General features: G+C 68.0%; 62 protein-coding genes and 1 tRNA gene (2 of these 63 only partly in view). 30 read left to right on the top strand and 33 right to left on the bottom strand.

Annotated elements, in window-relative coordinates:
- The 6 genes from J7654_RS17930 to J7654_RS17905 all read right to left on the bottom strand — a co-directional run.
- Window positions 1–369, bottom strand: partial view of an OpgC family protein gene (locus J7654_RS17930; RefSeq protein ID WP_209737186.1) — the beginning only. 822 nt of this gene lie to the left of the window's left edge; the window shows 369 of its 1,191 coding nt (coding positions 1–369); the start codon lies at window positions 367–369; the stop codon falls past the left edge of the window.
- Window positions 370–384: 15 nt separating this feature from the next.
- A complete protein-coding gene (gene mdoH, locus J7654_RS17925; protein ID WP_245195564.1) occupies window positions 385–2,181 on the bottom strand; it encodes a glucans biosynthesis glucosyltransferase MdoH in 1,797 nt (598 codons plus the stop codon).
- Window positions 2,182–2,293: 112 nt separating this feature from the next.
- On the bottom strand, window positions 2,294–2,605 hold the full coding sequence (locus J7654_RS17920) for a hypothetical protein (RefSeq protein WP_209737185.1): 312 nt from the start codon (window positions 2,603–2,605) through the stop codon (window positions 2,294–2,296).
- The gene (locus J7654_RS17915; RefSeq protein WP_245195563.1) at window positions 2,602–4,188 is read right to left on the bottom strand and encodes an OpgD/OpgG family glucan biosynthesis protein; all 1,587 of its coding nucleotides are present in this window, start codon (window positions 4,186–4,188) and stop codon (window positions 2,602–2,604) included. The genes J7654_RS17920 and J7654_RS17915 overlap by 4 nt, the downstream gene beginning before the upstream one ends.
- Before the next feature lie 147 nt (window positions 4,189–4,335).
- On the bottom strand, window positions 4,336–4,812 hold the full coding sequence (locus tag J7654_RS17910; protein WP_209737184.1) for a MarR family winged helix-turn-helix transcriptional regulator: 477 nt from the start codon (window positions 4,810–4,812) through the stop codon (window positions 4,336–4,338).
- Between the two features lie 288 nt (window positions 4,813–5,100).
- A tRNA-Ala gene (locus J7654_RS17905) sits at window positions 5,101–5,176 on the bottom strand.
- A gap of 130 nt (window positions 5,177–5,306) precedes the next feature.
- On the opposite strand from J7654_RS17905, the gene J7654_RS17900 reads away from it, so the two are divergent.
- Both J7654_RS17900 and J7654_RS17895 read left to right on the top strand, forming a co-directional pair.
- Complete coding sequence (locus J7654_RS17900) at window positions 5,307–5,609, top strand: YggT family protein (protein ID WP_209737183.1); 303 nt, start codon at window positions 5,307–5,309, stop codon at window positions 5,607–5,609.
- Between the two features lie 6 nt (window positions 5,610–5,615).
- A complete protein-coding gene (locus tag J7654_RS17895; protein WP_209737182.1) occupies window positions 5,616–5,942 on the top strand; it encodes a DUF167 domain-containing protein in 327 nt (108 codons plus the stop codon).
- Between the two features lie 86 nt (window positions 5,943–6,028).
- Here the strand turns inward: J7654_RS17895 and ppa are convergent, their stop codons facing one another.
- From ppa to J7654_RS17880, 3 genes are all read right to left on the bottom strand, one after another.
- A complete protein-coding gene (gene ppa, locus J7654_RS17890; protein WP_209737181.1) occupies window positions 6,029–6,568 on the bottom strand; it encodes an inorganic diphosphatase in 540 nt (179 codons plus the stop codon).
- A gap of 75 nt (window positions 6,569–6,643) precedes the next feature.
- On the bottom strand, window positions 6,644–7,159 hold the full coding sequence (locus J7654_RS17885) for a GNAT family N-acetyltransferase (protein ID WP_209737180.1): 516 nt from the start codon (window positions 7,157–7,159) through the stop codon (window positions 6,644–6,646).
- Between the two features lie 151 nt (window positions 7,160–7,310).
- Window positions 7,311–8,531, bottom strand: a complete 1,221-nt coding sequence (locus J7654_RS17880; protein WP_209737179.1) for an argininosuccinate synthase — start codon at window positions 8,529–8,531, stop codon at window positions 7,311–7,313.
- Between the two features lie 140 nt (window positions 8,532–8,671).
- Here J7654_RS17880 and J7654_RS17875 point away from each other — a divergent pair, with 140 nt between their 5' ends.
- Entirely contained in the window at window positions 8,672–9,307 is a 636-nt protein-coding gene (locus J7654_RS17875; protein WP_209737178.1) for a LysE family translocator, read from the top strand.
- Between the two features lie 6 nt (window positions 9,308–9,313).
- On the opposite strand, the gene J7654_RS17870 is transcribed toward J7654_RS17875, so the two are convergent.
- From J7654_RS17870 to thpR, 8 genes are all read right to left on the bottom strand, one after another.
- The gene (locus J7654_RS17870) at window positions 9,314–9,973 is read right to left on the bottom strand and encodes a glutathione S-transferase (RefSeq protein WP_209737177.1); all 660 of its coding nucleotides are present in this window, start codon (window positions 9,971–9,973) and stop codon (window positions 9,314–9,316) included.
- Between the two features lie 42 nt (window positions 9,974–10,015).
- Window positions 10,016–10,237, bottom strand: a complete 222-nt coding sequence (locus tag J7654_RS17865) for a BrnA antitoxin family protein (RefSeq protein WP_209737176.1) — start codon at window positions 10,235–10,237, stop codon at window positions 10,016–10,018.
- Window positions 10,238–10,263: 26 nt separating this feature from the next.
- A complete protein-coding gene (locus J7654_RS17860; RefSeq protein WP_209737175.1) occupies window positions 10,264–10,554 on the bottom strand; it encodes a DUF2218 domain-containing protein in 291 nt (96 codons plus the stop codon).
- Complete coding sequence (locus J7654_RS17855; protein WP_209737174.1) at window positions 10,551–11,006, bottom strand: hypothetical protein; 456 nt, start codon at window positions 11,004–11,006, stop codon at window positions 10,551–10,553. Before J7654_RS17855 ends, J7654_RS17860 begins: the two co-directional genes overlap by 4 nt.
- A gap of 24 nt (window positions 11,007–11,030) precedes the next feature.
- Entirely contained in the window at window positions 11,031–12,251 is a 1,221-nt protein-coding gene (gene rlmN, locus J7654_RS17850; protein WP_209737173.1) for a dual-specificity RNA methyltransferase RlmN, read from the bottom strand.
- A gap of 164 nt (window positions 12,252–12,415) precedes the next feature.
- Window positions 12,416–12,919, bottom strand: coding sequence for an invasion associated locus B family protein (locus J7654_RS17845; RefSeq protein WP_209737172.1), 504 nt, complete (start codon window positions 12,917–12,919; stop codon window positions 12,416–12,418).
- A 195-nt stretch (window positions 12,920–13,114) separates the two neighbouring features.
- Window positions 13,115–13,501: a YkvA family protein gene (locus tag J7654_RS17840; RefSeq protein ID WP_377946534.1), complete on the bottom strand. Its 387-nt coding sequence runs from the start codon at window positions 13,499–13,501 to the stop codon at window positions 13,115–13,117.
- 72 nt (window positions 13,502–13,573) lie between these two features.
- Window positions 13,574–14,167, bottom strand: coding sequence for an RNA 2',3'-cyclic phosphodiesterase (thpR, locus tag J7654_RS17835; protein ID WP_209737171.1), 594 nt, complete (start codon window positions 14,165–14,167; stop codon window positions 13,574–13,576).
- Window positions 14,168–14,364: 197 nt separating this feature from the next.
- Between thpR and J7654_RS17830 the strand changes: the two genes are divergently transcribed.
- The gene (locus tag J7654_RS17830; protein WP_209737170.1) at window positions 14,365–14,916 is read left to right on the top strand and encodes a GNAT family N-acetyltransferase; all 552 of its coding nucleotides are present in this window, start codon (window positions 14,365–14,367) and stop codon (window positions 14,914–14,916) included.
- On the opposite strand, the gene J7654_RS17825 is transcribed toward J7654_RS17830, so the two are convergent.
- Window positions 14,902–15,567 (bottom strand): arylesterase, encoded by a 666-nt coding sequence (locus J7654_RS17825; protein ID WP_209737169.1) that lies wholly within the window; start codon window positions 15,565–15,567, stop codon window positions 14,902–14,904. The genes J7654_RS17830 and J7654_RS17825 overlap by 15 nt on opposite strands.
- A gap of 139 nt (window positions 15,568–15,706) precedes the next feature.
- Here J7654_RS17825 and J7654_RS17820 point away from each other — a divergent pair, with 139 nt between their 5' ends.
- From J7654_RS17820 to J7654_RS17790, 7 genes are all read left to right on the top strand, one after another.
- A complete protein-coding gene (locus J7654_RS17820; protein WP_209737168.1) occupies window positions 15,707–16,414 on the top strand; it encodes an ABC transporter ATP-binding protein in 708 nt (235 codons plus the stop codon).
- Window positions 16,411–18,969, top strand: coding sequence for an ABC transporter permease (locus J7654_RS17815; RefSeq protein ID WP_209737167.1), 2,559 nt, complete (start codon window positions 16,411–16,413; stop codon window positions 18,967–18,969). The genes J7654_RS17820 and J7654_RS17815 overlap by 4 nt, the downstream gene beginning before the upstream one ends.
- 292 nt (window positions 18,970–19,261) lie before the next feature.
- Entirely contained in the window at window positions 19,262–20,041 is a 780-nt protein-coding gene (locus tag J7654_RS17810; protein ID WP_209737166.1) for a Bax inhibitor-1/YccA family protein, read from the top strand.
- Window positions 20,042–20,181: 140 nt separating this feature from the next.
- Window positions 20,182–20,739 (top strand): GNAT family N-acetyltransferase, encoded by a 558-nt coding sequence (locus tag J7654_RS17805; RefSeq protein ID WP_209737165.1) that lies wholly within the window; start codon window positions 20,182–20,184, stop codon window positions 20,737–20,739.
- Complete coding sequence (locus J7654_RS17800; protein ID WP_209737164.1) at window positions 20,736–21,308, top strand: cysteine hydrolase family protein; 573 nt, start codon at window positions 20,736–20,738, stop codon at window positions 21,306–21,308. The genes J7654_RS17805 and J7654_RS17800 overlap by 4 nt, the downstream gene beginning before the upstream one ends.
- A 175-nt stretch (window positions 21,309–21,483) precedes the next feature.
- The gene (locus tag J7654_RS17795; RefSeq protein WP_209737163.1) at window positions 21,484–23,088 is read left to right on the top strand and encodes a sensor domain-containing protein; all 1,605 of its coding nucleotides are present in this window, start codon (window positions 21,484–21,486) and stop codon (window positions 23,086–23,088) included.
- A gap of 14 nt (window positions 23,089–23,102) precedes the next feature.
- The gene (locus J7654_RS17790; protein WP_209737162.1) at window positions 23,103–23,540 is read left to right on the top strand and encodes a BLUF domain-containing protein; all 438 of its coding nucleotides are present in this window, start codon (window positions 23,103–23,105) and stop codon (window positions 23,538–23,540) included.
- A gap of 6 nt (window positions 23,541–23,546) precedes the next feature.
- Here J7654_RS17790 and J7654_RS17785 read toward each other — a convergent pair whose 3' ends face one another.
- From J7654_RS17785 to acnA, 3 genes are all read right to left on the bottom strand, one after another.
- Window positions 23,547–23,906 carry a DUF2794 domain-containing protein gene (locus tag J7654_RS17785; RefSeq protein ID WP_209740696.1) on the bottom strand — a complete coding sequence of 120 codons (360 nt, stop codon included), beginning with the start codon at window positions 23,904–23,906 and terminating at the stop codon, window positions 23,547–23,549.
- A 108-nt stretch (window positions 23,907–24,014) separates the two neighbouring features.
- The gene (locus J7654_RS17780) at window positions 24,015–24,824 is read right to left on the bottom strand and encodes a DUF1223 domain-containing protein (RefSeq protein WP_209737161.1); all 810 of its coding nucleotides are present in this window, start codon (window positions 24,822–24,824) and stop codon (window positions 24,015–24,017) included.
- A 97-nt stretch (window positions 24,825–24,921) separates the two neighbouring features.
- Window positions 24,922–27,684, bottom strand: a complete 2,763-nt coding sequence (acnA, locus tag J7654_RS17775) for an aconitate hydratase AcnA (protein ID WP_209737160.1) — start codon at window positions 27,682–27,684, stop codon at window positions 24,922–24,924.
- Window positions 27,685–28,009: 325 nt separating this feature from the next.
- Between acnA and ccmA the strand changes: the two genes are divergently transcribed.
- From ccmA to J7654_RS17750, 5 genes are all read left to right on the top strand, one after another.
- Entirely contained in the window at window positions 28,010–28,663 is a 654-nt protein-coding gene (ccmA, locus tag J7654_RS17770; protein WP_209737159.1) for a heme ABC exporter ATP-binding protein CcmA, read from the top strand.
- Window positions 28,660–29,316: a heme exporter protein CcmB gene (gene ccmB, locus J7654_RS17765; protein ID WP_209737158.1), complete on the top strand. Its 657-nt coding sequence runs from the start codon at window positions 28,660–28,662 to the stop codon at window positions 29,314–29,316. Before ccmA ends, ccmB begins: the two co-directional genes overlap by 4 nt.
- A 94-nt stretch (window positions 29,317–29,410) precedes the next feature.
- Window positions 29,411–30,166: a heme ABC transporter permease gene (locus J7654_RS17760; RefSeq protein WP_209737157.1), complete on the top strand. Its 756-nt coding sequence runs from the start codon at window positions 29,411–29,413 to the stop codon at window positions 30,164–30,166.
- A gap of 5 nt (window positions 30,167–30,171) precedes the next feature.
- Window positions 30,172–30,348, top strand: a complete 177-nt coding sequence (ccmD, locus tag J7654_RS17755; RefSeq protein ID WP_209737156.1) for a heme exporter protein CcmD — start codon at window positions 30,172–30,174, stop codon at window positions 30,346–30,348.
- Window positions 30,345–30,917: a DsbE family thiol:disulfide interchange protein gene (locus J7654_RS17750; protein WP_209737155.1), complete on the top strand. Its 573-nt coding sequence runs from the start codon at window positions 30,345–30,347 to the stop codon at window positions 30,915–30,917. The genes ccmD and J7654_RS17750 overlap by 4 nt, the downstream gene beginning before the upstream one ends.
- A gap of 98 nt (window positions 30,918–31,015) precedes the next feature.
- On the opposite strand, the gene J7654_RS18440 is transcribed toward J7654_RS17750, so the two are convergent.
- The 10 genes from J7654_RS18440 to J7654_RS17705 form a co-directional block, all read right to left on the bottom strand.
- Window positions 31,016–31,141 carry a hypothetical protein gene (locus J7654_RS18440; protein WP_280842346.1) on the bottom strand — a complete coding sequence of 42 codons (126 nt, stop codon included), beginning with the start codon at window positions 31,139–31,141 and terminating at the stop codon, window positions 31,016–31,018.
- Entirely contained in the window at window positions 31,138–32,358 is a 1,221-nt protein-coding gene (locus J7654_RS17745) for an MFS transporter (RefSeq protein ID WP_209737154.1), read from the bottom strand. Before J7654_RS17745 ends, J7654_RS18440 begins: the two co-directional genes overlap by 4 nt.
- A 106-nt stretch (window positions 32,359–32,464) precedes the next feature.
- The gene (locus J7654_RS17740) at window positions 32,465–33,283 is read right to left on the bottom strand and encodes a tellurite resistance TerB family protein (protein WP_209737153.1); all 819 of its coding nucleotides are present in this window, start codon (window positions 33,281–33,283) and stop codon (window positions 32,465–32,467) included.
- Window positions 33,284–33,347: 64 nt separating this feature from the next.
- Window positions 33,348–34,001, bottom strand: coding sequence for a septation protein A (locus J7654_RS17735; protein WP_209737152.1), 654 nt, complete (start codon window positions 33,999–34,001; stop codon window positions 33,348–33,350).
- Between the two features lie 55 nt (window positions 34,002–34,056).
- Complete coding sequence (locus J7654_RS17730) at window positions 34,057–35,259, bottom strand: alpha-hydroxy acid oxidase (protein WP_209737151.1); 1,203 nt, start codon at window positions 35,257–35,259, stop codon at window positions 34,057–34,059.
- A 60-nt stretch (window positions 35,260–35,319) separates the two neighbouring features.
- On the bottom strand, window positions 35,320–36,714 hold the full coding sequence (gene ftsY / locus J7654_RS17725) for a signal recognition particle-docking protein FtsY (RefSeq protein ID WP_377946561.1): 1,395 nt from the start codon (window positions 36,712–36,714) through the stop codon (window positions 35,320–35,322).
- 32 nt (window positions 36,715–36,746) lie between these two features.
- Window positions 36,747–37,025: a hypothetical protein gene (locus tag J7654_RS17720; protein WP_209737150.1), complete on the bottom strand. Its 279-nt coding sequence runs from the start codon at window positions 37,023–37,025 to the stop codon at window positions 36,747–36,749.
- A 28-nt stretch (window positions 37,026–37,053) separates the two neighbouring features.
- Window positions 37,054–38,280 carry a tRNA (N(6)-L-threonylcarbamoyladenosine(37)-C(2))-methylthiotransferase MtaB gene (mtaB, locus tag J7654_RS17715; RefSeq protein WP_245195795.1) on the bottom strand — a complete coding sequence of 409 codons (1,227 nt, stop codon included), beginning with the start codon at window positions 38,278–38,280 and terminating at the stop codon, window positions 37,054–37,056.
- 56 nt (window positions 38,281–38,336) lie between these two features.
- Window positions 38,337–39,221: a diaminopimelate epimerase gene (gene dapF, locus J7654_RS17710; protein WP_209737148.1), complete on the bottom strand. Its 885-nt coding sequence runs from the start codon at window positions 39,219–39,221 to the stop codon at window positions 38,337–38,339.
- A gap of 60 nt (window positions 39,222–39,281) precedes the next feature.
- A complete protein-coding gene (locus J7654_RS17705) occupies window positions 39,282–40,370 on the bottom strand; it encodes an endonuclease/exonuclease/phosphatase family protein (RefSeq protein ID WP_209737147.1) in 1,089 nt (362 codons plus the stop codon).
- Window positions 40,371–40,735: 365 nt separating this feature from the next.
- On the opposite strand from J7654_RS17705, the gene ffh reads away from it, so the two are divergent.
- The 7 genes from ffh (at window position 40,736) to trmD (ending at window position 46,307) form a co-directional block, all read left to right on the top strand.
- Window positions 40,736–42,292 (top strand): signal recognition particle protein, encoded by a 1,557-nt coding sequence (gene ffh, locus J7654_RS17700; RefSeq protein WP_209737146.1) that lies wholly within the window; start codon window positions 40,736–40,738, stop codon window positions 42,290–42,292.
- A 5-nt stretch (window positions 42,293–42,297) separates the two neighbouring features.
- Entirely contained in the window at window positions 42,298–42,615 is a 318-nt protein-coding gene (locus J7654_RS17695) for a chorismate mutase (protein ID WP_209737145.1), read from the top strand.
- A gap of 25 nt (window positions 42,616–42,640) precedes the next feature.
- Window positions 42,641–43,030 (top strand): 30S ribosomal protein S16, encoded by a 390-nt coding sequence (rpsP, locus tag J7654_RS17690; RefSeq protein WP_209737144.1) that lies wholly within the window; start codon window positions 42,641–42,643, stop codon window positions 43,028–43,030.
- 115 nt (window positions 43,031–43,145) lie between these two features.
- A complete protein-coding gene (locus tag J7654_RS17685; protein WP_209737143.1) occupies window positions 43,146–44,651 on the top strand; it encodes a sensor domain-containing diguanylate cyclase in 1,506 nt (501 codons plus the stop codon).
- A gap of 59 nt (window positions 44,652–44,710) precedes the next feature.
- The gene (rimM, locus tag J7654_RS17680) at window positions 44,711–45,277 is read left to right on the top strand and encodes a ribosome maturation factor RimM (RefSeq protein WP_209737142.1); all 567 of its coding nucleotides are present in this window, start codon (window positions 44,711–44,713) and stop codon (window positions 45,275–45,277) included.
- Window positions 45,274–45,576 carry a putative quinol monooxygenase gene (locus J7654_RS17675; RefSeq protein ID WP_209737141.1) on the top strand — a complete coding sequence of 101 codons (303 nt, stop codon included), beginning with the start codon at window positions 45,274–45,276 and terminating at the stop codon, window positions 45,574–45,576. The genes rimM and J7654_RS17675 overlap by 4 nt, the downstream gene beginning before the upstream one ends.
- An 8-nt stretch (window positions 45,577–45,584) precedes the next feature.
- Entirely contained in the window at window positions 45,585–46,307 is a 723-nt protein-coding gene (trmD, locus tag J7654_RS17670) for a tRNA (guanosine(37)-N1)-methyltransferase TrmD (RefSeq protein WP_209737140.1), read from the top strand.
- Here the strand turns inward: trmD and J7654_RS17665 are convergent.
- Window positions 46,231–47,169, bottom strand: a complete 939-nt coding sequence (locus tag J7654_RS17665) for a DMT family transporter (protein WP_209737139.1) — start codon at window positions 47,167–47,169, stop codon at window positions 46,231–46,233. The two genes, trmD and J7654_RS17665, sit on opposite strands and share 77 nt — an antisense overlap.
- Window positions 47,170–47,463: 294 nt before the next feature.
- Here J7654_RS17665 and rplS point away from each other — a divergent pair, with 294 nt between their 5' ends.
- The 3 genes from rplS to leuC all read left to right on the top strand — a co-directional run bounded on the left by rplS (window position 47,464) and on the right by leuC (window position 49,689).
- Entirely contained in the window at window positions 47,464–47,922 is a 459-nt protein-coding gene (gene rplS / locus J7654_RS17660; RefSeq protein WP_209737138.1) for a 50S ribosomal protein L19, read from the top strand.
- Between the two features lie 127 nt (window positions 47,923–48,049).
- A complete protein-coding gene (locus J7654_RS18435) occupies window positions 48,050–48,175 on the top strand; it encodes a hypothetical protein (protein WP_280842345.1) in 126 nt (41 codons plus the stop codon).
- Between the two features lie 101 nt (window positions 48,176–48,276).
- Complete coding sequence (gene leuC, locus J7654_RS17655; RefSeq protein ID WP_209737137.1) at window positions 48,277–49,689, top strand: 3-isopropylmalate dehydratase large subunit; 1,413 nt, start codon at window positions 48,277–48,279, stop codon at window positions 49,687–49,689.
- A gap of 15 nt (window positions 49,690–49,704) precedes the next feature.
- On the opposite strand, the gene J7654_RS17650 is transcribed toward leuC, so the two are convergent.
- Window positions 49,705–50,856 carry a GGDEF domain-containing protein gene (locus J7654_RS17650; RefSeq protein ID WP_209737136.1) on the bottom strand — a complete coding sequence of 384 codons (1,152 nt, stop codon included), beginning with the start codon at window positions 50,854–50,856 and terminating at the stop codon, window positions 49,705–49,707.
- Window positions 50,857–51,031: 175 nt separating this feature from the next.
- Between J7654_RS17650 and J7654_RS17645 the strand changes: the two genes are divergently transcribed.
- The 4 genes from J7654_RS17645 to sdhA all read left to right on the top strand — a co-directional run.
- The gene (locus J7654_RS17645; protein ID WP_209737135.1) at window positions 51,032–51,502 is read left to right on the top strand and encodes a GNAT family N-acetyltransferase; all 471 of its coding nucleotides are present in this window, start codon (window positions 51,032–51,034) and stop codon (window positions 51,500–51,502) included.
- A gap of 141 nt (window positions 51,503–51,643) precedes the next feature.
- Complete coding sequence (gene sdhC / locus J7654_RS17640; protein WP_209737134.1) at window positions 51,644–52,036, top strand: succinate dehydrogenase, cytochrome b556 subunit; 393 nt, start codon at window positions 51,644–51,646, stop codon at window positions 52,034–52,036.
- Window positions 52,037–52,047: 11 nt separating this feature from the next.
- The gene (gene sdhD / locus J7654_RS17635; RefSeq protein ID WP_209737133.1) at window positions 52,048–52,425 is read left to right on the top strand and encodes a succinate dehydrogenase, hydrophobic membrane anchor protein; all 378 of its coding nucleotides are present in this window, start codon (window positions 52,048–52,050) and stop codon (window positions 52,423–52,425) included.
- Window positions 52,426–52,429: 4 nt separating this feature from the next.
- Window positions 52,430–52,735, top strand: partial view of a succinate dehydrogenase flavoprotein subunit gene (gene sdhA / locus J7654_RS17630; protein ID WP_209737132.1) — the 5' end (the start) only. 1,536 nt of this gene lie beyond the right edge of the window; the window shows 306 of its 1,842 coding nt (coding positions 1–306); it begins with the start codon at window positions 52,430–52,432; its stop codon lies off the right edge, out of view.

Below are 52,735 nucleotides of genomic sequence, written 5' to 3'. Positions count from 1 at the left end.
GAGACCCAGATGGTTGATGAGCGCACCCTCGCCAAAGGCCATCGCGGCCCAGACGAAAAGGCCGATCGTGGCCATGGTGAGCGCCATGTGCACGAGATAGAGGACGCCCGCCCGCCGCAGCGCCCGGATGCTGGCCACCAGCGGATTACCCGCCAGAAACGGCCGCCCATAGGCGTAGGCCGAGGCGAAGCCCGCCAGGAAGACGAAGAGCTCGGCCGAATCGGAAAAGCCGAAATTGCGCGAGGTGAACCGCTCGTACAGGACGCCGGGGATGTGATTGACGAAGATCATCGCCAGGGCGATACCCCGATAGAAATCAATGCGATGGTCGCGCACGGGCGCAACCGGAGCGGTCCTCGCTTGTGTCATCGGTTCGTTTCGTCGTCAGGCCTTGCCGGCCGAGAGGGCCGGCGCCGGCGTTGGCGTCCCAGCCTTCATATCGGGCGTTTGCGCTGGTCCGGCAAGCTTTTCGTGCCAGGCCTGCGCCGCGCGGATCACCGGCTCGGGCTTCAGCTCGAAGGGCGTGACGAAGATTTTCAGCCGCCGCGCCAGCGCGCCGAGCGCCGGGCTGCCCGTGAGCGTGATGAACAGGGGCGCGATGAGCAGCGGCAGCGCAATGGGCAGAACCCACAGGAAAAGCTGGAACGCATAGAACCATGTCGTCGCCAGCAGCGCTGCGCCGACGAAGACCATCCACCACGAACTGGCGAAGGCGGCCGAGAAGGGCAGGCTCTCGTCGTCCCGGTCCGTGGAGGGCCATCCCGAATCGGTGCCGATGAGGATTTCGGCGACCGCCTTCGACTGGAACAGCATCATGATCGGAGCCAGCGCGCTCGTCATGATCAACTCGCATGTCGCGCCGAACAGAACGGCGGCGCCGCCTCCGAATCGATGCTGGCGCTCCGAGAAGGCGGTGCGAAAGGCGATAAGCGTCTTGGGCAGGAGAAGCAGCAGGAAGATGCCGATGAGCAGCGTCAGCGCCGTGGTCGTCTCCGGCCGGGGAAAGACGGGAAACAGCGAATCGGCCGGGAAGTAGTTCGGCGCGGGCGCAAGGACCGGGTCGAGCAGGCTGACCACCAGGAAAGCGAGCCAGATGGGCGAGGCGGCATAGGCCATGATGCCCGAGACCATCGCCACCCGGCTCCAGAAGCTGATGTTGGGCGCGGTGATGAGCCGGCCGTGCTGGAGGTTGCCCTGGCACCAGCGGCGGTCGCGCTTGGCGTATTCGATGAGGTTGGACGGCGCTTCCTCGTAGGAGCCCTCCAGGTCCGGGTCGACGCGCACCTTCCAGCCGGCACGCGCGAGCAGCGCGGCTTCCACGAAGTCGTGGCTGAGGATGTGACCGCCGAAGGGCGGCGGGCCGGAAAGGTCCGGCAGACCACAGGCACCGGCGAAGGCACGCACCCGGATGATGGCGTTGTGGCCCCAGAACGGGCCCTCGCGCCCCTGGAGGGCCGCGATTCCGCGAGAGAAGAAGGGAGAATACAGTGCGGCGGAGAATTGCAGCGCGCGGCCGAAGAGCGTGTGCCGGCCGATGATCAGCGGCTGGGTCTGGAGCAAGGCGAGCTCGGGGTCGTCGTCCATGCGTGCGACCATCTCGACCATGGTGGCCGGACGCATCAGGCTGTCGGCGTCCAGCACCAGCATATAATCGTAGGCTCCGCCCGACTTGGTGACGAAGTCGGCGATGTTGCCGGCCTTGCGGCCGACATTGTTGGCCCGGTGGCGGTAGTAGAGATGCGCGCCGGCTTCGAGCTCGGCCACGACGCGGAAGACGGCGGCCCGCTCGGCCCTCACCTTCTCCGGCTTGGTCGAATCGCTGAGCACGTGGAAATCGAACCGGTCCAGCCGCCGGGTGGCCTGCAGGCCCTCGATCATGGCTGCCACGCGCGCCATCACCGCGTCCGCATCCTCGTTGTAGACCGGCATGAGCACGGCGGTGCGGCTGTTGCTGGTGAAGCCGCGCACGGAGGCCAGCGGCGGGCGGCGCCACAGGATGCCCACGGCCGCCGTGTTGAACCCCCAGGCGAGCCAGACGCAGCAGACGATGAGCAGCCCGACCTGGATGAAATGCAGCCAGGTGGCGCCGTTCACCGTGATGACGGTGGCGAAGAGAACGCCGGCGAGCACGGCGAGAAGGAAGGCCACGACCGCAAAGCAGAACCGGTACACAGAAATCACGTTCGAAACCGCCTGGGCAGAAGGAAAGACGCCGTTCTCGCGGCGATCATCGCACTTCGATTGCGGCAGATCAAAGGATCGTGAATGAAGCACGACCCTGATTTGCCTGTTGTCAGCCCGCCTCGTGCGAGGGCGGACCGCCCGCGCGCAGATGCGAGCGCAGGATCGGCTGCACCGGCATGTCCAGCCCCGCGCGCGGCGGGGGCAGAAGCAGCTTTCGCAGGAAGGTCAGGGCCTTGCGCTTGCGCAACCGGGCGGCTTCCAGGACGATTTCCGGCTCCGGCCCGGTGCGCCCGTCGAAGGCGAGCCTCTCCAGAATCGCTGCCTTCACCTCCTCGTCGGACAGGTCCGGCCGGCCGACCAGCGCGCCCGCGCTCGGCAGGGGCTCGGCGGCCCGGCCGCTGGGAGTCGGCGCGAGGCTCATGGCTGTCCCGTCCACTGGTAGAGCCATGTTTCGGAGATCGCCAGGCCGTTATAGGTGAGCTTGGCGCGCAGTTCGGCCGGGCGGGCTTCCAGCCGGCGCAGGTCCAGCGAGAGGCGCCAGCCGCCGTCCGGCAGGCGCGCCAAGCCCGTGTGCACCGCCTCCACATTGTCCGCCAGGTCGATCACCGGTTCGATGGTGGCGCCCTCTGGCATCTTCGCGGCCGGGCCGCCGCTGAAATTGATCTCGAATCGCCACAGGCCGTTGTCGCTCGAATCGGCCGCGTTGCCGCCCATCCCGGCGAATGTGCCGGAGACGACGGCCGTTTCGTCCGCCATCTCGCTCAGCACGCCCCAGCGCATGCGGTAGCGGAACTCGAAGGCGCTTCCCGCTTCGGGGCGCTCCTCGGGCACCCAGAAGGCGACGATATTGTCGTTGGCCTCCGTCGCGGTCGGGATCTCGACGAGCTGGACGACGCCGCGCCCCCAGTCCCTCGCCGGCTCGATCATCAGCGAAGGCCGCGCCTCGTAGCGGGCCTCGATGTCCTGGTAGCTGGCGAAGGCGCGGTCGCGCTGGAGAAGGCCGAAGCGCCGGGGCGAGGTTTCCGAGAAGTAGCTCAGCGCCAGCTCGTCCGGATTCTTCAGGGGGCGCCAGAGGCGGTCGCCATTGGCGCGCTCGATGAACAGCCCGTCGCTGTCGTGCACCTCGGGCCGGAAGTCCGGGCGGGGATGAGGATCGTTCTCCCCGAAGAAATACATGCTGGTGAGCGGGGCCACCCCCAGCCGCTCGACGCTCTGGCGGAAATAGAGCCGCTTGACGACGTCGATCACCGTGTGCGCCCCCGGCCGGAGCGTGAAGGCGTAGGCGCCTGTCAGGCTGGGGCTGTCGAGCTCGGCGTAGAAGACGAGTTCCTGCGCATCGGGCGCCGGGCGCACGATGTAGAAGGCCGAGAAGCGCGGGAACTCCTCCGTCGTGCCCGTCGCGGTGTTCAGCGCAAGGCCGCGTGCCGACAGGCCATAGCGGTTGTCGCGCCCGAGTGCGCGGAAATAGCTGGCGCCGAGGAAGGACGTGACCTCGTCGAAGCGATCCGGCCGGTCGATGGGCGAGGTGACGCGGAAGCCCGCGACGCCCGGTAACTGCAAGCCTTCGAAGGCCGCGGGGTCGAGCGGCCCGAGGAACTCGAAATCGGCGCCGGTGAAGGCGAGCGGCGTGAAGCTCGTGCCATCTCCCACATGCAGGCGCGTGGTCGCCTGGTAGATGAAGCCGGGAAAGAAAGGCTGAAGCTGGAACTGCCCCGGCTCATTCGCCCAGACGGTGTTCTCGCGCCGGAACAGGACGCGGCGATAGCCATCGTAATCGAGATCGCTGACGATATCCGGCAGGTCTTCCGGCGGCGGCTCGTAGGGCAGGGCGGCGCGATTGCGCATGGCGGCCGAAAGCGCGTCGAAGGAGAAGTTCGACAGATCGACCGACGTGGCGAGGCCATCATCGGGGGCGGCGGGCGCGGGCGGCTGCGCCGCTCCTTCCTGCGCTTGCGCATCGAGCGCCAGCGTTGCGGCCAGGACACCGCCCAGGCCAAGTTTCATCGCGTGTCGACGCGTCGGTCGGTACATGCTGCTCCAAACGGTCATGTTCGTGGGTGCATCCGTGATGGGCGCGAACATACGCAATCGCGCGTGTTCTGCCTAGATTGCGTTGCAACATGAATAATTTGGAGAATGTTGGGCCGGTTTTCAGCGCAGCCGGCGAAGGCGCGTGGCCAGAAGCGTGTCGACCTGGGCGAGCGCGCCGATCAGCTCGCGGCGGTTGCCATCGGGAATCGTCGCGACGAGCTCGGTCTCCAGCCGCTCCCACAGGGCGAGGACGGCCGTGCGGACGGTGGCGCCCTCCTCGGTGAGCAGCACCATGGTGCGCCGCGCGTCGCCGCTGGAGGTGGTGCGCAGGACGAGCTTCTTCTCGATCAGCCGGTCGAGCATCTTCGACACGGTCGAGGGCCGCACGGCAAGCTGGTCGGCCAGCGCCGACACGCTGACCGCCTGGCCCGCCGTCAGGCGGTGCAGAAGCTGGTCCTGGCCCGGGTGCAGGCCGATCTCTGCCAGGAGCAGCGCCAGGAAGGCGCGCGTGGATTTCGAAATGGTGAGAAGCAGCGGCACAACGCCGCCAGTCTGCACCGGGGAGGGAAAATCGCGGGACGGCGTCAGCTCGTTCATCGCCGTTCTATGCCAAAGATCGGGGCGCGCGACTTTAAACTCTTTTATAAGCGACGAAATTCAAGTCGCGGCTGTTCAAGCCTTCTTTCGCCGCGCTCTCGCGCCGCAGAGAGCGATTCCGGCGCGTGGACCGACAGGCGAAGAGGGCGAAAAGGGGGTGTGCGAGACCGGATGATCGCGGCCCGCTGACACCAGCCTTGGGAGGATACCGCGGCAGGCGGCGACCTCAAGACAGGGTCGACCACCAGCGAGCTGCAATGCAAAGCTGAATTCCGAGGGAAGATCGAATGGTGGAGCTGAGCGGGATCGAACCGCTGACCTCGTCATTGCGAACGACGCGCTCTCCCAACTGAGCTACAGCCCCGTCCACCTTTCGAGGCCGCTTCTAGGCGGGGTGCGGGACGCTGTCAAGCGGTGTTCCGGCTGTCTCGCTTGCGCGCGGCCGCCCCCGCCGCTACACGTCGAAACCTCTCGCGAACGGCTCGAAAGCGGACATGCTCGCCCTCATCCAGGTCATTCTTATCGTCCTCGACATCCTCTGGTGGCTCGTCATCGCCTCGGCGGTGCTGTCGTGGCTCTACGCCTTCAACATCGTCAACCCGCGAAACCAGTTCGTCGGTGCGATCGGCGAGTTTCTCTATCGCATCACCGAGCCGGTCTACCGGCCGATTCGGCGCATCCTGCCCAATTTCGGCGGGATCGATCTTTCGCCGCTGGTCGTGCTTCTGCTGATCGTCTTCCTCCAGCAGTTCATCCTGATCTATGTGGCGCCGGCGGTGATGCGCGCCGGCATCTGAAGCGCCTTGGCCGGCCTCGTCCTCTCGGTGCGGCTGACGCCGAAGGCTGCGCAGGATCGGCTGGACTGCGCTTCGCTTGAGGAGGGCGGCGCCTGGCGCCTCAAGGCGCGCGTGCGCGCGGTGCCCGAGGACGGCAAGGCGAATGCGGCGCTCGTGCGCCTCATCGCCGAGGAGCTGGGCGTGCCGAAAAGCGCGGTCGGGCTCGATGCAGGCTCGCGCTCGCGCGAGAAGCGCGTTCGGATCGAGACCACGCCGGACAGGCTCGAACATGCGCTCGAACGCCTTCGTCGCCTTTCATCCGCCGAGGAGAGGGAGCCCATGCGGCGGCGCTGAGCGCTTCGCAGGGAGATGGGCCAAGGCGTTCGGCCCTGCCCGATAAACGAGGAAGCCCGCCGGTGAGGCGGGCTTCTTCCGGCCGGTCAGCCCTTCTGCTTGGCGTCGTGGCGCTCGACGGCCTCTCGGATCAGCGCCTTGGCCTTCGCGGCATCGCCCCAGCCGCCGATCTTCACCCATTTGCCTTCCTCGAGATCCTTGTAATGCTCGAAGAAGTGCTCGATCTGCTTGCAGGTGATCTCGGGCAGGTCTGTGTAGTTCTGCACGGAATCGTAGCGCTTGGTCATCTTGCTGGAGGGAACGGCGATGACCTTCTCGTCCTGGCCCTTGTCGTCCTCCATCACGAGGACGCCCACGGGCCGGCAATTGATCACGCAGCCGGGCACCAGCGGGCGGGTGGAGGCGATGAGGACGTCGATGGGGTCGCCGTCGTCGGAGAGCGTATGGGGCACGAAGCCGTAATTGCCCGGATAGACCATGGGCGTGAAGAGGAAGCGGTCCACGAACAGGGCGCCGGATTCCTTGTCCATCTCGTACTTGATCGGATGGCCGCCCACCGCCACCTCGACGATGACGTTGATATCGTCCGGGGCGTTGCGGCCGCGGGGGATGGCGTCGATGCGCATGGCGTTTCCTCGGATTGCTGATCCAGAATTGGCCGGGTGCTTAGCCGCTTGCGGCGAGGCTGGCAACAGAGGCCGCTACCGGACGTTGGGCCAGAGAAAGGCGATCTTGCGCAAGATCACATCCTCGAAACGCTCCGTGCCGGCCGCGATGTCCGTGCCGCCGAGCGCCCGGTAGAACTCCACCGCCCGCTCGTTCTCCTCCAGCGCCCAGACGGCCAGCCCGTGCAGCCCGCGCGAGGCGAGGAGCTGCCGCGCGGCCTCGAAGAGATGGCGCCCCAGGCCGCTGCCCTGGAATTCCGGCTTGAGGTAGAGCTCGTAGATCTCGCCTCCGGCCAGGAGGGCTGGGGTGCGGTTGCGGCCGAGCGTGGCGTAGCCGGCGATCTCGTCGCCGAATTCCAGGACGAGAACGGCCGAGCGCCGCTCGATCGCCTTGCGCCACCAGTCCGGCCCGCGCCGCGTGATCATGGCGGAGAGGGAGCGCCGGGGCAGGATGCCGGTATAGGCTCCGCGCCATGCCGCCTCATACGCCTGTGAAAGAGGGGCGGCGTCGTTCGGGGTGGCGTATCGAACCTCTGCGGCAATCGTCTTCATGCGCCGTTAACCATGATCGGCGCCCGTGCGATCCCGCCGGCGGGCGAAATCGTTTCGAGAAGGGCGGGTTCATGGGTCACTCCCCTTCCATAAACGAGGCGGGCGGAGAATGAATCCCCCGCCCGCCGCTTATCCCCGGCTTTGAGCCCGCTTACGCCAGATCGCGCTTGGCCAGCGTGCGCAGGCGAAGGGCGTTCAGCCGGATGAAGCCGGCCGCGTCCTTCTGGTCGTAGGCGCCGTGGTCGTCCTCGAAGGTGACGAGCGCGTCGGAATAGAGGGATTTGGCCGAGGCGCGGCCGGTGACGATGACGTTGCCCTTGTAGAGCTTGAGCGTGACCGTGCCCTCGACGTGGGTCTGGCTCTGGTCGATGGCCGCCTGGAGCATCAGGCGCTCGGGGCTGAACCAGAAGCCGTTGTAGATCAGCTCGGCATAGCGCGGCATCAGCTCGTCCTTCAGATGCGCCGCGCCGCGATCCAGCGTGATCGATTCGATCGCGCGGTGCGCCGCCAGAAGGATGGTGCCGCCCGGCGTCTCGTAGATGCCGCGCGACTTCATGCCGACGAAGCGGTTTTCCACGAGGTCGAGACGGCCGATGCCGTTATCGCGCCCCAGATCGTTGAGCGCGGCCAGAAGTTCGTGCGGCTTCAGGGCCTTGCCGTTCAGCGAGACGGGATCGCCCTTCTCGAAGCCGATCTCGATCGTGGTGGCCACGTCCGGCGCCTCTTCGGGCGAGACGGTGCGCTGGAAGACGTAGGGCGGGGGCGCCACGGCGGGGTCCTCCAGCACCTTTCCTTCCGAGGAGGAGTGCAGGAGATTGGCGTCGACGGAGAAGGGTGCCTCGCCGCGCTTGTCCTTGGCCACCTGGATCTGGTGCTTCTCGGCGAAGTCCAGCAGATCCGTGCGCGACTTGAAGCTCCATTCGCGCCAGGGCGCGATGACCTTGATGTCCGGGTTCAGCGCGTAGGCCGAAAGCTCGAAGCGAACCTGGTCGTTGCCCTTGCCGGTCGCCCCGTGGGCGATGGCGTCGGCGCCCGTCTCGCGGGCGATCTCCACCAGGCGCTTGGAGATGAGCGGGCGGGCGATGGAGGTGCCGAGAAGATAGGTGCCCTCGTAGACGGCGTTGGCCCGGAACATGGGGAAGACGAAGTCGCGGCAGAACTCCTCGCGCACGTCCTCGATATAGATGTCGCGAATGCCCATCATCTCGGCCTTGCGGCGCGCGGGCTCCAGCTCCTCGCCCTGGCCGAGATCGGCGGTGAAGGTCACCACCTCGGCGCCCAGCTCCGTCTGGAGCCATTTCAGGATGATCGAGGTGTCGAGGCCGCCCGAATAGGCGAGAACGACCTTCTTGACGTCGCGGGGGAGGGCCATCGTGCGGGAAACTCCATGAAGGCGAGGGGTTTTGAGCGCTCTACAGGAGAAGTTTGCGGGAAGGAACACCGTAAAACCGGGTGGCGGGCCATCGCCGGAGGGCGTATGAGCATCGTGCCCCATTCGCGAAGGCCTTGCCCATGACCTTCATGCCCGACATCGCAGCTCTCTTCGCCTTCACGCTGGCGGCACTGGTCCTCACCGTCACGCCCGGGCCGGACATGACGCTGTTCCTCGGCCGCACGCTGGCGCAGGGGAGGGCGGCCGGCGTGGCGGTGATGCTGGGCGCCTCGACCGGCATCCTCGTACACACGACACTTGCCGCCGTGGGGCTCTCGGCGCTGATCGCCGCTTCCCCGCAGGCCTTCATGGCGCTGCGCATCGGCGGGGCCGCCTATCTGGCATGGCTCGCCTATCAGGCGATCCGCTACGGATCGTCCTTCTCGGTCGAAAAGGCACAGGGGCGCAAGCGGTCCCTCTGGGGCGAATGGGCGCGCGGGGTCAGCGTCAACCTCCTCAACCCCAAGGTCATCCTCTTCAACGTGACCTTCATGCCGCAATTCGTTTCGGTTGCCGATCCTCATGCGTGGCAGAAGCTCTTCTTCTTCGGCTTCTACTTCCTCGTGCTGTCCATGCCGATCTGCTTCGCCATGATCCTGGGCGCGGAGCGCGTGGCCAGCCTGCTCAGGCGCCGCCCGGCCATCGCGCGCGGCATCGACTACGTCTTTGCGAGCGTCTTCTCCGGCTTCGCCGTCTCGATCTTCATGACGCGCTAGCGCGCCTCAGGCATAGGCGTAGGGCCCGCCCTTCGCCAGCGCCGCCTTGTAGGCGGGACGGGCGTGGATGCGCGCCAGCCAGTCCTTCAGCGTCCGGCGGTTCGTGTAGTCGAGGCGCGTCGCGCCCGCCTCGACCGGGAAGCTCATCATCACGTCGGCGGCGGTGAACTCGTCGCCCGCGAACCAGCCCGTCGCCGCCAGCGCGCCCTCCCAGTGGTCGAGATGGCGGGTCAGTTCGGGGCCGACCAGCATGGCGTTCACCTTGTCCATCGCCGCCTTCAGGACGGGCCGGGCAAAGAAGGGCGCGCGCGTGGGGATTTGCGACAGGACGAGCTTGAGGAAGAGCGGCGGCATGGCCGAGCCCTCGGCATAATGCAGGAAGTGCTGGTAATCCCAATAGGCCGGGCTGCCGGCCTGCGGGACGAGGCGCCCGCGCGCATGGGTCTCCAGAACATAGGTGACGATCGCGCCGGTCTCGGCAATGGTGAACTCGCCCTCCGTCAGCACCGGCGACTTGCCGAGCGGATGGACCGCCTTCAGCTCGGGCGGGGCCTGAAGCGACTTCAGCCGCTCGTAGCGCTTCACCTCATAGGGAAGCTCCAGCTCCTCCAGAAGCCAGAGCACGCGCTGCGAGCGGGAATTGTTCAGGTGATGGATCGTGATCATCAAGGCGATGTGGCACGGCGGGCGTGCAAGGCAAGCCCGGCGCTACTTTCCGGCCGCCGCGCGCAGGGCCGCCGCCATGCGGTCCTGCCAGCCTGGACCCTCCTCCTGGAACCATTCGACCACGTCGCTGTCGATCCGCAACGTCACGCTCTCGCGCCGGCCGGGCACGGCGGGCGCCTCGCGGGCGCGCTCGACCGGCTTCGTGGTCACGCTCTTGAAGGCGGCCTCCGCGGCATCGCGCGGGTTCATGGGGCGGCGGGCCATGGCGGTTCTCCTGTTCGAGGGGCCGCTCAAGCGGCCGGCTGCCATTCGATGGCCAGTTCCTCACGGAAGGCGAAGCGCTCGAGATGATTGGCGACGACGGTCTCGATAATGCGCAGGCCCGCTTCGTCGGACGCGCTCACATCCAGCGTCAGCGCGTTCTCGCTGGCGGCGAACTCGCCCTTGCGCCCCTCGGGGAAGGGCACGCTGCCATGGTTGGCGTCGAAGGAGACGTCGAACTTGTGCGACCAGTGCTTGCAGAGCTGCTGCAGGTAGCGGCTGGCGTTCGGGGTCTGCACCACGGCGCGGGAGGTCATCATGTCATCTGTCCTTCTGTCGAGGGAGGGGTGGCTGGCCGGGATCGCCGGCGCCAGTGGCCGGCGCTGCGGCCGGCCAGAATCCAGTAGACGAGCATGAAGGCGAGCCCGCCGACGATCAACGCGGTCTGGGTGCCGGAGGCGGCGGCCTCGCCATACCAGGCACGCGATAGCGCAAGACCGCCAGCCAGCCCGGCGCCGAGATGCAGGAGGATGGAGGGCAGGGCGAAGATCTCGGTCAGGACCATGAAGATCGCCCAGGGAACGAGCACGGCGGCGCCGACCATTCCCGCCTGCGCCATGAAGCCGAGGAACAGCTCGATCATCATGACGGGGTCGTCCAGCATGCCGGGAGGCAGGTCGATGAAGGGCCAGAGCAGCGCGGCCGCCGCCGCGAGGCAGCCGGCGACGAAACCGATGGGGATGACGAACAGGAAGCGCAGGACCGCGATCATGCCGGCGTCCTCAATCCGCCCCCGTCAAACCGCGACGGCCGCTTCCAGCGCCAGCCGGTCGCCCTTCTTCATCCGCTCCGATTCGGACTTGAGCTGCCCGCAGGCGGCGAAGATGTCGCGCCCGCGCGGCGTGCGGATCGGAGAAGCGTAGCCGGCGTCGTTCACCAGATCGGCGAAGCGCTCGATCTGGTCCCAGTCGGAGCATTCATAGGCCGTTCCCGGCCAGGGGTTGAACGGGATGAGGTTGATCTTGGCGGGGATGCCCTTGAGCAGCCGCACCAGCTCCCGCGCGTCGGCCAGGCTGTCGTTGACGCCCTTCAGCATCACATATTCGAACGTGATGCGACGGGCGTTGGACAGGCCGGGATAGGACCGGCAGGCCGCCATCAGCTCTTCCAGCGGATATTTCTTGTTGATCGGCACCAGGACGTCGCGCAGCTCGTCCGTCACCGCATGGAGCGAGATGGCGAGCATGACGCCCATCTCCTCGCCCGTCTTCGGGATCATCGGCACCACGCCGGAGGTGGAGAGGGTGATGCGGCGCCTGGAGAGGGACAGCCCGTCGCCGTCGCTCGCCACGGCCAGCGCGCGCTTCACATTGTCGTAATTGTAGAGGGGCTCGCCCATGCCCATCATCACCACGTTGGAGACGAGGCGGCCCTCCGAGGGCACGATGGCGCCGGCCGGCGTATCGGCGGCCGGAAAATCGCCCAGCCGCTCGCGTGCGGTGATGATCTGCCCGACGATCTCGGAGGGCTCCAGATTGCGCACGAGGCGCTGCGTGCCGGTATGGCAGAAGGTGCAGGTCAGCGTGCAGCCGACCTGGGAGGAGACGCACAGCGTGCCGCGCCCCTCCTCGGGAATGTAGACGGTCTCGATCTCCACCGGGCGCCCGGCGCCGCGCGCGGGAAAGCGGAACAGCCACTTGCGGGTGCCGTCGACCGAAATCTGCTCCTCGACGATCTCAGGCCGCCTGATCTCGAAATGCTGCGACAGCGTTTGCCGAAGATCGCGCGAGACATTGGCCATCTGCGAGAAGTCGGACACGCCGCGCACATAGAGCCAGTGCCAGAGCTGGCCGACGCGCATGCGCAGTTGCTTCTGCGGCACGCCGACGGAGGCCAGCGCCTCCCCCAGCTCCTCGCGCGAGAGGCCGAGCAGCGAGCGCTGGGCCAGCGCGGGCGATGCGGGCGCGGAGGGCCTCGGGCGGCTCGCGGGCGTCGTCAGATCGAGGGTCGCGCTCATGGCTTACCGTTTCCGGCTTCCCGGCCTTGTTCTATCGATGTCTTCAACCTTGAATCAGCAGGAGATGCGCCTTTCGGCTCGAAATCGCAAGACTTGCGCTCTTCAAACGCCAAAACGCCGGGCTGGGCCCGGCGTTCGGCAAGCGTTCCGAAGGTTCCTGTCGATCAGCTGCAGTTGCCGATCGACTGCATGGCGGCGGTCACGCCCGCCAGCGAATAGGTGTAGGTGGTGTTGGTGCCGCGCTGGGAGACGGCGCTGACCGTCATGGCGCGGCCGTTGCGCATGGCCGCGACGAGGGCGGGCTCCTGCGAGGCGTCCTCCACCCAGGCCGATTCGCCGCGCGTGAAGAGCGAGAATTTGCGGCCGTCCACGTCCACCGTCACCTGGCTGCCCTCTCGAAGCGGGTAGCCCATCACGACCTGCGGCTCATAGGCGTTCTGGCCGGGCTTCTGCGACACGAGGAAGAAGATGTCGCCGTGGTTGACCGTGGAGGGCTGCATGGCGGTGGGGGTGGACAGGACGTAGCAGACGCGGGAGCCGTCCGACTGGTAGGAATAGGTGCCCCACGCATTGAACTGGTTCATGCGGTTCGGTGTCTGTGCGGCGCTGGCCGCGCTGGAAGCGACGATGATCGCCGCCGCTGCCGTCAGGACTTTGCTCAAGGACATGGGCTCCCCGCTTCGATAGGCTTTGATAGATCGGACGCCGCGTGCGGCCGCAGGCGGCGAAGCGCATTCCCGGAATTTAAATCGAAAGCCCTTTATCGAGAGTAAACTTTTCGATTCAGGGCCGGCGGGACGCTGCCCGCGCGTCCTTCTTGGGACGTGCGGAAAAAGGCGAGAATTTGTCGAAAAGAGGAGAGGTCACGAGGGTTTGTCTTCTTGCGCGAACCACGCCCGCGCCTTCTCGTAATGCCGGGGGCGGATGTCGCGGCGCACGGCGCTGAAGGCGGCCAGAAGCACCGCCGCGTCATCGGTAAAGCCGAGGCCGAGGATGAAGTCGGGCACAACGTCGAACGGCAGCACGAAATAGGCGAGCGCGGCCAGGAGCACGCCGCGCGTGGCGGCCGGGGTCTTGCTGTCGATGGCGCAGTAGTAGGAGGCCGCCACGTCCTCGGAGAAGGGAATCCAGCCTGCGGCGCGCTTGAGCGTGGAGAAGAAGGACCGGCGCACGCGCCCTTCCTGCCTCGCCTGCTCCTCGGGAGAGCCCGGAGCCAGGATTTCGCCGATCCGCTCATTTTGCAGTTCCATCGAAACGCACTCCTTCTCTTGCCGCCGCAGGGCGAGAAGATAAGGGCGGCGAGGCTCCGCTTGTAGAGGAGGTCAGCGCCAGGGGTGGGCGGCGCTCGCCACCGCCGGCGTCCGGCCGCCCCGCATGGCGGGCTCGCGCAACGCGAAGGCCTCTTCCAGGACGTAAGGGCCGCCGCCGACCGAATCCTTCGACGAGAACAGGACGAATCGCGCGACGGGGAAGGGCGATGTGCGGAAGTCGCCGCGCGCGGTCAGGTAGCGCGCCACGTCCTCAGCCTTGGGATGGCGCAGCCGCGCCAGCGTGACGTGGGGCACGAATTTGCGCGCGTCCGCCGGCAGGCCGACGCGCCGCACGGCGCGGTCCACCTCGTTCTGCAAACGCTCGAGCGCGGGCGAGGGCGCCACGCTCGCATAGATGGAGTGCGGCTTCTTCGACCCGAAGGCGCCAAGGCCCTGAAGGGCGATGTCGAAAGGCGCGCGCTCGATCCGGTCGAGGGCCGCGACGATCTCGTCGGCCACGCGCGCCTCCACATCGCCGATGAAGCGCAGCGTGAGGTGGTAGTTCTCCGGGTCGATCCAGCGGGCCGAGGTCAGCCCGCCGCGCAGGAAGGAAAGGGAGAGGGCGGCATCCCTGCCGATCTCGATGGCGGTGAAAAGGCGCGGCATGGCAGCTCCCCTGTCCTCGAGAGCGGCGCGGGTAACGCTGCGCCGCGCAAAAAGAGTTTCATCCGCGCCCGCCGCTTTCAAGTCCGCATGGCTGCAATGCACAGGCATGCGTTGTGGAAGGGTGCGGTGCGGCATAGACCTGAACCAGGCGTAAGGGAGGCGCGAACGGACGGGGTCTTCCTTGCGGACAGGCGGCGATGCAGCATCCATTTCCCGATGACGGCCTGCGCCGAGCCGGCGCGATCGAGACGTCCGCCAACCCTTTCGGTCCTGTCGAGATTCGCCTTCTGGTGGTTGCAGACGCGCCGGCGCTGCGCGAGCATCTCCAGCGCCTCGAACCCGCCTGCCGCCGCCTGCGCTTCGGTGCACCGGTCAACGATATCTTCATCCGGAACTATGCCGTGAAGGCGTTCCAGGGTGCCGGGATCGTCGGCATCTTCGTGGCGGGCGTGCTTCGCGGCGTGGCCGAATTGCGGTTCGATCCGCGCGATACGGGGCAGGCGGAAGGTGCCTTCAGCCTGGAGAAGCCCTATCGCCGCCTCGGCTTCGGCAGCCGCCTGTTCTCCAGCCTTCTGGAAAGCGCGCGTATGGCCGGGGTCCAGCGCCTGCTGCTGCACTGCCTGCGCGAGAATGTGGCGATGCAGAGGATCGCGCGCGCCCACGCCGCAGAGCTCTCCTTCGAGGACGGCGAGACGATTGCCGAGATTCGCCCGCACGCGCCGCGCCCGGTCCTTTCAGCCGCCGCGTGAGGCGCGAATCGCGTCGAGGCTGCGCGTGACCATCGGCAGGATGCGCTCCACGATCACCTCGATGCCCCGCGCATTGGGGTGCATGTAGTCGTTCTGGTTGAGCTCGACGATGGAGGCGACCCCGTCAAGGAAGAAGGGATAGAGCGGCACGTCGTGCTTGCGCGCCAGTTCCTCGTAGACGGGGTTGAAGTTGCGCCCGTAGTCGCCGCCCATGTTGGGCGGGGCCACCATGCCGGCGAGGAGCACTTCGGTTCCCGGCCGGGCCGTGAGCCGGGCAAGGATCTCGTCGAGATTCTGCCGCATCACCTGGGGGGAGACGCCGCGCAGCGCGTCGTTGGCGCCCAGTTCCACGATCACCAGATCGGCGCTTTCGGGAACCGACCAGTCCAGCCGGGCGAGCCCCGCCGAGGTCGTGTCGCCCGAGACGCCCGCATTGATCACATCGACATCGTAGCCGCGCGCGCGCAGCGCCGCCTGCAATTGCTCGGGAAAGGCTTCGCCTGGCCCGACGCCGTAGCCCGCGACCAGGCTGTCGCCGAAGGCCACGACCTCCAACCGCTCCTGCGCGACCGCCGCCGCCGGGGCGGCAAGAAGGACGAGCGCCGTCACGAAGGCGAGAAGAGAGGAACAAAGCGGTTGGAAGCGCTGCATCGTGAGGCCATATGTCGGTTCGTTGCGGTGCGGCAGGACTGCCTCGCAAGGGGCGGAATTTCGGGAGAGGCTCAAGGCCACTCCGGCGGCTGCGGCTTCGAGGGGAGCCGTGGTGGCGTAAGATAGGGAGGCGAGCGGCGTGGCAGAACCTGCGATCCGATTACAAAAGGTTCATCTGACGCTCGGCCAGGGCCGGGGCGCGGTCCATGTCCTGAAAGGCGTCGATCTCAGGGTCGAGCGGGGCGAATCGGTGGGCATCGTCGGCCCCTCGGGCTCGGGGAAGTCCACGCTGCTGATGGTGCTGGCGGGGCTCGAGCGAGCGGACGAGGGCGTGGTCGAGATCGCCGGCCAGTCGCTTCAGGGGCTTTCGGAAGACCGGCTGGCCGCCTTTCGCGGCCGCCATGTCGGCATCGTCTTCCAGTCCTTCCACCTCATTCCCAACATGACGGCGCTGGAAAACGTGGCGGTGCCGCTGGAACTGGCGGGCCATGCCGATGCCTTCGCACGCGCGCGGCGCGAGCTGGAGGCCGTGGGCCTGGGCCAGCGCGCGGACCATTATCCCGGCTCGCTCTCCGGCGGCGAGCAGCAGCGTGTGGCGATCGCCCGCGCGCTGGCACCCGAGCCCGCCATCCTGATCGCGGACGAACCAACCGGCAATCTGGACGCCGAGACCGGCGCGACCGTCGCCGACCTTCTCTTCGCCGAGCGCGAGCGGCGCTCGATGACCATGGTGCTCGTCACGCACGACAAGACGCTGGCCGCGCGCTGCGGGCGCGAGGTTTCCGTGCGCTCGGGCGAGATTTACGACGACGGTCGGTCCGCCGCCCTTTCGAGCGCCGCCGAATGAGCGCGGGCGATGCGACGAGGCCGGCGGGCGATCTGAGGCTCGCCTGGCGCTTCGCGTTGCGCGAGATGCGCGGCGGCCTGAAGGGCTTCTACATCTTCCTCGCCTGCATCACGCTGGGCGTGGCCTCCATCGCGGCCGTGAACTCGGTCTCGCAGATGATGACACAGGGCATCGCCCAGGAGGGGCGTGCGATTCTGGGCGGCGACATCCGCTTCGGCCTCGGCCAGCGCCTTGCGACGCCGGATGAAGAGGAGTGGATGCGCGGGCAGGGCGCCGTCGCCCGGAGCGCAACCATGCGCTCCATGGCGCGCCTCGCCGATGGCAGCGATCAGACCTTGAGCGAGATCAAGGCGGTGGACGGGGCCTATCCGCTCTACGGCGCGGTGCTGACGGAGCCCGCCGAGCCGCTGCCGAGCCTTCTGGAGGCGCGGGACGGCCGCTTCGGGGCCGTGGCGCCCAGCGAGTTCTACGGCCGCCTCGGGCTCGATGTCGGAGACATCGTGCTTGTCGGCGATAGCGAGATCGAGCTTCGCGGCGTGCTGGCGCGAGAGCCGGACATCCTCTCCGACGGCTTCGTCTTCGCACCGCGCCTTATGCTGTCGCTGGAGGGGCTGGCGGCCACCGGCCTCGTGCAGCCGGGCAGCCTGGTGGAGAACATCTACAAGATCCGCCTGTCCGAAGGGCGCGACGGCGCGACGGCCTCGGAAGAGGCGGGTGAGCGTTTTCCAGACGCGGGCTGGAGCATCCGCACCTCCGAGCGGGCCGCCCCCGCGCTCCAGCGCAATATCGAACGCTTCTCGCAATTCCTGACCCTGGTGGGCCTCACCGCCCTCATCGTCGGGGGCGTCGGCGTCGCCAATGCCGTGAACGCCTATCTCGACGCCAAGCGCCCGGTGATCGCCACGTTCAAGTCGCTGGGCGGCGGGGGGCGCTTCGTCGTGTCCATCTACCTTTTGCAGATCATGACGCTGGCGGGGGTGGGCATTGTTCTGGGGCTCGTTCTGGGGGCACTGGCGCCTTTCGCGACCGCCGGGTTCCTCGAAAGCGTCATTCCCGTCTCGGCCGACGCCTCCATCTATCCCGGCGCGCTGGCGCTCGCCGCCCTGTTCGGGGCGCTGACGGCGCTGGCCTTCGCCCTCCTGCCGCTCGGCCGCACGCGGGACGTGGCCGCGACGGCGCTGTTCCGCACCGGCGGCACGGGCGAAAAGGGCCGCATCCGCTGGACCTATCTTGGCGCCTCGCTGGGCCTAGCGCTCGTCATCGCGGCGCTGGCGATCTTCATCGCCGAGGACCGTCGCATCGCATGGACCTTCCTCCTCGCCACGGCCGCCGCCTTCGTCATTCTGCGCGTGGTCGCCTTCGTCATCCAGAAGCTGGCCGCGCGCGCGCCGCGCGTCTCATCCACGCCGCTGCGCCTGGCCATCGGCAACATCCACCGGCCGGGCGCGCTCACCGCCTCGGTGGTGCTCTCGCTCGGGCTCGGGCTGACGCTGCTGGTGGCGCTCACCTCCATCGACGCCAATCTGCGCTCGGAGATCGGCACCAACATCGCGTCTCGCGCGCCGAACTTCTTCTTCGTGGACATCCAGGGCGCCGAGCTGGAGGCTTTCCGCGGCGAGGTGGGGCGGCTTGCGCCTCGGGGCGAGCTGCAGTCCGTTCCCATGCTGCGCGGGCGCATCACCGCGCTGAACGGCACCGACGTGCGCGAGCTGGAGGTGCCGCCCGAGGGCGCCTGGGTGCTGCGTGGCGACCGGGGGCTGACCTACGCGGACGAGGTGCCGGCGAACTCCACGCTGACGAGCGGGGAGTGGTGGCCGCAAGGCTATGACGGCGAGCCCCTCGTCTCCTTCGCCGCGCAGGAGGCGGGCGAGCTCGGCCTCTCCATCGGCGATACGGTGACGGTGAACGTGCTGGGGCGAACGATCACCGCGCGCATCGCCAATCTTCGCTCGGTGGAGTGGGAATCGCTGTCGATCAACTTCGTCATGGTCTTCTCGCCCAACACCTTCGCGGGTGCGCCGCACGCATGGCTGGCGACGCTCGAAATGCCGGATGCCACCTTCGAGGAGGAGCGGGCCGTGCTGTCGGGCGTTTCCAACGCCTTTCCGGCGGTGACGAGCGTTCGCGTCGGCGAGGCGCTCGACGCGGTGAACGACCTGATCGCGCAGCTTGCGCTCGCCATCCGAGCGGCGGCTGCGGTGGCGCTGGTCGCCTCAGTGCTGGTCCTTTCCGGGGCGCTCGCCGCCGGCAATCGCGGCCGCGTGCACGACGCGGTGGTTCTGAAGACGCTGGGGGCCACGCGCGGCACGCTGATCCGCGCCTACGCGACGGAGTACGGGCTGCTCGGCGCGGCCACCGCGCTGTTCGCCGTGGGCGCGGGCGCGCTCTCGGCGTGGTTCGTCATCGCGCGCATCATGCAGTTGCCCTTCTCGCTCGACTGGACGGTGGCGCTGGCCACGCTCGTGCTCTCTCTCGTCCTGACCGTGGGATTCGGCCTCGTCGGCACATGGCGGGTGCTGGGGCAGAAGGCGGCGCCGGTCCTGCGCGAGCTGTAACGCGAGCGCAGGTTGCAGAAATGACGGGCCGGGGCGCGAGCATAACGCGAATTTAATCGTGGAATGTTCGATTCCTTGGTGGGAAGCGCCTTGCGCTCTTGTTTAACCGGGAAGGCTTGCGCATATTTCAACATAGGCAGGCTGGGCGTCCCGCCAGCGGCGCCTTTGCGTGCGTGGGACGAGACCTCGAAGAGGTCGCCCGGGACATCTGCATTTCCCTTCGGCACGGAAGGGAGATGCAGATGTCCCGCACGCAGACACCGGACGGGACACGCAGAAAGGACAAACGACAATGGCTGATTATCGGAACTACGGCGCGAGGGTGCCGGCCGCCGGTAACCGCGCGGATGTGCAGATCGACCAAGGCCTGCGCAGCTACATGCTCAAGGTCTACAATCTGATGGCGGCCGGGCTCGCCATCACCGGCGTGGCCGCCTACGGGCTGTTCATGCTGGCGACTTCGGGCACGCCCGTCGATGGCGGCGCGCAGATCCGGCCCGATATGTGGCTCACGCCGCTGGGCGTGGCCGTCTTCACCTCGCCGCTGCGCTGGGTGCTGATGCTCGCGCCGCTGGCGCTGGTCTTCTTCCTGTCCTTCCGTGTGCACAAGATGAGCCTGGGCGCCGCGCAGGCGACCTTCTGGAGCTACGCGGCCCTTGTAGGCCTGTCGCTCTCCACGATCTTCCTCGTCTTCACGCAGGAGTCGATCGTCCAGGTCTTCTTCATCACCGCCGCCTCCTTCGGCGCGCTGTCGCTCTTCGGCTACACCACCAAGCGCGACCTCTCCGGCTGGGGCTCCTTCCTGGTGATGGGCCTGTTCGGCGTCATCATCGCGATGATCGTCAACATCTTCCTGCAGTCCTCGGCGCTCGGCTTCGCCGTGTCGGTCATCGGCGTTCTCGTCTTCGCCGGCCTGACCGCCTACGACACGCAGCGCATCAAGGAGATGTATTTCGAGGGCGACGACACGCTGGTGGCGGGCCGCAAGGCCATCATGGGCGCGCTCTCCCTGTACCTGAACTTCATCAACATGTTCATGTTCATGCTGCAGTTCTTCGGCAATCGCGAATAATCGCGCGTCGCCTCGGCAGATGGCAGAGCGGGCGGCCTTCGGGCCGCCCTTTCCGTTTGCGCTTCCAGCTTCTCGTTGAGAAGGGTCGGGCAGGGGGCTAAGGAAGGCATATCAGCGATGTCTCTCTCCCCGAGTGTCCCATGAGCGCCTTCGTTCTTCGCCCCGCCCGATCCGCCGATATTCCCGCCATCACCGAGATCTACGAGCATGCCGTCCTGCACGGCACGGCCAGCTTCGAGCTGACGCCGCCCCGCGAAACGGAAATGGCCGCCCGCTTCGACACGCTGGCCGGGCAGGGCTATCCCTACATCGTTGCCTGCGACACGGACGGCACGGTCATCGCCTACGCCTATGCCGGCCCGTTCCGCACGCGCCCGGCCTATCGCTGGTCGGTGGAGGATTCGATCTATCTGGCGCCGGCGGCGCAGGGGCGGGGCATCGGCACGGCTCTGCTCGAGCGCCTCGTCGAACTGTGCGAGGAGGCCGGCTTCCGGCAGATGATCGCGGTGATCGGCGGTTCGGAGCACAAGGCCTCGATTCGCCTGCACGAGAAGCTCGGCTTTCGCCTGATCGGCGTCTTCGAGGGCTCCGGCTTCAAGTTCGGGCGCTGGCTCGACACGGTGCTGATGCAGAAGTCGCTGGGTGACGGCAAGGCGAGCCTGCCGAACGAGGGCGCCTATCCCGGTACGATCGCATGAGCACGGAGCGAACCGCGCTCGTCGTCATCGATGCGCAGAAGGCGTTCGAGGAATGGGAGGCCGCCGGCAGGCGACGCAACAATCCGCACGCCATGGACCGCATCGCCGATCTCCTGGCCGCGTTTCGCGCCGCAGGGGCGCCGATTTTCCATATCCGCCATCAGAGCCTTGCGCCCTCCTCATCCTTCGCGCCGGGGGCGAGCGGCGGGGAAGTCATGGACAAGGGACGCGAGGAACCGGGCGAGGTGGTGATCGTGAAGCGCGTGAACAGCGCCTTCATCGGCACCGACCTGGAATGGCGGCTGCGGGACGGAGGCGTGTCCCGGCTGGTGATCTGCGGTGTCACCACCAATCATTGCGTGGAGACGACGACGCGCATGGCCGGCAATCTGGGCTTCGAGGCGTGGCTGGTGCGCGACGCAGCCTGGACGTTCGACCGGGTGGGACCGGATGGCGACTACCACCTTGCCGAGGATATCCACGCCATGACACTGGCCAATCTTTCGGACGAGTTCGCCAGGATCGTATGGACCGAGGAGGTCGTAGCCGCCATGGCCGGCCTGCGCTGACAGGGTTGCCGGCACGCTTTGCTCCATAGCCGGCAAAGCATCATTGTGCAGTTGTTAATTTAAAAACGGGTCTCTCTTCGAGAAAAAGTGACCCGCTCTGATTGGAACTTCTTCATTCGACATAGTCTTAAGGTTTTTGATCCAGTTTACCCTGGTAGCCGATCAGGACCATGTCATGTCTATCCCGCTTCCTTTCAGTTCCGATGCCGAGGAGAGGCCCTCGTCCGGGGCCATCCTCAACGCGATCGGGCACCCGGTGCTGGCGCTCGATAGCGCGGGGCGGGTCGTCTTCGCGAACGGGGCGGCGCGGCAAGAACTGGGCGAGCGGATCGTGGGCCAGCCGCTCGATGCGATTTTTGCCGAAGGGGCTTTCGAGCAGATCATGCGTTCCGGCGCGGGGCCGCTGGCGCTGGTGAGCGCACGGGGCGGGCGGTACGAGGCGCGGGTCGGCATGGCGGTGGCCGCAGGTGCGGTGTTGAGCCTCACCTCGAGCGTCGGATGTGGTGCCGCGACGCAGGCGGAGACCGACGAGCTGACGGGGCTCGCGACGCGCGGTGGCCTGCATGAGGAATTGAGCCGGGCGCTTCTTTCCTCACGCGGGGAAGGGCAGGGCGTCGCGGTCCACTGCCTTGATCTCGACCGTTTCAAGATCATCAACGACACGCTCGGGCACGAGATCGGCGATCGCCTCATCGCCAAGGTGGCCAGCCGTCTGCGCGCGGCCTGCCGCAAGGGCGACTGCATCGCGCGGATCGGCGGTGACGAGTTCGTCGTGGTGCAAACGGGGGCCGGCTCGGCGGCGGATGCCGAAAGGCTTGCGAAACGGCTGGTCGACCTTGTGGGCCGCACCTACGTTCTTGGCGGCCACACCGTGAATATCGCGGCAAGCGTCGGGGTGGCCGTGCAGGAGGAAGGCCTTTCGGCCAGAGACCTGATGCGCGACGCAGAACTGGCGCTGCATGAGGCCAAGCGCGGCGGGCGCGGCCAGTTCCGCCTCTTCGAGACCGGCATGGACGCCTCGATTCGCGAGCGTCGCGAGCTTGAAGTCGATCTTCGCCGTGCGCTGGCGCTGCGGCAGTTCGAGCTTCATTACCAGCCTTTCCTCGAGCTCTCCGGTAATAAAGTGACGGGGTTCGAGGCGCTGCTGCGCTGGGACCATCCCACGCGCGGCCGCATTTCGCCTCTCAGCTTCATTCCGCTGGCGGAGGAAACGGGGCTCATCGGCAAGATCGGTGAGTGGGTTCTGCGCACGGCCTGCACCACTGCCGCCGGGTGGCCCGATCCTATGACGGTGGCGGTCAACGTCTCCCCCGTGCAGTTCAAGGACGGGACGCTGGTGGAGACGGTTCTGTCGGCGCTTGCGCAGTCGGGCCTGCCGGCGCACCGGCTGGAGATCGAGATCACCGAAAGCGCGCTGCTCGACGAGACGCAGAGCGTGCTGGCTGCCCTTGCCCGCCTGCGCGACATGGGCGTGCGCATCTCGATGGACGATTTCGGCACTGGCTATTCGTCCCTCAGCTATCTTCAGAAATTCCCCTTCGACAAGATCAAGATCGACCGCTCCTTCATCCAGGGCGCGAGCGAGAATCCCGAAAGCGCCGCCATTCTCAAGGCCATCGCCCGGCTGGGCTCCAGCCTCGGCATGGCGATCACGGCGGAGGGGGTGGAGACGGCCGAGCAGCTCGAGCGCATTCGCGGCGAGCATTGCACGCACGTCCAAGGCTATTTCACCGGCCGGCCGATGGCCTCCGCCAGTATCGGCGCGTTCCTTGATCGTTGACTTCGGAAACCACCATGTCCCTCTACCAGCTTGTCTATTACAGCCGGAACCATATCGCGGGCGAGGAGAGCGACCTTGCGCGCGAGGTCGAGGCCATCCTTGACACCAGCCGGCGCAACAATGAGCGCGCCGGCGTGACGGGGGCGCTCCTGTTCAACGCGGGCTGCTTCGCGCAGATTCTGGAAGGGCCGCTGGAGGCGGTGGAATCCACCTTCGAGCGTATCCAGCAGGACGAGCGGCACGGCGACGTATCGGTGCTGGCGATCGAGCCGATCGAAGAACGCAGCTTCGCGACATGGGCCATGGGGTTCGTCGGCCGTTCGTCGAAGAACGCGTATCGCTTCGCCGAAATCGGCCTTTCCAGCGGCTTCGATCCCGAAGCTCTGGACAAGGCACGCATTCATGCGCTGCTCAAGGACCTCGTCCGTGACGAAGAGGGGTTGGCGGCCTGACGGCTTCTATTCGCCCACCAGCTTCAGGCTCTTGTCGAAGACGCGCAGCACCTGGGCCAGATCGTGGCCCCGCTTCATCACCAGGCCGCCTGCGGCGATCACGCTGAAGGCGCCTTGCCGGCGCGCGAGCCTGGGGTCCTTCTCCACCCGGTAGATCGGCATCTCGGAGAAGCGGCGGAAGATGGAGAAGACGGCGCGGTCTTTCAGCGTGTCGATGGCATAGTCGCGCCATTCGCCCGCCGCCACCATCCGGCCGTAGACCTTCAGAATCTCCGACAGTTCGCGCCGGTCGAAGGATACGACGGTGGGAGATTGGCCGTTCTTCCGAATCGCGGCGAGATCGATCGGCGGCGGCAGTCCCTCCATACTCAATTCGCTTCCCGTCTTCCTCTGGAAACCCGTCCGCCATCGCGAACGACGCTTATCGTGACACCAAACGGGGCGCGGCGCAAAGCCGTTCCCCCGCGCGCGGCGTCAGGGCGTCAGCGTAAGCTGCGCGGCGGCGATGATGGGGCCGGGTTCGCCGCCCTCGCCCATCATCTGGACGAAGGCGGCACAGCCGGTGGCCCCACCATCGGGATCGGCCAGCATGGAAACGGGCATCTCGATATCCAGCGGCCTGTCCGCCAGCGCGCCAAGCACCCTGAAATAGCGGACGGAATGGCTGTTCTTCAGCTGCCGGCCCTGATTCTCGCCCCGTCCCACATTGGTCATGGTCTCGTTGCGAAAGGTGACGAGGACGAGCACGGGCTCCATGCCGGGGGAGTCGGTGGTGGGCCTGCCCTCGGCCCGCACCTGCAGCATCCGGTCGTTCAGCGTCAGGCGCACGCTGGCCGTGTCGCGCGGGCGCGTGTCGCGAATGGCGGCGTCCACCACGGCCTCGTGGGGGCCCGCGACCTCCGCCACGCCGTTGACGATCATCTGGGGAGTGTAGATCGAGCGCACGGCCAGCGCCTTGCCGTAGGCGCGCTGGCGCTCGGTGTTCTCGCGGCTGCCGAAGGCGTCCTTCCAGCCGATATAGTCCCAGTAATCGACATGGTAGGAGAGGGCGAGAATGTCGTCGCGCTCCGCCAGCGCGGAGAGAACCTTGTCGGCCGGGGGGCAGGATGCGCAGCCCTGGCTCGTGAAAAGCTCGACCACGCCGGACACCTGCTCGCTGGTGCCCACCATTTCCGCTCTCGCGGGCAAAGCGAGCGTCGACAGGGCGACCAGCGCGAGCACGCGGCGTCTGCTGATGGCGCACGGGGCGGAATGCGCGGGCGAAAGGTCGGGCTGGCGTGTCATGGGCAGACGCTAGCTACCGTCCCGGACACCGGCCAGTCAATTGCGGGTGAGAGGGAGGCCGGGCGCAAGCCCGGCCTCCTCGATGGCTGCCCGCCGCTCAGGCCGCGAGCTTGCGCAGGACGTAGTGGAGGATGCCGCCGTTGCGGTAGTATTCCAGCTCGTCCAGCGTATCGATGCGGCACAGAAGCTTCACGCGCTGCGTGGAGCCGTCGGCGCTCTCGATCACCGCTTCCATGGTCTGGCGCGGCTGAACCTGCGTCAGGCCCTCGATCGTCACCTTCTCGTCGCCCTTCAGGCCGAGCGACTTCCAGCTCGTGCCCGCCTCCGCGAAGACGAAGGGCGCGACGCCCATGCCCACCAGGTTGGAGCGGTGGATGCGCTCGAAGCTTTCCGCGATGACGGCGCGCACGCCGAGCAGCACGGTGCCCTTGGCCGCCCAGTCGCGCGAGGAGCCGGTGCCGTACTCCTTGCCCGCGAAGACCACCAGCGGAACCTCTTCCTCCTGGTACTTCATCGCCGCATCGTAGATCGGCATCACGTCCCCGGAGGGGTAGTGCCTGGTCATGCCGCCTTCGATGCCATCCAGCATCTGGTTCTTGATGCGGATGTTGGCGAAGGTGCCGCGCATCATCACCTGATGGTTGCCGCGCCGGGCGCCGTAGGAGTTGAAGTCCACCGGCCGCACCTGGTGGCTGACGAGATACTCGCCCGCCGGGCCGTTCGCCTTGATCGAGCCGGCCGGGGAGATGTGGTCGGTGGTGATCGAATCGAGGAACAGGCCCAGGATGCGCGCCTGCCGGATGTCCTGCAGCGGCTTGGGCTCCATGCCCATGCCCTCGAAATAGGGCGGGTTCTGCACGTAGGTCGAACGGTCGTCCCACTCGTAGGTCAGGCCGCCCGAAACGTCGATCCTGCGCCAGTGCTCGTCACCCCGGAAGACGTCGGCATAGCGCGATTCGAACAGGTCGCGCGTCACCGTCTTGCGGACGATCTCGGCGATTTCCTGCGTCGTCGGCCAGATATCCTTCAGGTAGACGTCGTTGCCGTCCTTGTCCTTGCCGAGAGGATCCTTGGTGATGTCCACGAACAGCGAGCCGGCGATGGCGTAGGCGACGACCAGCGGCGGCGAGGCGAGGTAGTTCGCCCGCACGTCCGGATTGACGCGCCCCTCGAAGTTGCGGTTGCCCGACAGGACCGAGCAGGCGACGAGGTCGTTCTGGTTGATGGCCTCGGAGATCGGCTCGGCCAGCGGGCCGGAATTGCCGATGCAGGTCGTGCAGCCGTAGCCCACGAGGTTGAAGCCCATCGCGTCCAGATCCTTCTGGAGGTCGGCCTTCTCCAGATACTCCGTCACCACCTGGCTGCCCGGCGCCAGCGAGGTCTTCACCCAGGGCTTCACCGTCAATCCCTTCTCGTGCGCCTTGCGGGCGACGAGGCCGGCGGCCACCAGCACATTGGGGTTGGAGGTGTTGGTGCAGGAGGTGATGGCGGCGATCACCACGTCGCCATCGGCAAGGCCATGGTCCGCGCCGGCCACATCGTAGCGCGCGCAGCTCTCATCGCCCGGCGTCTGCCCGGCGCCTTCGCCCATGTAGCGGGCGTCCTCGGCCGACTTGGCGGCGGCGCCCTGCTTGCGTCCGCCCTGAAGCTCCGCCAGCGCCTTGCGGAACTCGGAGGCGGCGTCCGTCAGCGCGACGCGGTCCTGCGGCCGCTTCGGGCCGGCGAGGGAGGGGACGACTGTCGAAAGGTCGAGCGAGAGCGTGTCGGTGAAGACCGGGTCCTCGACGCCGTCCTCGCGATACATGCCCTGCGCCTTGGCGTAAGCCTCCACCAGAGCGATGCGGTGCTTGTCGCGGCCCGTCGCCTCCAGATAGGCGATGGTGTCCTTGTCGATGGGGAAGAAGCCGCATGTCGCGCCGTATTCGGGCGCCATGTTGGCGATCGTCGCCTGGTCCTCGAGCGTCAGGTTCGAAAGGCCGGGGCCGTAGAACTCGACGAATTTGCCCACCACGCCCTTCTTGCGCAGCATCTGGGTGACGGTGAGCACCAGGTCGGTGGCCGTCGTGCCCTCGGGGAGCTTGCCCTCCATGCGGAAGCCGATGACCTCGGGAATCAGCATGGAGATGGGCTGGCCGAGCATGACCGCCTCGGCCTCGATGCCGCCAACGCCCCAGCCGAGGACGGAGAGGCCGTTGACCATGGTGGTGTGCGAATCGGTGCCCACCAGCGTGTCGGGATAGGCGATCGTCTCGCCGTTCTCCTCGCGCGTCCATACGGTCTGCGACAGGTATTCTAGGTTCACCTGGTGGCAGATGCCCGTGCCGGGAGGCACGACGCGGAAGTTGCGGAAGGCTTCCGAGCCCCAGCGCAGGAAGGTGTAGCGCTCGCCGTTGCGGTCGTACTCGACGGCCACGTTCTTCTCGAACGAATCCTTGTGGCCGAAATGGTCCACCATCACCGAGTGGTCGATGACGAGATCGACCGGCACCAGCGGGTTGATCTTGCGCGGGTCGGCGCCGAGCGCCTCGGAGGCATCGCGCATGGCGGCGAGGTCGACGACGGCCGGAACGCCGGTGAAGTCCTGCATCAGCACGCGCGCCGGGCGGTAGGCGATCTCGTGGCCGGCCGCGCCCTTGTCGGAGAGCCACTTCACCGTGGCGCGGATGTCGTTTGCCGAGACGGTGCGGTTGTCCTCGCTGCGAAGCAGGTTCTCCAGAAGCACCTTCATGGAGAAGGGCAGGCGGGAGGCGCCTTCGAGGCCGTTCTTCTCGGCTTCCTTGAGATCGAAATAGACGTAGCTCTTGCCGTCCACGGTCAGCGTGCGGCGGCTCTTGAAGCTGTCTGGATGGGTTTCAGACATGGGGCTCTCGTTCCTTCCCGAACCAATGATGTCCGAAAGGCGAACGCCCCCGCGCGCCGGCGCGGCGCGCTGGAAAAATGCGGGTACGACCATTTCCGCCCGTCCGCCTCGAGGCCCGCGAGCGGGCCACATGAGATCGGCGCTATGACTCCACGCCGGTCGCTGGAGTGGTTGGCCGCCTTATAGGCAAGTTTGTAATCGCTATAAAGGGTGTGCGAGCATGATCGCGAACGAATTTGCGCGAAAGATGCGCCGCAAGGAGCGCACCGCTTGCCTTTCCGCCCCCGCGCCAACAAGAAGGCGCGGGCGAAGGGCCGGATTTCTCATGGGCGCGATCACCATCACCCTGGAAGGGCTGACGACGGGGCGGGGCGGGGAGGCGCTGGGCGCCCCGCTCGACCTGAGGCTGGCATCGGGCGAGGCGCTGATCGTCACGGGGCCGAACGGCGCCGGCAAGTCCACCCTCATCCGCACGCTGGCGGGGCTACTGCCGCCGTTGCGCGGCCAGGTGCGCCTCGGCGGGGCGCTGGCGCCGGACGGTGAGCCCGCTCGCCAAGTCGGCGAGATCGCCCATTATCTCGGCCATCGCAACGGCCTGCGCGCCGGGGCTCGGCTCTTCGACGAACTCGCCTTCTGGCACCGCTTCCTGGGCGGCGAGTCGCGAGAGGCGACGGGCGCCGTCGAAGCCGGGCTGGAGGCGGTGGGCCTGCCGGGGCTGTCCGGGCTTTCGGTTGGGCATCTCTCGTCCGGCCAGCAGCGGCGCGCGGCCATCGCCCGGCTTCTGCTCGTGCCGCGCCCGCTCTGGCTTCTCGACGAGCCCACGGCCGCGCTGGACGCCAAATCGCAGGCCCGCTTCGCCCGTCTGGCGCAGGCGCATCTTGAAGGCGGCGGGCTGATCGTGGCGGCCACTCACCAGCCGCTCGGCGTCGAGGGGCTGCGCGTCGAGCTGGCCGCCCCGCCGCAGGAGGACCGGCCATGATGGCGGTGATCCGGCGCGACATGGCCGCCCATCTTGCAGGCGGCGGCGGGGCGGCGACGGGGCTCGTCTTCTTCCTCGCCGTCATCGCCACCATTCCCTTCGGCCTCGGGCCGGACCTTGCGCTCCTGTCGCGCGTGGGGCCGGCGATCCTCTGGATCGGTGCGCTGCTGGCCACGCTTCTCGCTCTCGACCGGCTGTTCCAGGCCGACCGGGAGGACGGCTCCCTCGACCTCCTCATCGCCGGCCCCATGCCGCTGGCGCTGACGGTCGCGGCCAAGTGCGCGGCGCTGTGGCTCGCCTGCGTCCTGCCGCTGGTGCTGGCAAGCCCGCTGCTCGGCCTGTTTCTGGCGCTGGCGCCGGGAAGCATCCTCGCCGTCTTCGTCAGCCTGCTGGTCGGCACGCCCGCGCTGGTCCTCGTCGGCGCGGTGGGGGCTTCGGTGGCGGTCGCGCTGCCGCGCGGCGGGCTGCTCGTGTCGGTGCTGGTCCTGCCGCTGGCCATGCCGGTTCTGATCTTCGGCGTCGGCGTGGCGCAGGCCGCCGCCGCCGGGGCAGCCTTCGGCCCGCCCCTGATGCTGCTCGCGGCGCTGACGCTGTTCTTCGCCGTCATCGGGCCGTGGGCCTCGGCCGCGGCCCTCAGGGCCTCGGCCGACTGACAGGGAGGGAAGCGGGGCATGGCCTGCCGCTGGCTCGGGCGGCTGACGATATCGGGATTTGCGGGGGCGGCCGGGATTATCTAAGAACGATTCCATGAGCGACATCGCCGCCAGACGCTGGAGCGTCTCCGCACTCGCCAACCCGACGCGCTTCATGGAGCTGTCGGCGCGCGTGCAGCCGTGGGTCTACGGGGCCGCGCTTCTCGCGCTCGGCTTCGGCCTGTGGCTCGGCCTCACCGTTCCGCCGGACTACCAGCAGGGCGAGACGGTCAAGATCATGTTCGTCCACGTGCCCTTCGCCTGGGCCTCCATGATGGTGTGGAGCGTGATGAGCGTTTCGGCGCTGGGCGTGCTCGTCTGGCGCCATCCGCTGGCGGATGTCGCCATCAAGGCGGCCGCCCCGCTGGGCGCCGTGTTCACCGCGCTGGCGCTGCTCACCGGCTCCATCTGGGGCCACCCCATGTGGGGCACGTGGTGGGTATGGGATGCGCGGCTGACGAGCGTCTTCGTGCTCTTCCTGATGTATCTGGGGCTGATCGGCCTGACGCGCGCCTTCGAGGAGCCGGGCCGCGCGGGGCGCCCGGCGGCAATCCTCGTTCTGGTCGGCTTCGTCAACATCCCGATCATCAAGTTCTCGGTGGACTGGTGGAACACGCTGCACCAGCCCGCGAGCGTCATCCGCGCGGCGGGGCCGGCCATGCCGGGCGTCTATCTTCAGCCGCTCCTGCTCGTCGCGCTCGGCGTCTCGCTGCTTTTCCTGGCGCTGCATCTCACCGTCATGCGGACGGAGGTCGTGCGCCGGCGCGTCCACGCCCTCTCGCGGCGCGCGGCGCGCGGGGCTGGGGAGTAGGGCCGATGGGCGATTATCTCGTCTATGTCGTCTCGGCCTACGGTTTCTCGGGCCTGGCGCTGGCCGGCCTCGGGCTGTGGGTGTTCCTGGACGCGCGCGCCGCGCGCGCCCGGCTGGCGAGCCTGGAAGAGATGGGCGTGCGTCGCCGTTCCTCAGCCAGGCCGCGCGAGGGGGCGGCGTGACCGCGCCCGCCGCCGCTGCCCGCCGCCGCCCCTTTCTCGTGGCGCTTCCGCTGCTCGTCTTCGGGGCGCTGGCGGCGATCTTCCTCACGCAGCTCCTGTCGGGGCGCGACCCGCAGGCGCTTCCCTCGGTGCTGATCGGCCGCCCGGCGCCGCAGACCTCCCTGCCGCCGCTGGAGGGCGCCGCGGTGCCGGCGCTGGAACTGCCCTCGGGCGGCACGGGCCGGCCCGTGCTGGTGAACGTGTTCGCGTCCTGGTGCGGGCCCTGCCGGCAGGAGCATCCCATGCTTATGGCGCTCGGGGAGGATTCGCGGCTCGATCTGGCGGCGATCAACTACAAGGACAGGCCGGACCGGGCCCTCGCCTTTCTGGACGAGCTGGGCAATCCCTTCGATGCCATCGGCGTCGACGGAACGGGTGCGGCGACGATCGACTGGGGCGTCTACGGCGTGCCCGAAACCTTCCTCGTTTCCGCCGACGGGACGATCCTCTGGAAGCAGACGGGGCCCCTGACGCAAGCCTCCGTGGACACCGGCCTCATCCCCGCTTTGGAGGCTTCGCTGGCGCGCTAAAACATTTCCGGTGACAACCGGATCGCCTCCAATGCTCCATCTGTTCGTTTCCACGCAATGCGAACGCGAAATCGGTTCCCGCTCTTGCTGGAACTGCTTTAGAGGCAGAACGAGAAGACCGCGTCGCGGATGATCCCGGCGCCCTGCGCGTCCCACAGGGTAAGTCCGAACAGCGCCAGCGCGAGCGCCGCGCCGTGGGCGATCAGGGACTGCGGGCTCGTCATCGCGCGCCCTCCATCGAAAGCCGCGCCACCGGCGCGTCGCGGATCGGCCAGTTGAGGAGGCCCGCCATGAGCGCGAGAGCGATCGAGGCGGTCCAGGCCAGATCGTAGGAGCCGGTCGCCTCATAGGCAAGACCGGCCGCCCAGGCGCCGAAGAACGCGCCGAGCTGGTGGAAGAGGAAGACGATGCCGAAGAGCGTCGACAGATAGCGCACCCCGAAGATCTGCCCCACGAGCCCGCTGGTCAGCGGCACGGTGCCGAGCCACAGAAAGCCCATGGCGGCGGCGAACAGCGTGGCGGAAAGGGGCGAGAAGGGCACCGAGAGAAAGAGGGCCATGATGGCCGCGCGCCCGAAATAGATGCCCGACAGGACGTATTTCTTGCGGAACCGGTCGGCTGAGAGACCGAAGAGATAGGAACCGATGATGTTGAACAGGCCGATCAGCGCGAGTGCGCGAGCGCCCACGGCCGGATCGAGCCCGCGATCGGCGAGGAAGGCCGGCAGATGCGTGCCGATGAACGCGACGTGGAAGCCGCAGACGAAGAAGCCTCCATTGAGCAGCCAGAAGCCCGAATGGCCCGAGGCCTCCCGCAGGGCCTCGCCGAAGGACTGGGTGGAGATGCCCGCCTGCTGCCTCGGCCGGCCCGCAATGCCGATGGCGAGCACCGCGATGGCGGCCGCCAGCGCGGCGAAGATGAGGAAGGTCTCGCGCCAGCCGAACGAGCCGATGAGCCCCTGCGCCAGCGGCACGAGCAGGAACTGGCCGAAGGAGCCGCCGGCGGTGACGATGCCGGCGGCGAGCCCGCGCTTTTCGGGTGGCACCGCCCGCGCGGCCGCGCCGATGACGACGACGAAGGTGACGCCGGTCATGGCGAGGCCGACGAGGAAGCCCAGAGTGAGGTTGAGGCCGAGCGCGGTCGCGCTTTGCGAGGCGAGGATCAGGCCCAGCGCATAGACCGCCGCCCCGGCCGCCGCCACGCGGCCCGCCCCGTGCCTGTCCGCCAGCGCGCCGATGAAAGGCTGGGCGAGCCCCAGAATCAGGTTCTGCACCGCGATGGCGAGGCCGAAGGCTTCGCGCCCGACCCCCAGCTCCAGCTCGATCGGCCGCAGGAAGAGGCCGGACGACTGGCGAATGCCCATGGCGATGGTAACGATCGTCGCCGCGCAGGCCAGCACGATCCACGGATTGCGGACGGGGGAGGAGGGGGAAACAGACATCGCGGCGCCGATCCTTCGATGCCGGACACCGGGCCCTTGCCCTCTTCCGGCGCAGGATCGTGGCCTAGGCCGCTTCTCCTGCCCGGTCAATCGCGTTCGGCGTGCCTCAGGCGGTCTTCGCTTCCTCGGCCGTGCGGCGGATTTCCTCCACGAGGCTGTCTTCCAGGCCGAGCCGTGCGGCCAGCATGGCCAGATAGGCGCGCTCGGCCGGGTGGTCGGCATCCACCGCCAGGACCGAGGCCAGGTAGACCTCGACGGCGATTTCCGGGGCGCTCGCCTCGGCCACCAAATCGTCGATGCTCCGGGGCCGGCGCATCTCGTCCATCAGGAGGCCCTTTTCCTCCGGGTCGAGCTGAAGCTCGTCGATCCGCCCGAAGATCGCCTGTTCCTCGCCGGCGTCGATATAGCCGTCCGCCTTGGCCGCGGCGATCATCGCGGAAAGGAGCAGGCGCGCGCGCTTGTCCGCCTCGCTCTCGGGCGGCAGGAAGACGGTGCCCTGCGCGGAAGGAACCTCGCCGGCCGGCACCGGACGCGGCAGCGCCCCTTGCGAGCCGAAGCCGCCTGCCGCGCCGGCGCCACCGCCCTGGCTGGCCTGATAGTTCTGCCAAGCCTTGTAGCCGAGGCCCGCCACCAGCGCGAGGCCGCCCAGCTTGATGGCGCTGCCGCCCAGCTTCTTGGCGTTCTTGCCGCGCAGGAGATAGCCGGCCAGACCGCCCGCGAGCGCGGTGGGAATCTGGCCGCCCAGCCCGCCGAGGCTTCCGCCCAGTCCGCCCCCGCGACCGCCCGACCCGCCAAGGGCTCCGCTCAGGATCTTGTCCAGCCCGCCGGGCAGGCCGCTTCCGGCCCCTTGCGTGCTTCCGACGCCGCCGGGCCTTGCCTGCCCGGTGCCGAGAAACTGGTCGAGAAGTCGCTGCGCGTCGATCATGGCCGCCTCATTTCGTTGGTGAGACCCAAGCTGGGGAGGCGAAGGAGCTTCGGCAATAGCCTGGCTAGCGCCGTTCTTCGAAAAGCGGCTCCAGCGAATGGCGCTTCAGGAGCGGCATCTGCATGAGCATGAAGCCGATGGTGAGCGGCATGGTGCCCCAGACCTTGAAGGCCACCCAGAAGTCTGTGGAGGTGAAGCGCCATACGGCTTCGTTCAGGATCGCGAGGAAGATGAAGAACAGCCCCCAGCGCAGCGTGAGCTTGCGCCAACCCTCCTGGTCGAGCTTGAAGGCCTGGTCGAAGACATAGCCCAGCAGCGCCTTGCCGAAGAGGAGGCCGCCGAGGAGGATGGCGGCGAAGATGCCGTTGACGATGGTCGGCTTCATCTTGATGAAAAGCTCGTCCTGGAGCCAGAGCGTCAGCGCGCCGAACACGAGAACGAAGACCCCCGAGACGATGGGCATCATCGGCAGCGTCTTCGTCAGCGCATAGGATACGGCGAGCGCGGCGAGGGTGGCGACCATGAAGAGGCCCGTCGCCACGAAGAGCGGCCCGCCAAGCGCGCCGAGCGCCGGAAACGCCTCCACCACCCACTCGGCGCGATTGTTGGCGAAGAAGAAGACCACGAGCGGCCCCAGCTCCAGCGCGAACTTCAGGAGCGGGTTGATCTGCGGCTTGCCCGGGGCGTTCGGGCCCTGTTCGACGATGCGCTCGCTCATGAAAACCTCTGTCTCGTCTCTCTCGTCCCGATATGGGGGCGCAAGCCGCCTATTTTCAGGCGGTGCCGGGCGCCGCCGCGCCGCGCAGGAAGGGCGCCGGCTCGGCGGTGGGGTACGTGCCGGGCACGAGGATCTCCTTGCCGACATTGCCGATGTCGCGATGCCCGCACAGCGCCATGGTCACGTCGAGCTCCTTGGCGATGATCTCGATGGCCTTCTCGACGCCGGCCTGACCGCCCGCTCCCAGGCCATAGAGGAAGGCGCGGCCGATGAACACGCCCTTCGCTCCCAGCGCCACGGCCTTCAGCACGTCCTGCCCGGTGCGCACGCCGCCGTCCATCAGCACCTCGATCCTTTCGCCCACCGCCTCCACGATAGCGGGCAGGGCGGCGATGGAGGAGAGCGCTCCGTCGAGCTGGCGCCCGCCATGGTTGGAGACGATGATGGCGTCCGCGCCGCTGGCGGCCGCGTTCCGCGCGTCCTCGGCGTCCAGAATGCCCTTGAGGATCAGCGTGCCGCCCCAGTAATCCTTGATTTCCTTCACATCGTCCCACGACAGGGCGGGGTCGAACTGCTCGGCCGTCCAGGCAGAGAGCGAGCTCATGTCCGAAACGCCCTCGGCGTGGCCGGCGATGTTGCGGAAGGTGCGCCGGTTCGTGCCCAGCATCCCCAGGCACCAATGCGGCTTGGTGGCGAGGTTCAGAATGTTGGCGAGCGTCGGCTTGGGCGGCGTCGTCAGCCCGTTCACGATGTCCTTGTGCCGCTGGCCGAGGACCTGGAGGTCGAGGGTCAGCACCAGCGCCGAGCATCCCGCCGCCTTCGCCCGGTCCATCAGCGCGCGCGCGAAGGCGCGGTCCTTCATCACGTAGAGCTGGAACCAGAAGGGCCTGGTCGTGTGCTCGGCTACATCCTCGATGGAGCAGATGCTCATGGTGGAAAGCGTGAAGGGGATGCCCGCCTTCTCGGCGGCCTTCGCCGCCAGGATTTCGCCGTCCGCGTGCTGCATCCCCGTCAGTCCCGTGGGCGCGAGCGCGACGGGCATGGAGACCGGCTGCCCGGCCATGGTGGAGGCGAGCGAGCGGTTGCGCATGTCCACCGCCACGCGCTGGCGCAGGCGGATGGCGGCGAAGTCGGTTTCGTTGGCGCGATAGGTCGTTTCCGTCCACGAGCCGGAATCGGCGTAGTCGTAGAACATTTTCGGCACGCGGCGTTTCGCCTTGATCCGAAGGTCCTCGATGGTCGTCACCGGCCGCGCCATGCGCCTGTCCCCGTTGCGTCTGCGGCCCTTATAGAAGCGAGGGTCGCGCGATGGGAAGCGTCACGCGGCGCGGCCGGCGATGGCGTCGGCGAAATCCCTCGCGCGGAAGGGCTCCAAGTCGTCGATGCCTTCGCCGACCCCGATGAAGAACACCGGCAGCTTGTGCCGCGCCGCGATGGCGACGAGGATGCCGCCGCGCGCCGTGCCGTCGAGCTTGGTCATCACGAGGCCGTTCACCCCCGCCACGTTGCGGAAGATCTCCACCTGTTGCAGGGCGTTCTGGCCGGTGGTGGCGTCCAGCGTCTGGAGCACGGTGTGGGGGGCGTCGGGGACGCGCTTCTTGAGCACGCGCACGATCTTCTCCAGCTCGGCCATCAGCTCCGCCTTGTTCTGGAGGCGGCCGGCCGTGTCGATGATGAGCACGTCCGAGCCGTTGGCCACCGCCTCGTCATAGGCCTCGAAGGCAAGGCCCGCCGCGTCCGCGCCGATGGCCTTGGCGACCACGGGCGAGTTCGTGCGCTCGCCCCATATCTTGAGCTGCTCCACGGCGGCGGCGCGGAAGGTGTCGCCGGCGGCGAGCGTCACCTTCAGCCCGCCGCGATGCAGCTTGGCGGCCAGCTTGCCGATGGTCGTGGTCTTGCCGGTGCCGTTGACGCCGACGACGAGGATCACATGCGGCTTGACCGAAAGGTCCAGCTCCAGCGGGATGGCAACGGGCGAGAGCGTCTTCTCGACCTCGTCGGACAGGATCGAGCGGACTTCGTCGCCGGAAATCTCGCGCCCGAAGCGGCCCTCGGAGAGGCGGGAGGTGATGCGGGTCGCCGTCTCCACGCCGAGATCGGCCTGGATCAGAACGTCCTCGAAATCCTGCAACGTGTCCTCGTCGAGGCGTCGCTTGGTGAAGAGCGAGGTGATCTGGCCGGACAATTGGCCGGACGAGCGCGACAGACCCTCGCGAAGGCGCTGGAACCATGTGGTCTGCGTCACCGCCGCGGGCGTGGCGATGGCCTCGGGCGCGGTGCGCACGCGCCAGCCTTCGCTATCGGCCGCCGGCGGGGCGGGCACGGGCGCAAGTCCCGGCACGCCTTCCAGCGGCGTCTGGCCCATGTCGAGCCGGTCGGGCGCGTCGGCGAGCGGATCGGCGGCGCCCGCCTCCTCGGGCTCCGGCTCGAGGGGAGCGTCGAGCCAGGCGAATTCGTCGCTCTCCCGCGCAGAGGGTTCGGGCTCGGGCTCCAGCACCACGGGCTGGGAGGGCGGCAGTGCGCCGCCGTCATTCTCGATCAGCGCGTCCTCGGCGTCCTGCGTCGCCGCCGGCCCGGCTTCCTCGGCCGGCTCCTCCAGCCACGAAAAGTCGGCCTCCGGCTCCTTCACCGGTGCCGCGGGCTCGTCCAGCCAGGAGAAGTCCTCTGAAACGGGGGCCGGGGCCTCTTCGGCGGGCAAAAGCGGCGCTTCCAGGAAGTCGGTGCCGGAGGCGGCGGCAGGCCCGTCTAGCTCTCCGATTTCAGAGTTTTTTTTTCCGCCGTCGCGTTCGCGGAAATCAGCGGCTCGATGCCGCCGCTGTCGGGCGCGTTCACATCCGCGCCCGCTTCCGTGTCCGTATCGGTGGAGGCGGCAGCCGGGTGATGCGTGTCTGCGTCCGGCGAGCCGGGAGCCCTGGCCGCGATGTCGGGCGCGGCGACGAGGTTCTCGCGCTCGGCCGAACGGTCGGCTTCCGGCTGCTGTCCGAAGGAGAAGATGCGGCGGAAAAAGCCTTTTTCCTCGGCCATGGGCGATAGGGTCCTTTTTCCGTGTTGGTCAGGCGGCGACGGCTTGCGGCGGGACGCCGACCAGGCGTTCGCGCTCCGTCCCGATGATGATAGTGTCCGCGACCTCGCCGGGGAGGCCATGGGCCAGCGAAACCAGTGTGAAGTCCTCCGCGCGGCCCAGGCCCTCTCGCTCCACCAGCACGCGCTGGCGCGTGCCGAGGCGCGATTGCAGGTGCCGCTCCACCGCCCTGGCCCCGGCCGCGCGCAAGCGGGCCGCCCGCTCCTTGGCGACGGCCCGGTCCACCTGCGGCATCCGCGCGGCGGGCGTGCCCTGGCGCGGGGAGAAGGGGAAGACGTGGAGATGCGTCAGGCCGCATTCCTCCACCAGCTTCAGCGTGTTGGCGAACATGGCTTCCGTCTCGGTGGGGAAGCCGGCGATGAGGTCCGCACCGTAGACGATGTCTGGCCGGGCCTGTCGCATGTCCTGGCAGAAGCGGATCGAATCATCGCGCAGGTGCCGGCGCTTCATGCGCTTGAGCACCATGTCGTCGCCCGCCTGGAGCGAAAGGTGGAGATGGGGCATCAGCCGCCTTTCCGAGCCGATGGCCTCGATCAGGGCCTCGTCGGCCTCCACCGAATCGATGGAGGACAGGCGCAGCCGCTCCAGATCGGGCACGTGGCGCAGGATGGACTGCACGAGGATGCCGAGCTTCGGCCTGCCGGGCAGGTCCGCGCCCCAGCTCGTCATGTCGACCCCCGACAGCACCACCTCGCGATAGCCGTTGGCGACAAGGCGCTTGATCTGGTCCACCGCCGCGCCCATCGGCACGGAGCGCGAATTGCCGCGTCCGAAGGGGATGATGCAGAAGGTGCAGCGGTGGTCGCAGCCGTTCTGCACCTGCACGATGGCGCGGGCGCGGCCCTCGATGGCGTCCACCATGTGCCCGGCCGTCTCGGTCACGCTCATGATGTCGTTGACGAGGATCTTCTCCTGCGCCGACACGCCGAAATCGGGCAGGGCGCGGTAGCTGGCGGCCTTCAGCTTGTCCTCGTTACCCAGAACCGCGTCCACCTCGGCCATGGCGGCGAAGCTGGCCCCGTCCGTCTGCGCGGCGCAGCCGGTGACGACGATGCGCGCGTCCGGGTTCTCGCGCCGCGCGCGGCGCACGGCCTGGCGCGCCTGGCGCACGGCCTCGCCCGTCACCGCGCAGCTATTGATGAGGATGGCCTTGCGTCCGTCCTCCCCCAGCCCCGCCGCGCCGGCCTCGCGCTTCATCACCTCGGCCTCGTAGGTGTTGAGGCGGCAGCCGAAGGAGACGACCTCGATGCCGCTCACGCCGCGCCCTCCTGCCGGTCGCGCACATGGTCGCCGGTCGCGGGGTCCAGCGTTCCCGACCACTCCCACTGCGCCGGCCCGGTCATCAGCACGTGGTCGTCCTCGCGCCATTCGATGAGGAGGTCGCCGCCCGGCACGGTGACGGTGACGCGCCTGTCCGTGCGCCCGGTGCGCGCGCCGCAGACGGCGGCCGCGCAGGCGGCCGAGCCGCAGGCGCGCGTCAGCCCGACGCCGCGCTCCCAGGTGCGGATGGTCATCGCGCCCCGGCCCGTGACCTGCGCGAGGGAGATATTGCAGCGCTCGGGAAAGAGCGGGTGGTTCTCCAGCACCGGGCCGAAACGGTCCAGCGCGTAGCTCCACACGTCCTCGCTCACCCAGAACACCGCATGCGGGTTGCCCATGGAGGCGACGGAGGGGGAATGCAGCACCGGCGCGTCTATGGGGCCGATCTGGAGTTCGATGGCGCGCGTATCGGCGAATTCCTCGGACAGGGGAATGTCGCGCCAGCCGAAGCGAGGGCGCCCCATGTCGACGGAGATCGACCCATCCTCGTGCTCGCGCGCCTCGAGGATGCCGGCGCGGGTCTGGAACAGGAATTCGCGCTGGCCCGTCTGCGCGCCGAGCGCCTGCACCACGCAGCGTGTGCCGTTGCCGCAGGCCTGCGCCTCCGTCCCGTCGGCATTGACGATGCGGATATAAGCGTCGGTTCCGTCCGTCACGGCATCGTGGATGGCCATGATCTGGTCGAAATGCGTCTCGAGGCGGGCGGCGAGCGCGCGGGCGGCCTCGGGCGTGATCCTGTCGTCACGCCCGCGCATGTCGGCCACGAGAATCTCGTTGCCGAGGCCGTTCATCCTCGCAAAGGGCACAGTCGCGTTCATGCGCGCCTATATGGCAAAGCTTCGCGCAAGACGCCAGCAGCCGTATAGGAGGCGGCCCCCTCAGCCTTCCCAATCCGTGCCCACGGGGTCCCGTTCGAGCTTGCGGCCCTCCCGCCGGATCTCGCGAGCCTCCTCGCGGTCGTTTTCGTCGGCCTCGTCGGGCATCTCCGCCTCGTCCGAGCGACCGGTCAGCGCCAGCTTGAAGTACATCGGGAAATGGTCCGAGCCGGAGGCCGGCATCCGCTTCATCTCCACGAGGTGGAAGCGCGCGTCGTGGAAGAGATGGTCGAGCGGCCAGCGCAGGAAGAAGAAGCGCGCGTCGAACGTGTTGTAGAAGCCGCGCCCCACGCGCGGGTCGAGAAGGCGCGAGAGCCGCTGGAACAGGCGCGTGGTGTTGGACCATGCCACGTCGTTGAGATCGCCCGTCACCAGCGCGGGAAGCGTGTCGTTCTCCACCAGCCCGGCCACCACCACGAGTTCCGCGTCGCGGCCGAGCGAATCGACATGCGGCACGGGCGGCTCGGGGTGGATGCAGTAGAGGCGGAAGCGCTGCCCGTCCCTGAGCGCCACGGTGGCGACGATGGAGGGAACCTCGTCCATCACCAGATAGTCCACCCGCGCCTCAACCAGCTCCAGCCGCGAGAAGAGGATCATCCCGTAGGAATTCTCCAGCGGATGGGAGACGACGTGCGGGTAGCGCTCCCGCAGCGGCTCCAGCGCGTCCGCCCATTTCCGGTCGGTCTCCATGAAGAGCGCGAGGTCCGGGTCGCTGCGCCTCGTGGTCTCTATGGCGAGCGCGAACTTCTCGTTCGATTCCTTGACGTTGAAGGAGAGGATCGAGACCGTGTTCGGCCCATCCGGGTCTCCCTCGTACTGGATGGATTCCTTGCCTCGAAGGGGCGTGAACTGGGCGATCGAGAAGCCCTGAGCGACGATGACGCTGACGAGGGTAACGACGAGGATCGCGTCCAGCACGCCGTCCTCGATCCAGACGAAGGTGACGACCAGGAGACCGAGCGCGACGAGGAGTATCTGGATGCGGGGGAAGGAGAAAACCCGCACGAAGCCGTGGGGAATCTTGAGGAAGGAGAGAATCGTGGCCGCGGCGGCCAGGAAGGTCAGTGTCGCGACGCTCGTCGTCAGCAGCATGGGCACGAACTCCGGCGGCCTCCATGAAAAGCGTGCCGCGCCCCCCACAACGCACGCCCCGCCGCCGCGATCCTTTAAACTGCGATAATGTGCGCTTGCCAAGCGCCGAGGGACGGCGAGGGTGGCGGCCCTTGACTTTGGGCGGGTATCGCTGTTGAAGATGTTCCCAAATCCGCGACCGATCCGTCCGCGACCCGCCGACCATGTCCCTCCTCAGGAGCCGCATGGAGGCCACCCTCCGCCAGCGAGTTTCGCCCGCGGAGGTGTTCCGCTTTGGCGTCGAGCGGTTGGATCGGGGATGGATCGTCCCCATTCTCCGGGCTCGCGGCCTAGCCGGGGCCAGCCGAATGGAAAAGGTGTAGCCGATGTTCTCTTCCCTTCAGGACCGCCTCGGGTCCATCCTGAACGGCCTTACCGGCCGCGGCGCATTGTCGGAGGCCGATGTCTCCGCCGCGCTGCGCGAGGTGCGCCGGGCACTGCTGGAGGCGGACGTCGCGCTGGAGGTGGTGCGCTCCTTCACCGACCGGGTGAAGGAGAAGGCGGTCGGCGCCGAGATTCTGAAGTCGATCAAGCCCGGCCAGATGGTCGTCAAGATCGTCCATGACGAGCTGGTCGCCACGCTCGGCACGGAAGGCGTCTCCATCGACCTCAACGCCCCGGCGCCGGTCACGGTCATGATGGTCGGCCTTCAGGGCTCGGGCAAGACGACCACCACGGGCAAGATCGCCAAACGCTTCACGGAGCGGCAGAAGAAGCGTGTGCTGATGGCCTCGCTCGACACGCGCCGCCCGGCCGCGCAGGAGCAGCTCCGGGTGCTGGGCGAGCAGACCGGCGTCGCCACGCTGCCGATCATCCCGGGACAAGGCCCGGTCGAGATCGCCGTGCGCGCCAGCCAGGCCGCGCGCCTGGGCGGCTACGACATCCTCATTCTCGACACGGCCGGCCGCACCCATATCGACGAGCCGCTGATGGCCGAGATGGCCGAGATCAAGGCGCGCTCGACCCCGCACGAGATCCTGCTGGTCGCCGACAGCCTGACGGGCCAGGACGCGGTGAACCTGGCGCGCTCCTTCGACGGGCGCGTGGGCATTACCGGCATCGTCCTCACGCGCGTGGACGGCGACGGGCGCGGGGGCGCCGCGCTCTCCATGCGCGCCGTCACAGGCAAGCCGATCAAGCTTCTCGGCACCGGCGAGAAGATGGATGCGCTGGAGGAGTTCCACCCCTCGCGCGTCGCCGACCGCATCCTGGGCATGGGCGACATCGTCTCCCTCGTGGAGCGCGCCGCCGAGAATATCGACGCCGAGCGCGCGGCGGCGATGGCGAAGAAGATGCAGTCGGGGAAGTTCGATTTGAACGACCTCGCCGACCAGATCGGCCAGATGCAGAAGATGGGCGGCCTCGGCGGCCTGATGGGCATGATGCCCGGCGTGGCGAAGATGAAGGACCAGATCGCGGGGGCCGGCCTCGACGACAGGCTCCTCAAGCGCCAGCTTGCCATCATCTCCTCGATGACCGCCTACGAGCGCGCCAACCCGGATGCGCTCAAGCATTCGCGCAAGAAGCGCATCGCGGCCGGCTCTGGCACGTCCTCGGCCGATATCAACAAGCTTCTGAAGATGCACCGGCAGATGGCCGACATGATGAAGGCCGTGGGCAAGGGCAAGGGCCCCGGCATCATGGGCAAGCTCATGGGCGGCCTCGGCGCCAAGATGGGGCTGCCGGGCGGGGGAATGCCCGCCGGTATGCCGGACCTGTCGAAGATGGACCCCAGGCAGATCGAGGAGATGGCCAAGGCCATGCAGGGCGGCGGCCTGGGAGGGCTGGGCGGCGGCCTGCCGAAAGGACTCCCGCCCGGCTTCGGTAGCGGCGGCCTGCCGGGGCTTCCCGGCGGCCTTCCCGGACTGCCCAGGAAGAAGTGACGCACATGGACAGACAGGACGACGACGCCCGCGCCATGCTGAGCGAGATTCGCTGCTCGATCGACAATATCGACGCCGCGCTCGTTCACATGCTGGCCGAGCGGTTCCGGCGCACGCAGGCGGTCGGCCGCCTGAAGGCAGAGCATGGCCTGCCGCCATCCGATCCGGCGCGCGAGCAGCAGCAGATCGCCCGGCTGCGGCGGCTTGCCGAAGATGCCGATCTCGATCCCGACTTCGCGGAGAAGTTCCTCAACTTCATCGTCCGCGAGGTTATCCGCCATCACGAGGCGATCGCCTCGGAGAAGAACAGCCAATCCCTTTGATCAGACGACCGTCAGGAGAAATGAAATGTCGCTGAAGATTCGCCTTGCGCGCGCAGGTTCCAAGAAGCGCCCCTACTACCATGTCGTCATCGCCGACGCCCGCGCGCCGCGCGACGGCCGCTTCATCGAGACCGTGGGCTCGTGGAACCCGATGCTGCCCAAGGACGCCGAGCGCGTGACGCTGAAGGAGGAGCGCATCAAGCACTGGCTCGGCGAGGGCGCCCAGCCCACCGATCGCGTGCTGCGTTTCCTGGACAAGGCGGGCATCGCCAACCGCCCCGAGCGCCAGAACCCGACCAAGGGCCTGCCGGGCAAGAAGGCCCAGGAGCGCGAGGCCGAGCGCAAGCAGCGTGAGGAAGATGCCCGCGAAGCCGCCGCCAAAGCGGCGGGCGAGGCGGAAGCCGCGGCCGAGTAAGCGACGGCTTATCGAAAAAAAGCATGGGAGACGGCGCTTTTCGAGCGCCGTTTCCTTTTGGGAAGCTATGATCGGTGTCGCCTGACGTTCACTCGCGCCCCGGACGCTACCCTTGATGCCTTCCAGCCCAGCCCGCCCCCTGCCGGAAGCCGCCAACGACATGGCCTCCGGCCTCGACGTCTTCGACCTCGCGCCGATCCCGCTCTGGCTGGAGGATTTCAGCGCGACGAAGCGCCGCCTCGAGCAGTGGCGCGCCGAGGGGCTCACCGACCTTCGCTCCTTCCTGCGCGAGGATCTGTCCCGCGTGGCGCAATGTTCCGGCTCCATCGACATTCTGGCCGTCAATTCGCAGGTGCTGGCGCTCTTCGAGGCGGAGAGCCTCGAGCAGCTCAAGAGCAATCTCGGCCTGATCTTTGCCGGGGAGATGCTGGAAACGCATCTGGAGGAGCTCGTCCAGTTGTGGGAGGGCGATCTCGGTTTCGCGGGCATGGCCGTCAACCACACGATCGGGGGGCGCCGCCTCGACATCCAGATCAGGGCGCGTGTCCTTCCCGGCCACGAGCAGGACTGGTCGCGCGTCCTCGTCTCGACCGAGGACGTGACGGAGCGCGAGGAGGCGCGCCGGCGCGCCGCGCGCAGCGACGCTTATTCCAAATGGCTCTTCGCCCATTCCCCCGTGTCGCTCTGGGTGGAGGACTTCTCGGCCGTCAAGCGGCTGATGGACGACCTTCGCGAGCGCGGCGTCTCGGATTTCCGCACCTTCACCGACGTGCATCCCGACTTCGTCGCGCGGTGCATGAGCGAGATTCGCGTCCTCGACGTGAACATCCACACGCTGGAGCTCTTCGAAGCCGCGAGCAAGGACGAGCTTCTGGCACGTCTCGGCGACGTGTTCCGCGATTCCATGCAGGAGCATTTCCGCGAGCAGCTCGTCGATCTGTGGAACGGCAAGTTCTTCCAGAGCCGCGAGGTGGTGAACTACGCGCTGGGCGGGGAAGCGCTGCATGTCCACATGCAGTTCACCGTGCTACCGGGGCATGAGGAGGACTGGGCGCTGGTGCAAGTGGCGCTGACCGACATCACCGCCCGCAAGAAGGCGGAGGCTTACCTCGAATATCTCGGCCGCCACGACGTGCTGACCAAGCTCTACAACCGTTCCTTCCATGTGGAGGAGCTCAACCGGCTCGAGCGCAAGGGCCCGCGCCCGGTCACGGTCGTGATCGCGGATCTGAACGGGTTGAAGGACATCAACGACACGCTCGGCCACGGCGCGGGCGACGAGCTGTTGCGCCGGGCCGGCGAGGTTCTGGGCGAGGCGGTGGAAAAGCCCTGCCACGCCTCGCGAATCGGCGGTGACGAGTTCGCGGTCCTGATGCCGGCGAGCGACGAATCGCAGGGTGAGCTTCTGATGGAGAGGATCGGAAAGCTCGTCGATCTCAACAACCAGTTCTACCCCGGCGCCACCCTGTCCTTCTCCCTCGGCGCAGCCACGTCCGCGCCGGGCGAGCGGCTGGAGGAAACCGTGAAGCGCGCCGACCTGCGCATGTACGAAGCCAAGCAGGCCCATTACGCGCAGTCCGGGCAGGGCCGGCGGCGGGTGAACGGGCCGTCCGCGTCTTGACCGCCGCTCCCTTCGGGCGGCAGAAGCCGGGCTGTCCCTCGATCGAGAAGCCGCAGTCCGTGAACGAACCAAGCCTCCCCAACCCCGTCCTCCTGGCCACCATCGGTGGCGCGCATGGCATCAAGGGCGAGGTGCGGGTGAAGAGCTTCACCGGGGAGCCGGAGGATATCGGCGCCTATGGCCCGCTTTTCGACGCCAAGGGCGCGCGCTACACGGTCAAGTCGGCCCGCCTGTCGAAGACGGTCGTGATCGTGCGCTTTGCCGAGGTGGCCGACCGCAACCATGCCGAGCGCCTGAACGGCACCGAGCTCTTCGTCGACCGCTCGGTGCTGCCTCGGGAGGGCGAGGACGAGTTCTACCACTCCGATCTCGTCGGCCTCGTGGCGCGCCGCCTCGACGGCGAAGTGATCGGCGAGGTGATCGCCTTCCATGATTTCGGCGCCGGCGATATCCTGGAGATCGCCCCGGACGGCGGGGCGTCGGTGATGATTCCGTTCACGCTCGAAGCGGTGCCCGAGGTCGACCTCGATCTGGGCCATATCCTCGTCGAGCCGGTGGCGGCGGGTCTGGAAGGCGCGGTGGAGGTTCGCGAAGGCGACGCCATCGAAGGGGAGGACAGGGCATGATCGTGGTTTCGGGAACGCTTCGACTGGCGCCGGAGGACCTGGCCGCGCTGCGCGATATGGCGGGCGAAACGATCGCGGCCACGCGCGCCGAGCCCGGCTGCATCGTCTATGCCTTCGCCGAGGATTTCGTCGAGCCCGGCCTCGTGCGCATCTACGAGGAATGGGAGAGCCGCGCGGCGCTCGACGCCCATGGCCGCACGGCGCATATCGCGGCTTGGCGGCAGGCGCTGGCGGGCGTCACCATCGTCTCGAGCGAGCTGAAGCTGACCGAGGTTGGCGCCTTCGAGCCCTTCGCCTGACGCGAGCCATGCCGTTCCGCGCCTCGCTCGTCACGCTCTATCCCGAGATGTTTCCCGGGCCGCTGGCCGTCTCGCTGGCCGGCCGGGCCCTGCAGCGCGGCGACTGGAGCCTGGAGACCACGCCCCTGCGCGAGTTCGGGGAGGGTCGCCACCGCATGGTGGACGATACGCCCGCCGGCGGCTCGGCCGGCATGGTGCTGCGCGCCGATGTGCTGGCGCGCGCCATCGACGCGGCCTCGCCCGAGGGCGATACTCGGCCGCGCCTGCTGATGAGCCCGCGCGGCCGCCCGCTGACGCAGCGCTTCGTGCGCGAGCTTTCGCAAGGGGGAGGGGCGGTCATCGTCTGCGGGCGCTTCGAGGGGGTGGACGAGCGGGTGATCGAGGGCCGGGGCCTGACCGAAATCTCCATCGGAGACTACATCCTCTCGGGCGGGGAGATGGCCGCGCTGGTGCTGCTGGACGCCGTGGTTCGCCTGCTGCCGGGCGTGATGGGCAATGCGGCCTCGGGCGATGCCGAAAGCTTCGAGACCGGACTTCTGGAGCACCCCCACTACACGCGCCCGGCGGTGTGGGAGGGGCGGAGCATTCCCGCTGTCCTCACCTCCGGCGACCATGGCGCGGTGGAGCGCTGGCGGCGTGCCGAAGCGGAGCGCATCACGGCCGATCGGCGCCCGGACCTTCTTTCCCGCCGGCCTGCTCTTCCCTCCGGCGCAGGGTCCAGAGGGAATTGATGCGCCGCTCGCGCGGCAGGCGGATCTTCTCGCGCGCCCATGTCAGGAGGCCGGCCGCGATGATCACGGCGATTCCCACGAAGGTGAGGCCGTCCACCGGCTGGTCGAACACGAAATAGGTGAAGGCGACCGCCCAGATCATCTGGCTGTATTGGGGCGGGGCGATCTGGCTGGCCGCGGCACGGCGGGCCGCCACCATCAGCGTCGCCTGCGCCACGGCGGCCAGGAGCCCGTAGCTGAGGAGGTAGGCCGTCTGGCGCGCGTCGGGCCAGACGAAGCCGGGCAGCATCAGCGCGCCGTTGATGACGGCGGGCCCGATGAGGCCCGCGCCGAACATGGAAATGCGCTTCTCCCGGCTTCCCAGGTGGCGGTAGATGATGACGGAGACCGCGCTGGACAGGCCGGCGATGGTGGCGGCCAGATGGCCGATATCCAGCACCCGGAAGCCCGGGCGCAGGACGATGAGAACACCGGCGAAGCCAAGGAACACCGCCGCCCATCGCCACGGGCCGATCTCCTCCTTCAGGAAGATGACCGACAGGATCGTCACGAAGAGCGGCATCAGGAAAATGAGCGCGAAGGCCTCCGGCATCGGCAACCGGGTGAAGGCGATGACGCTGGTCAGCGTGCTGAAGGTGGCAACCACGGCGCGCGCGATCCACAGGGGGCGGCTCGTGGTGGAGACGATGTCGCGCAGGCGCTCCCCCTTGCCGGCCACCAGAGGCAGAATGGCAAAGCCCAGCAGCGCGCCGGTGAAGGCCACCTGCGAGGAGGGCAGGGAGCCGCCCAGCAGCTTGATCGCCGCATCCGAGAAGGCGAAGATCGCATAAGCCAGGAAGGCGAGGAAAACACCGTTCGTCATGCGAATCGCCTCGCGGCCGGGAGCGGAAAGGCGCTGCATGCGCCCGCGGGGCTTTGGCCGCAAGCGCTGCTCCTGCATTCGAGCGATGCGGTTTTGCCATGAGGGCGTTCCGCGCGGGCCCGGCGGTGAGGGCCGGCCGCGGTTCCGCTGCCCCTTCGCGCCGCGCGGCCGGCCCCTCTCGACAGAGCCGGCCGTGCCGTGTAAGAGCGCGCGTGATCTCCTCGACAATAACTTGACCGTACCAACGGCCATGACCGGCCAAGCCGGCATGAAACCAAGATTGAGGCCAACGCCATGAACGTCATCGCCGAGCTGGAGGCCGCAGAGGCCCAGCGCATCGAAGCCATCCGCTCCATCCCCGCCTTTTCGCCGGGCGACACGCTGCGCGTCAACGTGCGCGTCACGGAAGGCACGCGCACCCGCGTGCAGGCCTATGAGGGCGTGTGCATCGCCCGTTCGGGCGGCGGCATCCAGGAGAACTTCACGGTTCGCAAGATCTCCTACGGCGAGGGCGTGGAGCGCGTCTTCCCGATCTACTCGCCGATGGTGGAATCGGTGGAGGTCGTGCGCCGCGGCCGCGTGCGCCGCGCCAAGCTCTATTACCTGCGCGATCGTCGCGGCAAGTCGGCCCGTATCGTCGAGGCGACCAACGCCCGCGCGCGCAAGCTGAACGACGCCGCCCGCGCGGTGGCCGCCGACGAGCGCGCCAAGGCGCAGGCCGAGAAGCAGGCCGCCAAGGACGCGGCCGAGTAAGCTCATCTTAGCTTCGTGCATTCTGAAAGAGCGGCTCCTTGCGGGCCGCTCTTTTCGTTTGGCGGGCGCTGCGACGACGCCGTTGTCGGGCGGGCGCCGCGATGTTAAATTGCAGCCCATGAACGCGATGCATGCTTCTGCCGGCCGCCTGCCGACGACGCTGGGTTTCTCCCCGCTCGACGACCGCTGCCGCCTGCCGGGCCGCTTCTTCTACCGGCGGCTGACCGCTTCGGGCCTTCTACGCTTCGCGTGACGGGCGGGCGCCTGGCGCCGTCCGATTTTGCCTTTCCCGAAAAGACGGGCCGGACGAGAGCTGCCGACGAGCGCCTCCGGCCACAAGGAGCCCTTGCAACGATGAGCCAAGCTCGCACGCTCTATGACAAGATCTGGGACGACCACCTGCTCGGCACCGTGGAGGGAGGCGCCGGCCTTCTGTATATCGACCGCCATCTGGTGCATGAGGTGACGAGCCCGCAGGCCTTCGAAGGCCTGCGCGTGGCGGGCCGGCGCGTGCGCCAGCCGGGCCGGACGCTGGCCGTGGTCGACCACAACGTGACGACGGGTGACCGCACCCACGGCATCGCCAACGAGGAAAGCCGCATCCAGGTGGAGGCACTGGCCCGGAACGCGGCCGAGTTCGGCATCGAGTATTACAACGAGCTGGACCGGCGGCAGGGCATCGTCCACATCATCGGGCCCGAGCAGGGCTTCACGCTGCCGGGCATGACCATCGTGTGCGGCGACAGCCACACTTCCACGCATGGTGCCTTCGGCGCGCTCGCGCACGGCATCGGCACCTCGGAGGTGGAACATGTGCTCGCCACCCAGACCCTCATCCAGGGCAAGGCGAAGAACATGCTGGTACGCGTGGACGGGCAGTTGCCCGAGGGCGTGACCGCCAAGGACATCATCCTGGCCATCATCGGCCGGATCGGGACGGCGGGCGGCACGGGCCACGTCATCGAATATGCCGGTGAGGCGATCCGCGCCCTTTCCATGGAAGGGCGCATGACGATCTGCAACATGAGCATCGAGGGCGGCGCGCGCGCGGGCCTCATCGCGCCGGACGAGACCACCTTCCGCTATATCGAGGGGCGTCCCCGCGCCCCCAGGGGCGCCGCCTTCGAGCAGGCGGTGGAATACTGGAAGACGCTGCAGAGCGACGAGGGCGCCCATTACGACAAGGTGGTGGTGCTCGATGCGGCGAACCTGCCGCCCATCGTCTCCTGGGGCTCCTCGCCGGAGGATGTGGTGGCCGTCGACGGCGTGGTGCCGGATCCGGAGGCCATCGCCGACGAGGCCAAGCGCGCCTCCAAGAAGCGGGCGCTCGACTATATGGGCCTGACGCCCGGCACGCGGATGACCGACATCACGCTCGACCGGGTGTTCATCGGCTCCTGCACCAACGGGCGCATCGAGGATCTGCGCGCGGTGGCCAAGGTGGTGGAAGGGCGCAAGGTCGCCGGCACCGTCTCGGCGATGATCGTGCCGGGGTCCGGCATCGTGAAGGCGCAGGCGGAGGCCGAGGGGCTGGACAAGGTGTTTCGCGAAGCCGGCTTCGACTGGCGCGAGCCGGGCTGCTCCATGTGCCTGGGCATGAACGAGGACCGCCTGAAACCCTATGAGCGCTGCGCCTCCACCTCGAATCGCAATTTCGAGGGGCGGCAGGGCTTCAAGGGGCGCACGCATCTCGTCTCGCCCGCCATGGCGGCGGCGGCGGCGGTGGCGGGCCGCTTCGTGGACATTCGGGAGTGGCCTGCGGCCTGAGGCGCCGCGCGCCGCTCAGGCGGCGCGCGATTCGTCCCGGTCGCCTGAGATCACGCGGTCCCGCCCATCGCGCTTGGCGCGGTAGAGATTGGCGTCCGCGCGCTGCATGGCGTCGGCCAGCGGCTCGCCCGCGCGCAGCGCGCTCACGCCGATGCTGGCGGTGATCCGGCGGCCGGCGAGGGGAGGCCCCCAGGCGATCTCGCCCAGCGCGCGGCGCAGGTCCTCCGCGAAGCGGTGGGCCTCGCGCGCATCGCCGTCCTCGAGAAGCACGGCGAATTCCTCGCCGCCCAGGCGCCCGACGATGCCGCGCCGGCCGACGGCGGTCTCCAGGAGATGGCCGATGCCCGCGATGGCAAGGTCCCCGGCCGCATGGCCGAAATCGTCGTTGATCGTCTTGAAGCGATCCACGTCCACGATCATCACCGCGCTACTGCCCGTCGCGCGCTCCTCGAAGCTTCGGGCCGCGTCCTCGAAGCCCCGGCGGTTCAGGACTCCGCTGAGGACGTCGATCTCGGAAAAGCGGCGCAGCTTCTCGATCATGTCGAGGCCGAGCGATACGAGGATCGTGACGGCGAAGAGGATGCCGATCACGCTGCTGACCATGTGGAACACATGGGACCATGGCGAGCCGCGCCAGTTCTCGAAGGTCAGGGGCTCCGAGACGCTGCCCGCCAGCAGAATGTTCTGCAGGGACAGGCCGATGACGAGCGCGAGCAGCAGGGCGAAGAGCAGCTTGTCGCCGGCGTGCCGCTGGGCGCCGCTCATGGCCCGGGCCGCCTCCAGAAGGATCAGCGCGCATCCCGTCTGCACGAAGACGATTTCGCGCCCGACGCTTCCGTGAAGAGCCGATACTGTCGCGCCTGCCGTGCTGACGAAGAGGATCGCCCCCAGGACGCGCCTGCCGGGACGGCGCCGGAAGCGGGCGGTGGTTCCATAAGCGAAGAAGATGAGCGCCAGCAGGAACAGGATGTCCTCGATGACGGCCTTGACCGCTGGGAAGGGCGGGGGCGGGGGCGGAAGGATGGTGGCGGCGAAGGCGAGGCCGGCGCTGCCGAAGGAAGCCACCCACCAGTAGGAGCCGATGCCGTGAAGGCGCAGGACGAGGAAGGCGCCGCTGAAGGTCGCGAAGGCGGCCGGCACCAGCCAGGCCAGGATGTCGGCTTGCATCGATCGTTCCCAAGGCGCGCGGGCAACCGGAGCCGCCCGTTCCCCATCGATTCCTCCCGCCGGCCGATCTCACCCCGAAATCCTCAGCAGGGCGTTAAGGCCGTTGGAAAATCGCGTCGCGACGCCGCGCATCTTGACCGCATGCGCTTTAGCGCTCAATTCCATCGCTATGGAAATGCCCGCGCCCAATATCGACATCGTGCAGCTTCGGCTGAAGGACGCGCGCGACCTCGCGCCGCTTCTGGCCGCCTACAATCAGGCTGTGTTTCGAGGCGCGCCGGGCGCGCCCGACGTCTTCTATGCCGAGCAGCTCCTGCAGGACCGAACGGGCGAGATTCTGGGCGCGCGGCTCGACGGGCAGCTCGTCGCCTTCCTCGTCTTCTACGATCTTCCCGACCCGTGGACGGGAATGCGCGCCGGGCTGGCGGACCACATCTATGTCGATCATTCCGTGCGCCGGAAGGGAATCGCCAAGGCGATGGTCGACCTCCTGGCCGAGGAAGGCGATTCGCGCGGATGGTCCCGGCTGATCCTGCAGGCGCCGAGGACGGCCGACAGCGGGCGCCACCTTTACGAGAAAATTGCCGAACCGGCCGAATGGTCGAGCTATGTCATCCGTTTCCTCGACCGCGAGCCGCGATCCTAATCGATTTGGCCGCCGCGGCCCGGAATCAAGACGCTTCCCACGCTTGATTTCGAACCTGCAAAGGGTGTTTTAGAAGCGCTCCAGCCACGCGCTGCCCGATCGTGCGCCGGAGCGTGCCCATTCGAGGGACAGGAGAATCCATTGTCCGACGCCAAATCCGCCCGGCCGCTGTCGCCGCACCTGACGATCTACCGCTTCCAGCCGACCATGGCGATGTCCATCCTCCACCGGATCACCGGCGGGGCTCTCTATGTCGGCACGATCCTCGTCGTCTGGTGGCTGGTCGCCGCGGCGAGCGGGCCGGAGGCCTTCGCCACCGCTTCCGCCGTGTTCGGCTCGATCCTCGGGCAGCTCGTCCTCTTCGGCTACACCTGGGCGCTTCTGCACCACATGCTCGGCGGCATCCGCCATCTGGTGTGGGACACCGGCCGGGGCATGAGCAAGGCCAACTCCACCAAATTCGCCATCGCGACCCTCGTGGGATCGCTCGCCTTGACGCTGGTCCTGTGGGCCGGGCTCCTGATCTTCGGCTGAGGATACGAACGATGGATTTCCGCACCCCCCTCGGCCGCGTGCGCGGCCTCGGCTCGGCCCGCGAAGGCACCGGCCATTTCTGGCATCAGCGCCTGACGGCCGTCGCCAACGTCTTCCTGATCACCTTCTTCGTCATCCTCATCATCCGCCTGCAGGCCGGCACCTATGCCGACGTCCTAGCCGCGTTCCAGAACCCGCTGGTGGCGCTGGTCATGGCGCTGGTGGTGATCTCGGCCACGGTCCACATGCGCCTCGGGATGCAGACGATCATCGAGGACTACGTCCACGGGGGGCTTCGCGTCGCCGCGCAGCTCGCCAATACCTTCTTCGCGATCGCGGTCGCAGGCGCCAGCCTCCTTGCCATCGCCAAGCTCAGCTTCGGAGTCTGATTTCATGGCCACAAACGGCGCGCAGCCCCATCGCACGGCACCCGGGCAGAACGGCAAGGCCTACGAGTTCATCGACCACAAGTTCGACGTCGTCGTCGTGGGCGCGGGCGGCGCGGGGCTTCGCGCCACGCTGGGCGCCGCGCAGGCTGGCCTGAAGACGGCCTGTATCACCAAGGTCTTCCCCACGCGCTCGCACACCGTCGCCGCGCAAGGGGGCGTCGCCGCCTCGCTCGGCAATATGGGCGAGGACAACTGGCGCTGGCACATGTACGACACCGTGAAGGGGTCGGACTGGCTGGGGGATCAGGAC

The sequence above is a fragment of the Aureimonas populi genome (genome assembly GCF_017815515.1).
GTDB classification, from domain to species: domain Bacteria; phylum Pseudomonadota; class Alphaproteobacteria; order Rhizobiales; family Rhizobiaceae; genus Aureimonas; species Aureimonas populi.
Note: the sequence above shows the minus strand (reverse complement) of the source record. Positions and strands in the feature narration are given on the sequence as shown.

What these genes read in the sequence shown, in the direction of transcription:
- J7654_RS17920 (WP_209737185.1), bottom strand. Translation starts at nt 2,605, where the DNA reads ATGAGCCTCGCGCCGACTCCCAGCGGCCGGGCCGCCGAGCCCCTGCCG.
- J7654_RS17915 (WP_245195563.1), bottom strand. Translation starts at nt 4,188, where the DNA reads ATGAAACTTGGCCTGGGCGGTGTCCTGGCCGCAACGCTGGCGCTCGAT.
- J7654_RS17910 (WP_209737184.1), bottom strand. Translation starts at nt 4,812, where the DNA reads ATGAACGAGCTGACGCCGTCCCGCGATTTTCCCTCCCCGGTGCAGACT.
- J7654_RS17900 (WP_209737183.1), top strand. Translation starts at nt 5,307, where the DNA reads ATGCTCGCCCTCATCCAGGTCATTCTTATCGTCCTCGACATCCTCTGG.
- ppa (WP_209737181.1), bottom strand. Translation starts at nt 6,568, where the DNA reads ATGCGCATCGACGCCATCCCCCGCGGCCGCAACGCCCCGGACGATATC.
- J7654_RS17885 (WP_209737180.1), bottom strand. Translation starts at nt 7,159, where the DNA reads ATGAAGACGATTGCCGCAGAGGTTCGATACGCCACCCCGAACGACGCC.
- J7654_RS17880 (WP_209737179.1), bottom strand. Translation starts at nt 8,531, where the DNA reads ATGGCCCTCCCCCGCGACGTCAAGAAGGTCGTTCTCGCCTATTCGGGC.
- J7654_RS17875 (WP_209737178.1), top strand. Translation starts at nt 8,672, where the DNA reads ATGACCTTCATGCCCGACATCGCAGCTCTCTTCGCCTTCACGCTGGCG.
- J7654_RS17870 (WP_209737177.1), bottom strand. Translation starts at nt 9,973, where the DNA reads ATGATCACGATCCATCACCTGAACAATTCCCGCTCGCAGCGCGTGCTC.
- J7654_RS17865 (WP_209737176.1), bottom strand. Translation starts at nt 10,237, where the DNA reads ATGGCCCGCCGCCCCATGAACCCGCGCGATGCCGCGGAGGCCGCCTTC.
- J7654_RS17860 (WP_209737175.1), bottom strand. Translation starts at nt 10,554, where the DNA reads ATGATGACCTCCCGCGCCGTGGTGCAGACCCCGAACGCCAGCCGCTAC.
- J7654_RS17855 (WP_209737174.1), bottom strand. Translation starts at nt 11,006, where the DNA reads ATGATCGCGGTCCTGCGCTTCCTGTTCGTCATCCCCATCGGTTTCGTC.
- rlmN (WP_209737173.1), bottom strand. Translation starts at nt 12,251, where the DNA reads ATGAGCGCGACCCTCGATCTGACGACGCCCGCGAGCCGCCCGAGGCCC.
- J7654_RS17845 (WP_209737172.1), bottom strand. Translation starts at nt 12,919, where the DNA reads ATGTCCTTGAGCAAAGTCCTGACGGCAGCGGCGGCGATCATCGTCGCT.
- J7654_RS17840 (WP_377946534.1), bottom strand. Translation starts at nt 13,501, where the DNA reads ATGGAACTGCAAAATGAGCGGATCGGCGAAATCCTGGCTCCGGGCTCT.
- thpR (WP_209737171.1), bottom strand. Translation starts at nt 14,167, where the DNA reads ATGCCGCGCCTTTTCACCGCCATCGAGATCGGCAGGGATGCCGCCCTC.
- J7654_RS17830 (WP_209737170.1), top strand. Translation starts at nt 14,365, where the DNA reads ATGCAGCATCCATTTCCCGATGACGGCCTGCGCCGAGCCGGCGCGATC.
- J7654_RS17825 (WP_209737169.1), bottom strand. Translation starts at nt 15,567, where the DNA reads ATGCAGCGCTTCCAACCGCTTTGTTCCTCTCTTCTCGCCTTCGTGACG.
- J7654_RS17815 (WP_209737167.1), top strand. Translation starts at nt 16,411, where the DNA reads ATGAGCGCGGGCGATGCGACGAGGCCGGCGGGCGATCTGAGGCTCGCC.
- J7654_RS17810 (WP_209737166.1), top strand. Translation starts at nt 19,262, where the DNA reads ATGGCTGATTATCGGAACTACGGCGCGAGGGTGCCGGCCGCCGGTAAC.
- J7654_RS17805 (WP_209737165.1), top strand. Translation starts at nt 20,182, where the DNA reads ATGAGCGCCTTCGTTCTTCGCCCCGCCCGATCCGCCGATATTCCCGCC.
- J7654_RS17800 (WP_209737164.1), top strand. Translation starts at nt 20,736, where the DNA reads ATGAGCACGGAGCGAACCGCGCTCGTCGTCATCGATGCGCAGAAGGCG.
- J7654_RS17795 (WP_209737163.1), top strand. Translation starts at nt 21,484, where the DNA reads ATGTCTATCCCGCTTCCTTTCAGTTCCGATGCCGAGGAGAGGCCCTCG.
- J7654_RS17790 (WP_209737162.1), top strand. Translation starts at nt 23,103, where the DNA reads ATGTCCCTCTACCAGCTTGTCTATTACAGCCGGAACCATATCGCGGGC.
- J7654_RS17785 (WP_209740696.1), bottom strand. Translation starts at nt 23,906, where the DNA reads ATGGAGGGACTGCCGCCGCCGATCGATCTCGCCGCGATTCGGAAGAAC.
- J7654_RS17780 (WP_209737161.1), bottom strand. Translation starts at nt 24,824, where the DNA reads ATGACACGCCAGCCCGACCTTTCGCCCGCGCATTCCGCCCCGTGCGCC.
- acnA (WP_209737160.1), bottom strand. Translation starts at nt 27,684, where the DNA reads ATGTCTGAAACCCATCCAGACAGCTTCAAGAGCCGCCGCACGCTGACC.
- ccmA (WP_209737159.1), top strand. Translation starts at nt 28,010, where the DNA reads ATGGGCGCGATCACCATCACCCTGGAAGGGCTGACGACGGGGCGGGGC.
- ccmB (WP_209737158.1), top strand. Translation starts at nt 28,660, where the DNA reads ATGATGGCGGTGATCCGGCGCGACATGGCCGCCCATCTTGCAGGCGGC.
- J7654_RS17760 (WP_209737157.1), top strand. Translation starts at nt 29,411, where the DNA reads ATGAGCGACATCGCCGCCAGACGCTGGAGCGTCTCCGCACTCGCCAAC.
- ccmD (WP_209737156.1), top strand. Translation starts at nt 30,172, where the DNA reads ATGGGCGATTATCTCGTCTATGTCGTCTCGGCCTACGGTTTCTCGGGC.
- J7654_RS18440 (WP_280842346.1), bottom strand. Translation starts at nt 31,141, where the DNA reads ATGACGAGCCCGCAGTCCCTGATCGCCCACGGCGCGGCGCTCGCGCTG.
- J7654_RS17745 (WP_209737154.1), bottom strand. Translation starts at nt 32,358, where the DNA reads ATGTCTGTTTCCCCCTCCTCCCCCGTCCGCAATCCGTGGATCGTGCTG.
- J7654_RS17740 (WP_209737153.1), bottom strand. Translation starts at nt 33,283, where the DNA reads ATGATCGACGCGCAGCGACTTCTCGACCAGTTTCTCGGCACCGGGCAG.
- J7654_RS17735 (WP_209737152.1), bottom strand. Translation starts at nt 34,001, where the DNA reads ATGAGCGAGCGCATCGTCGAACAGGGCCCGAACGCCCCGGGCAAGCCG.
- J7654_RS17730 (WP_209737151.1), bottom strand. Translation starts at nt 35,259, where the DNA reads ATGGCGCGGCCGGTGACGACCATCGAGGACCTTCGGATCAAGGCGAAA.
- J7654_RS17720 (WP_209737150.1), bottom strand. Translation starts at nt 37,025, where the DNA reads ATGGCCGAGGAAAAAGGCTTTTTCCGCCGCATCTTCTCCTTCGGACAG.
- mtaB (WP_245195795.1), bottom strand. Translation starts at nt 38,280, where the DNA reads ATGAAGCGCGAGGCCGGCGCGGCGGGGCTGGGGGAGGACGGACGCAAG.
- dapF (WP_209737148.1), bottom strand. Translation starts at nt 39,221, where the DNA reads ATGAACGCGACTGTGCCCTTTGCGAGGATGAACGGCCTCGGCAACGAG.
- J7654_RS17705 (WP_209737147.1), bottom strand. Translation starts at nt 40,370, where the DNA reads ATGCTGCTGACGACGAGCGTCGCGACACTGACCTTCCTGGCCGCCGCG.
- ffh (WP_209737146.1), top strand. Translation starts at nt 40,736, where the DNA reads ATGTTCTCTTCCCTTCAGGACCGCCTCGGGTCCATCCTGAACGGCCTT.
- J7654_RS17695 (WP_209737145.1), top strand. Translation starts at nt 42,298, where the DNA reads ATGGACAGACAGGACGACGACGCCCGCGCCATGCTGAGCGAGATTCGC.
- rpsP (WP_209737144.1), top strand. Translation starts at nt 42,641, where the DNA reads ATGTCGCTGAAGATTCGCCTTGCGCGCGCAGGTTCCAAGAAGCGCCCC.
- J7654_RS17685 (WP_209737143.1), top strand. Translation starts at nt 43,146, where the DNA reads ATGCCTTCCAGCCCAGCCCGCCCCCTGCCGGAAGCCGCCAACGACATG.
- J7654_RS17675 (WP_209737141.1), top strand. Translation starts at nt 45,274, where the DNA reads ATGATCGTGGTTTCGGGAACGCTTCGACTGGCGCCGGAGGACCTGGCC.
- trmD (WP_209737140.1), top strand. Translation starts at nt 45,585, where the DNA reads ATGCCGTTCCGCGCCTCGCTCGTCACGCTCTATCCCGAGATGTTTCCC.
- J7654_RS17665 (WP_209737139.1), bottom strand. Translation starts at nt 47,169, where the DNA reads ATGACGAACGGTGTTTTCCTCGCCTTCCTGGCTTATGCGATCTTCGCC.
- rplS (WP_209737138.1), top strand. Translation starts at nt 47,464, where the DNA reads ATGAACGTCATCGCCGAGCTGGAGGCCGCAGAGGCCCAGCGCATCGAA.
- J7654_RS18435 (WP_280842345.1), top strand. Translation starts at nt 48,050, where the DNA reads ATGCATGCTTCTGCCGGCCGCCTGCCGACGACGCTGGGTTTCTCCCCG.
- leuC (WP_209737137.1), top strand. Translation starts at nt 48,277, where the DNA reads ATGAGCCAAGCTCGCACGCTCTATGACAAGATCTGGGACGACCACCTG.
- J7654_RS17650 (WP_209737136.1), bottom strand. Translation starts at nt 50,856, where the DNA reads ATGCAAGCCGACATCCTGGCCTGGCTGGTGCCGGCCGCCTTCGCGACC.
- J7654_RS17645 (WP_209737135.1), top strand. Translation starts at nt 51,032, where the DNA reads ATGCCCGCGCCCAATATCGACATCGTGCAGCTTCGGCTGAAGGACGCG.
- sdhD (WP_209737133.1), top strand. Translation starts at nt 52,048, where the DNA reads ATGGATTTCCGCACCCCCCTCGGCCGCGTGCGCGGCCTCGGCTCGGCC.